Consider the following 56,621-nt stretch of genomic DNA (forward strand, 5'->3'; position numbering starts at 1 on the left):
CGCCGCCTCACGCGCCGTCCTCCCTGCCCACCGCCTCACGCGCCGTCCTCCCTGCCCACCGCCTCACGCGCCGTCCTCCCTGCCCGACGCTTCACGCGCCGTGCTCACTGCGCCCCGCCTCGTCGTACGCCGCCCGCAGCCGTCGCACTCCCTCCGCGATCTCCCCGGTGCCGGCCACGGCTGCGAAACTCAGGCGGATGTGGGCGGCGGGAGGTTCGGCGCTGAAGTACGGGCGGCCCGGATTGAGGGCGACGCCCGCGCGCAGGGCGGCGGAGTGCAGTGCCGCCTCTCCCCCGGAACCGTAGGCATGGGAAGCGCCGCCGGCGCCCTCGGGAAGCCGCAGCCACAGGTGGTAGCCGCCGGACGGGACGTGCGGCAGGGCGAGTTCGGGCAGGTGCAGCCGCAGGCCCGCGGTCATGGCGTCACGGCGCGCCCTGAGTTCGGCGGACAGGGCGCGCAGGTGGCGCGGCCAGGCGGGTGCGCCGACGAGTTCCAGGGCCGCTTCCTGCAGCGGGCGGGGCACGAAGAAGGTGTCGACGATCTGGATGGCGCGCAGCCGTTCCAGCACCGGTCCGCGGGCGGCGAGGGCACCGACCCGGAAGCTGGGCGAGGTCGCCTTGGTGAGGGAGCGCACGTGGACGACGACGCCGTCGGGATCGTCGGCGGCGAGCGGACGCGGCAGGGGCCCCGAGTCGTCGTGGACCAGCCGCCGTACGAAGTCGTCCTCCACGACGAAGGCACCGGCTTCGCGGGCGATGCGCAGCACCTCCGGGCGCCGCTCGGGGGCGAGGACCGCTCCGGTGGGGTTCTGGAAGAGGGGCTGGCACACGAAGACGCGGGCGCCGGTGGCGCGGAACGCGTCGGCGAGCAGGGCGGGCTTCACACCGTCCGCGTCGACCGGTACGGGCACCGGGCGCAGTCCGGCCGCGCGGGCCACGGCCAGCATGCCGGGGTAGGTGGGTGACTCGACCAGTACCGGGGCGCCCGGCGGGGCGAGGGCCCGCAGCGCGGTGGTCAGCGCGGACTGGCCGCCGGCCGCGATCAGCACCTCGGCTGCGGTGACGGTGTCGCCGATGTCGCGCGCGAACCACTCGCGCAGCTCGGGCAGTCCGTCCAGGGGCGGCCGGCCCCAGGCACCGGGGCGGCGGCCGGCCCGGGACAGCGCCTCGGCCATGGCCTTCTCGGGCTGGAGCACGGGGTGGAGGTAGCCCCCGCTGAACTCGATCACTCCGGCCGGCGGTGTGGCGAGACAGGCGGTGACGCCGGAGGCGTCGACGGTGCGGGGGACGACGTCGGCGGCGCCGTCGGCGCTGAGGGCGACCTCCTGCCAGGAGGTGTCGCCCCCCGGTACCAGCGGGGTGCGCGGCCGGGCACGGAAGGCCCCGGCACCGGGCCGGGTCACGACCAGTCCCTCGGCGGCGAGCTGGGCGAGGGCCCGCGAGACGGTCACCGGGCTCACCCGGAACCGCTCGACCAACGCTCGGCTCGACGGGAGCTTTCCACCAGGAGAGTAGCGGTCCAGCTCCAGTCGAAGCTGTTCTGTCAGCTCACCCACACTGCTACGCTGCTGCATGAGGACACAGAGTAGCGCTACTACCGCGAGCCCGATAGCGGTCACGGCCCCCCGGGAACACCGTCGCCTGGGCACCGCCCAGGCCGCCCTCGGTGTGACGGCCTTCTCTCTGACGTTCCCGTCGACCGCCTGGGGCCTGGAGAGCTTCGGCCCCTGGTCCCTGGTGGCGGTGCGCGCCGTGCTCGCCGCCCTGGTCGCCGGCGGCTGCCTGCTCGCCACGAGGGCACGGCTCCCGGCGCGGCGCCATCTGGGCGGCCTGGCCGTGGTCGCCGCCGGCGTGGTGGTGGGCTTCCCGATGCTGACCACACTCGCTCTGCGGACGTCCACCACGGCCCACGCGGCCGTCGTGGTGGGCCTGCTGCCGCTGACCACCGCCGTGTTCTCGGCCCTGCGCACCGGCGCCCGGCCCTCCCGCCGGTTCTGGCTGGCCGCCGTGGCGGGTGCGGCGGCCGTGATCGCCTTCACCCTCGGCCAGAGCGGCGGGGCGCTCACCAGCGCCGACGGTTATCTCTTCGCGGCCCTGCTGGTGTGCGCGGCCGGGTACACCGAGGGCGGCCGGCTGGCCCGGGTCATGCCGGGCTGGCAGGTCATCGGCTGGGCGCTGGTGCTGTGCCTGCCGCTCGGCGTGCCGGCCGCCGCGGTGGCACTGGCCCGGGAACCGGTGCACCTCACCGGGCACGGCGTCGCCGGCGTGCTGTGGGCGGCGCTCGGTTCGCAGTTCCTGGGGCTGGTCGTCTGGTACCGCGGGATGGCGGCCATCGGCATCCCGCGGGCCAGCCAGTTGCAGTTGGCTCAGCCCCTGCTCACACTGGTGTGGTCGGCGCTGCTGCTGGGCGAGCACTTCACGGCGGCCGCTCCGCTGACCGCCGTGGCCGTGCTCGTGTGCATCGCCGTCACACAGCGGTCGTGATCAGGAGGAGGGCCTGTCAAGATGCACGCATCCAAGGGTGACCGCCTTGTCCAGCACGGCAGGGTGGTGGGCCAGCACGACCAGGAATCCGAAGTCGTCGAGGTACTCGGGCACGAGGGCAACCCGCCCTACCGCGTCCGTTTCGCGGACGGGCACGAGGCGATCATGTCCCCCGGGCCCGACTGCCAGGTCAAGCACGAGAACGAGCGACACCACTAGGGTCTCCCGGGACCCTGGTCACCGCGGTGGTTCCGCCGGCCCCCGGTAGTGGTCGGCGGCCACCCGGGCCATCGCCCCGATCCGGTCGGCCGCCACATCCTTGGCGGCGAAGAACACGTGCCCGCGCACCTGCGGATACCCGGCGGCAAGGGTGAGGTGGCGGGACAGCTCGACCGGGTCCCGCCAGGCCGACGGCTGCCCGGCGGTGCCGGCCCGGTACAGCGCCTCGCCGATGTACAACTGCGTCTTGGTGCCCTTGGCGACCCGCGCCCACCACGCGACGAGTTCGGCGTAGTCCGCGCCGGCGTTGCCGATGTGCCAGTAGAGCTGCGGGGCCACGTAGTCGATCCAGTGCTCGCGCACCCACGTGCGGGTGTCCGCGTACAGGTCGTCGTACGTCTCGACGCCCGCCCGCGTGTCGGAGCCGCGCGCGTCGGTCGTCGCGTTGCGCCACACCCCGAAGGGGCTGATCCCGAACCGGGTGCCGGGCCGGACCCTCCTGATACCGGCGGCCATCTCCCGCACCAGCGTGTCGATGTTGTCCCGGCGCCAGGCGGCCCGGCTGGGGAAGGCGCCGCCGTGCCGGTCGTAGGCGTCGTCGTCGTCGAAGGTCTGCCCGGCCACCGGATAGGGGTAGAAGTAGTCGTCGAAGTGGACGGCGTCGAGCGGGTACCGGGCGACCGCGTCCAGCATCGCCCGCTGCACGAAGGCGCGGACCTCGGGCAGACCGGGGTTGTAGTACAGCCGGCCGCCGTACGGCACCGCCCACGTGGGGTGCCTGCGAGCCGGGTGCGCGGCGGCGAGCCGGCCGGGATCGGTGTGGTTGGCGATCCGGTACGGGTTGAACCAGGCGTGCAGGCGCAGACCCCGGGCGTGGGCCTCCGTGACCGCCGTGCCGAGCGGGTCCCAGCCGGGGTTCCTGCCCTGCGTGCCGGTGAGGTACTCGGACCAGGGCTCGTACGGCGACGGCCACAGCGCGTCGGCCGTGGGCCGCACCTGGAGGATCACCGTGTTGAGCCGGTGACGGACCGCCCGGTCGAGGTGGGCGATCAGCTCCTTGCGCTGCTCGGCCGCCGTCCGGCCGGGCCGCGAGGGCCAGTCCCGGTTGCCGACGGTCGCGATCCAGACGCCCCGCATCTCGGCGGTCGTACGGGGCGCACGACCGGCGCCGGCCACCTCCCGGGCCGGACCGCCGGTGTCCGCGGCCACCGCGCCCGGCGCCGTGACCAGCGTGGACAGTGCGGCCAGAGCGAAGACCCGCCGCGACATGCGCCCCATCTGCGACTCCCCGTACCCTTCGGATCCGCTCCGTCACGGATCGTCACAGGCTCCAGGATGGCCCCACCCGGGCGATCGATCATCGATACTTGACGGTAACGTGCACGATCGGAGCAGGCGCCGAACCCGGAGGTCTGCCAGCGAGCCGGACGACCAGCGAAGGGGACGATGTGACGGGCATCCCAGGGGGAGACATTACGCGCGTCGGAGTCGTGGGCTGCGGCCAGATGGGCGCGGGCATCGCCGAGGTGTGCGCCCGCGCGGGACTGGACGTGAAGGTCGCCGAGACCACCGGCGAGGCCCTGGAGATCGGCCGTACCCGGCTGTTCAACTCCCTGGCCAAGGCCGCCGACCGCGGCAAGATCACCGAGGCCGAGCGGGACGACACGCAGGCGCGGCTGAGCTTCACCACCGATCTCGGCGAGTTCGCCGACCGGGACCTGGTGATCGAGGCCGTCGTCGAGAACGAGCAGGTGAAGACCGAGATCTTCCAGGTGCTCGACCAGGTGGTGACCCGGCCGGACGCGATCCTGGCCTCCAACACCTCCTCGATCCCGCTGGTGAAACTGGCGGTCGCCACCTCCCGCCCGGACCATGTCGTCGGCATCCACTTCTTCAACCCGGCCCCGGTGCAGCAGCTGGTCGAGCTGATCCCGGCGCTCACCACCTCCGAGGGGACGCTCAGCCGCGCCCAGGTCTTCGCCGAGAAGGCGCTCGGCAAGCACGCCATCCGCGCCCAGGACCGCTCCGGGTTCGTGGTGAACGCGCTGCTGGTGCCCTACCTGCTGTCGGCGATCCGGATGTTCGAGTCCGGCATCGCGAGCCGTGAGGACATCGACAACGGCATGGAGATGGGCTGCGCGCACCCGATGGGTCCGCTGAAGCTCTCCGACCTGATCGGCCTGGACACCATCGTCTCCATCGCCAACTCGATGTACGCCGAGTACAAGGAGCCGCTGTACGCCGCTCCCCCGCTGCTGCAGCGCATGGTAGAGGCGGGCCGGCTGGGGCGGAAGACCGGCTCGGGGTTCTACACCTACGCCTGATTACGAAGAGCGACGCCCGCGGGCCCGGCACTCGGAAGGGTGCCGGGCCCGCGTGTTTCACACACCGTGTGCGCGCCGGGCACGCATATGCCCGTCGCACACGCTCCCCATGCGCCCACCAGGCGAGTTGACTCTTCATGCGCATGCAAGGGATGCGGACCATCCACTTCCACTACCGAAAGGAGCGGACCCGTGACCGCCGACCCGGAGCATCCCGTGGTCCATGGAGAACTCGCAGAGTTACGGCGCCGCCTCGACGTGGCTTACGCCCGTGTCGAGGGAGGGCTGGCGCTGCTCCGCCACCGCACCGAGGAGACCGCCAAGGAGCTGGACGATCTGAACTCCCGGATGGCCTCGCTGGAACATACCCGCTGGCCGCTGCCCTCGCTCGCCGCGCTGAGCGCGCTCGGTGCGCTGGTGGTGACGGTCTGGCAGGCGCTGGCCGCCCACTAGCCCGCCGGCTCGCTAGCCCTCGTTGAGCCTGAGGTGGTGCAGCAGGAGTAAGGCGGCCGCCATGTTGGCGGCCGGGACCTCCCCACGGGCGATCAGGTCGGGAACGAGCTTGAGGGGGACCCATTCCCGCCGGTCCGACTCGAAGTCGTCCACGGGGGGCCCGACGTACTCTCCCCGGTCGGTCCAGTAGATGTGGTGCCGGGCGTCGGTGAGGCCGTTGGACGGCTCCACGCTCATCAGGTGGTGCAGGGGCCCCGGCCGCCAGCCGGTCTCCTCCTCCAGCTCCCTGGCCGCCGCCGCCGCGATGTCCTCGCCGTCCTCGACGACGCCCGCGGCCAGCTCCCATCCCCAGCTGTCGGTGATGAAGCGGTGCCGCCACAGCAGCAGCACCTCGTTCGCCTCGTTGACGACCGTGGCCACGGCCACGGGGCGCAGCCGGATGAGGAAGTGGTCCAGGTGCCGGCCGTCCGGCAGCTCTACGTCTGCCAGATTGACGCTGAACCAGCGGTTTTCATACACAGTTTGTTCGTTCTGCTTCGTCCACTGCACGGTTCTGCCACCTTCCGCCGAGTAAGTGGCAATATCGCAGCAGTGGCGGTCCTCCCCACAGTGGGCCTACAGCGGTACGCGCAGCGCCCCGTCGATCAGTTCGGCGGCCTCGGCGGTGTCCGCCGACCCGCAGCGGGCCAGATGCTCGCGTACCGCGCGAAGTCTGTCGCGCAGCCGCTGGGACTCCATGCCGCGGGCCTGCTCCGCCATCTGCACGGCGGTGGCAACCGCCTTGTCGGCGTTGCCCTGGCGCAGTTCGATGGTGCTGAGCATGGCCAGCCGGTGCACCCGCCCCCGGTCGTGGGCGGGGTTGTCGACGGCCGCCGCCGCGTGCTCCCGGGCGGCGGCGAGTTCCCCGAGGCTGAGCAGTGCCTCCGCCACCTGCACATTGACGAGCCCCGGCTGCACGTACCCGGTCTCGTCGGGCTCGTGGCCGCGCCGGATCCGGTCGGCCGCCGTCTCCGCGCGCCGGATGCAGGACAGCGCGCTGCCGCTGTCGCCGAGGTGCGCGTACGCCTTGGCCTGCATCGCGTACAGGTCGGAGGTGAGCGCCGGGGTGAGGTTCCGGTCGGCGGCGCGCAGCGCGGCCTCGGCGAAGGCGACGGCCTGCCGGTACTCCCGCATGAACAGCGACTGGTTGACCAGCAGGGCGATCACATAGGCCCCGAGTCCCCGGTCGCCGCTGGCCTTCGCGAGCCGCAGCGCCTGGTGGAAGTAGCGCTGGGCCAGTCCGTGGGCATCGGAGTCGTACGCACAGATCCCCGCGATCGCCACCAACCCGCCCGTCGCACGGTGCAGTTGGCGCCCGGTGGCATCCGTGTAGCTGCCGCGCAGCAGGGGCGCGGTCTCGGCGTTGAGGAAACCGACGATCCGCGTCCGGGTCGCGATCCCGCCGGCCTTCCGGTACATCTGCTCGTAGTGCGTCCGGGCGGCGCGCAGCATCTCGATGTCGGCCGCGGTGACCCGGTGCCGGCCGCCCCGGGAGACGTCGACGTCCTCGGGCGGGTTCTCCCACTCCCACACCGGCATCACGGCCGGGGTCCCGGTGACCGCGGGGGCACCCAGCACATGGGGCCGCTGCTGTTCGTCCGACCGCCACAAGGCGGTGGCCCGCTCCACGAAGCCGGACAGCGAACCGGGATGCGGTGTGCTCGGTTCGCCGGGCACACCCAGACCGGTGTCGTCCAGCGTGACCGGCCGGCGCAGCCGGGCGGCCAGCACCTCGCAGATCAGGTCGGGCACCTGACCGCGGGGCCGCTGGCCTTTCAACCACCGTGCCACGGCGGTGTGTTCGTAGCGCAGCGCGAGACCGCGGGCGCGTCCCGCCTGGTTGACGTGGGCGGCGAGACCGGCGTGCGAGATCCCCGCCTCGTCCAGGATGGCGTCGAGCAGAGTGTTGGGCTGCATGGGATGCCCCCCAAGTGGCCTGGTGCGGTCAGCGTAGTGGGTGGGCGTTCACACGGGGTGTGAACGCAGTGCCCGTATCCGGGCTGTGCGCGCGGTGTCGCTCAGCGTGTCGCGCCGGTTGACTGAAGTGCCGGCCAAGCCGCCGGTTCCCCCTCGAAAAGCGGTGGCTTGGCCGGGTGACCACGGAGGGCGCCGCTAGCGGTGCGGAGCCGGCTGCGGGTGGGCGGGGGCGTGGCGCGCGGTGTCCCGCGCCCCGGACAGCCGTACCTCTTTCCGGTCGGTCCGGTCGGTCCGGTCGTGCCGGTCGGTCCGGTCGTTCCGCAGGACCAGTACCGCGATGTCGTCCGCGGGGTGCTCGCCGGTGTGGTGCAGAAGGGCGCCGAAGACCGTGCGCAGAACCGTCTGCGGTGACACGGGATGCTCGCGCACCACCTCGCGCAGCACGTCCCGCAGTGCGAAGAACCTCCCCCGGCCGTCCCGCGCGTCCTCGGCGCCGTCCGTGAACAGCACGAGGGACTCCCCCGCGAGCAGCCGGCCGCAGGACCCGGCTTCCAGCTCCGCCGGCAGCGGGAACGGTCCCAGCGGCGGGAGGGGTTCCGCGCGTGTCAGCGGGTCGACGCTCGTACCCCTGAGCACGTAGGGCCACGGGTGACCGCAGTTGAGGGCGCGCAGTTCGCCGTCCCGGCCGATCTCCAGGAGCAGGACCGTGACGAACTCCTCCGCGACCGGGTTGTCCGGGTCGGTGGCGCTCTGCGCCGGGTGTTCGGCGCGGGCGCGTTCGCGCAGGTGGCGGCCGAGGGCGCGGTCCAGTCTGCGCAGTACGCGGCCCAGTTCGGGCTCGTCGTGGGCGGCCTCGCGGAAGCTGCCGAGGAGGGCGGCGACGGTGCCGAGGGCGGCCAGACCGTGCCCCCGCACGTCACCCATCACCACCCGGACGCCGTGCTCGGTGGCGATCACCTCGTACAGATCACCGCCGACGCACGCGCCCCGGTCGGCGGACAGCTGGGCGGCGGCGACGTTGAGCCCGTCCAGCCGCGGCGGCGGCGGACGCAGGACGACGCTCTGCGCGACGCGCGCCGCCCGTCGGGCGAGCCGCAGTTCCTGGAGCGGGGTGCGGCGGACGTGGAATATGAGACCGGTGCCGACGGCGACGAACACGGCGCTGGTGACGATGCGCGCCCCGAGCCCGTCCTGCTGGGCGAGCGGGCAGCCGAACTTGTAGCCGACCGCGACGGCTCCCCAGACCGTGGGCAGTACGGCTGCCCGCCCGGTGGGCGCCCGTGCCTTGATTCGGATCATGCCTGAGGTCCCCCATGTGGGCCTGACAGAGCAGACGGACCGACCCCGAAAGGCCGGTCCGATTCTGTCGAGAGGCATGACCCGGGTGGGTCGGATCGCCCGTGGTTCCCACCCGAACGAGTGAGGCGTTCCGAGCCACCCCGCATTTATGCGGCTGACGGCGGTGCCGGGGCGCCCCGAAGGACGGGCGAACCGCGCGGCGGCCCCGCACTGCCCGGGGCCACGGCGCGGGAACAGTTCCCCCGCGCCGTGGGCGAACGAGAGGCCTAGCCCCGCAGGACCGCCCCGGTACGCTCGCCGGCGAGCGCCACGGCCGCGTCCCGCGCGGCCGAGGCCTCGTCGACGGTCAGCGTGCGGTCCGCGGCGCGGAACCGCAGCGCGTACGCCAGGGACTTCTTGCCGTCGCCGAGCTGCTCGGCGTTCTCGTACACGTCGAACAGCCGGATGGACTCCAGCAGCTCACCCGCACCCGCGCGCAGCGCCGCCTCGACCTCCGCGGCCGGCACCGGCCTGTCGACGACGAGGGCGACGTCCTGCGTGGCGACCGGGAACGTGGAGATCCTCGGAGCCTGGGGGACGCCGTCGGCCACCGCCTCCAGGGCGTCCAGGTCCAGCTCCATCGCGGACGTGCGCTCGGGCAGGCCCAGGGCCTTGAGGACACGCGGGTGCAGTTCTCCCGCATGGCCCACGACCCGCTCGGTGCCGTCGGCGAGGACGGCCAGCTCGGCGCAGCGGCCGGGGTGCCAGGGACCGTACTGGCCCTTGCGGACGATCAGCTCGGCCCCGGCCTCACGGGCGACCGTGCGCGCCGCCTCGACGGCGTCGGCCCAGTCGGCCGGGCGGCCCTTGCCCCACCAGCCGGCCTGCTCGCGAGCGCCGGCGAGGACGACGGCGACGTGCCGCGGCTGCTCGGGCAGCGCGGCGTTCAGCGCGGCGATCTCCTCGTCGGTGGGACGCCGGTCGACGGGCAGGTGCACGGCGGCGCCCCGCTCCTCACGCGGCAGGAAGACCAGGCCGGTCTCGAACAGCGCCAGATCGTGCGAACCCCGGCCGTCGTTGCGCCGCAGGGCGCCGAGCAGGCCCGGCAGCAGCGTCGTCCGCAGCGCGGGCTCCTCGTCGCTGAGCGGGTTGACCAGCTTCACGACGCGGCGGGCCGGGTCGTCGGCCGCCAGGCCGAGCTGGTCGAAGACACGCTCGCCGAGGAACGGGTAGTTCGGCGCCTCGACGTAGCCCGCGCCGGCCAGCGCCCGGCCGACCCGGCGGTGCAGCCGCTGACGGGGGGTCAGGCCGCGGCCCGAGGGGAGCTTGGGCAGCGTGGAGGGCAGGTTCTCGTAGCCCTCCAGGCGGATGACCTCTTCGGCCAGGTCGTTGGGGTCGACCAGGTCGGGCCGCCAGGACGGGACGGTGACGATCAGTTCGTCCTGCCCGTACACGTCGCAGCCGACCTGCTGGAGCCGGCGTACGACCGTCTCGCGGCCGTAGTCGACGCCCGCGACCTTGTCCGGGTGGCCCGCCGGGAGGGTGATGGTGTGCGGGGCCGAGGGCGCGATGATCTCGGTGACGCCGGCCTCCGCCGTACCGCCCGCGAGGAGCATCAGCAGGTCCACCGTGCGCTGCGCGGCGGCAGCGGCGGCCTGCGGGTCGACGCCCCGCTCGAAGCGGCGGGACGCCTCGGACAGCAGCTTGTGGCGGCGGGCGGTCCGCGCGACCGACACCGCGTCGAAGTGGGCGGCCTCGATGACCACGTCGGTCGTGCCCTGCTCGGTGGCCTCGTGGTCCGCGATCTCGGTGTTGGCGCCGCCCATCACGCCGGCGAGGCCGATCGGTCCGCGCTCGTCGGTGATGACCAGGTCTTCGGCGTGCAGCTTGCGCTCGACACCGTCGAGGGTGACGAGCTTCTCCCCCTCCTCGGCCCGGCGCACGCCGATGGGGCCCTGGACCAGGTTCCGGTCGTAGGCGTGCAGCGGCTGGCCCAGCTCCATCATCACGTAGTTCGTGATGTCGACGGCGAGCGAGATCGGGCGCATGCCGACCTTCTGCAGCCGGCGCTGGAGCCAGATCGGGGAGCGCGCCTCGGGGCGCAGGCCGGTGACCGTGCGCGCGGTGAAGCGGTCGCAGCCGAAGGGGTCGGAGACCTGGACCGGGTAGCCGTAGGCGTTCGGCGCGGGGACGTCGATCAGGGCGGGGTCGCGCAGCGGCAGGCCGTAGGCGATGGCGGTCTCGCGGGCGACACCGCGGATGGACAGGCAGTCGCCGCGGTTGGCGGTGACGGCGATGTCCAGGACCTCGTCGACCAGCTCCAGCAGCTCGATGGCGTCCTTGCCGACCTCGGTCTCCGGCGGCAGCACGATGATGCCGTGGCTGCCGTCGTCGCCCATGCCCAGCTCGTCGCCGGAGCAGATCATGCCGTGCGAGGTCTTGCCGTAGGTCTTGCGGGCGGCGATGGAGAAGCCGCCGGGGAGCGTGGCACCGGGCAGGACCACGACGACCTTGTCGCCGACGGCGAAGTTGCGGGCGCCGCAGACGATCTCCTGGGGCTCGCCGGTGCCGTTGGCCTGGCCGACGTCGACGGTGCAGAAGCGGATCGGCTTCTTGAAGCCCTCCAGCTCCTCGATGGTCAGCACCTGGCCGACGACCAGGGGGCCCTTGAGGTCGGCACCGAGCTGTTCGACGCTCTCGACCTCCAGACCGGCCGAAATGAGCTTGGCCTGGACGTCACGGCCGGTCTCGGTCGCCGGCAGGTCGACGTACTCCCGCAGCCAAGAAAGCGGGACCCGCATCAGATCTCCATCCCGAACGGCCGGGTGAACCGGACGTCACCCTCGACCATGTCTCGCATGTCTTCGACGTTGTGGCGGAACATCAGCATCCGCTCGATGCCGAACCCGAAGGCGAAGCCGCTGTACTTCTCCGGGTCGACGCCGCAGGCGGCGAGCACCCGCGGGTTGACCATGCCGCAGCCGCCCAGTTCGATCCAGCCCTCGCTGGAGCAGGTGCGGCAGGGCCGGTCGGGGTTGCCGACGGAGTCGCCCTTGCAGACGTAGCAGAGCATGTCCATCTCGGCGCTCGGCTCGGTGAAGGGGAAGAAGTTCGGCCGCAGCCGGGTCTTCATGCCCGCACCGAACAGCGACTGGACCATGTGGTCCAGGGTGCCCTTGAGGTCGGCCATGGTCAGGCCCTCGTCCACGGCGAGCAGCTCGACCTGGTGGAAGACGGGCGTGTGCGTGGCGTCCAGCTCGTCGGTGCGGTACACGCGGCCGGGGCAGATCACGTAGACCGGCAGCTCCCGGTCGAGCAGCGAGCGGATCTGCACGGGCGAGGTGTGGGTACGGAGCACCACACCGGAGTCGGCCGTGCCGTCCGGACCCTCGACGAAGAAGGTGTCGGCCTCGCCGCGGGCCGGGTGGTCGGGGCCGATGTTGAGGGCGTCGAAGTTGAACCACTCGGCCTCGACCTGCGGGCCCTCGGCGACCTCGTAGCCCATGGCCACGAAGATGTCCTCGATGCGCTCGGACAGCGTGGTCAGGGGGTGGCGGGCGCCGGGCGGGACGCGGTCGTACGGCAGCGTGACGTCGACGTCCTCCTCGACCAGCACGCGGGCGTCGCGCTCGGCCTCCAGCTCGGCCTGGCGGGCGGCGAGGGCCTTGTTCACGGCGCCGCGGGCCATGCCGACGCGCTTGCCGGCGTCGGCCTTGGCGTGCGGGGGCAGGGCGCCGATCTCGCGGTTGGCGAGGGCCAGCGGGGAGGCCGGGCCGGTGTGCGCGACCTTGGCCTCGTGGAGCGCGTCGAGGGAGTCCGCGGCGGCGAAGGCGGCGAGCGCCTCGTCCCGCATGCGCTCGATCTCTTCCGGTTTCAACGCCTCGACCTCTACAGGGTCGTACGACTTATTCGGTGCCGACATCTCTTCCCGTACTTCCGATTGGCTGGCGGATGGTCCCCGTCACCGACTCGCGAGGGCCGCGTGAAGGACACAAAGGTGCCAAAGGCCGAGTCTAACGGGGTGAAGGAACGCGAATGCGCCCGCGGGGCGCTCAGGCCAGATAAGCCGGGGCCGCCACGGGCAACGTAAACCGGAACTCGGCGCCGCCGACGGGGGCGCGCCCGACCGTGATGGTGCCGCCGTGGGCCTCCACGATGCCCTTGACGATGTACAGCCCAAGGCCCGTGCCGCCGCGCTTGCTGCCCCGCCAGAAGCGGGTGAAGACGCGGTTCATGGACTCCTCCGGGATGCCGGGCCCCTCGTCGCTCACCGTGACCGACGTGCCGGTTTCCTCGCCCTCGCGCGGGGATGCCGAGGGCGTGACGTCAATGGTGACGGTTCCCTCCCCGTGCCGCACGGCATTTTCGATGAGGTTGCTGAGAACCTGGTCGATCTTGTCGGGGTCGGCCCACAGGGCGGGCAGCGGCTGTTCGATGCGGAGCAGGAAGCGGCCGGCGGACTGGCCGGCGGCGACGTACGCCTGGATGTGCCGGGAGACCGCGGCCCCGATGTCGACGGGCTGGCGGCGCACCTCCAGCCGCCCGGAGTCGATCCGGGAGATGTCCAGCAGCTCGGCGATGAGGCGGGTGACCCGGTCGGCGTCGGCGTCGACGGTCTCCAGCATGAGCCGTTTCTGGTCGTCGGTGAACCGTTCCCACTTGGCGAGCAGGGTGGCGGTGAAGCCCTTCACGGAGGTCAGCGGGGAGCGCAGCTCGTGGGCGACGGTGGCGATCAGCTCGGCGTGGCTGCGCTCGGTGCGGCGCCGGGCCTCGGTGTCCCGCAGGGAGACGACCACGCACCGCACCGGTCCCAGTGGCGCGTCGCGTACGTAGCGGGCGGAGACGAGGACCTCCCGGCCGCCCGGCAGCAGCAGGTTGCGTTCCGGCTGCCGTACCCGGATGGCGAGCCCGCCGTAGGGGTCGGTCAGCTGCCACCAGCGGCGCCCCTCCAGGTCCTCCAGGGGCAGCGCCTTCTCCAGGGACTGCCCGAGGGCGTCGGCGGGCCGTACCGCGGTGATGCGCGCTGCGGCGGCGTTGAAGCAGGTCACACGGCCCTGCTCGTCGGCGACGACGAGACCGTCGGGTAGCTGGTCCGGGTCGAGGCCCGCATGATCGCCCTGCCGGGGCAGGGGCGTGTGCCGCGCGTCCCCGCCCTCCGGCGCGGTGCTCGTGCCGGCCACACTCATCCCCGTACCCCACCTCTCAGACGGCGCAGGGCCCCGAGCTGGTCACCCTACTAGCTCCCGGTTACAGAGCGGCACCCTCCGGAGGCGCGCTGTGCACGGGCCGACGCGTAGAGACATACGGCGGCGGCCGTGGCGAGGTTCAGGCTCTCGGCCTTCCCGTGGATGGGGACGCGTACCACGGCGTCGGCGAGGGCGCGGGTCTCCTCCGGCAGTCCCCATGCCTCGTTCCCGAACACCCAGGCGGTGGGCCCGCCCATGGCGCCCCTGTCCAGCTCCTCGTCCAGGTCGCGGTCGCCCGCTCCGTCGGCGGCGAGGATGCGCACCCCGGCCTCCTTCAGGCCGGCCACGGCCCGCTCGACGGGGACGCCGACGGCGACGGGCAGGTGGAAGTGCGAGCCGACGGAGGCGCGCACGGCCTTGGGGTTGTACAGGTCGACGGAGGCGTCGGTGAGGATCACGGCCTCGGCGCCGGCGGCGTCGGCGCAGCGCAGCACGGTGCCGGCGTTGCCGGGGTCCCGCACATGGGCGAGGACGGCGACCAGCTTGGGCCGGGCGGCGAGGATGTCCTCGAAGGGGGTGTCGAGGAACCGGCAGACGCCGACCAGCCCCTGCGGGGTGACGGTGGTGGAGATGTCGGCGATGACCTCGTCGGAGGCGAGGTGCACCTGGGCGCCCGCGGTCCGGGCCTCGCCGATGATGTCGGCGTACCGCTCCGCGGCCTCCGGGGTGGTGAACAGCTCGACCAGGGTGGGGCTGCCGTCGGCCCGGTGCCCGGCCGCTTCCCTGACGGCCTGCGGACCCTCCGCGAGAAACAGCCGGTCCTTGCCCCGGAAGTTCCGCTTGGCGAGCCGCCGGGCAGCGGCGACACGGGTCGACCGGGGGGAGATCAGCTCGGGGCTGACGGGGGGCATGCTCTTCTTCACCTTCAGGAGAGTCGTCGTCCGATGTGCAACGCCGTGGCACCCAACAACAGGACCCGCAAGCCTTGTCAGCCTGCGGGTCCTACAGTGAACGTCGGCTCACGGCCGGCGTGGCGTCACGCGGCCTTGGGGGCGTTGACGTCCGACGGCAGCGCCTTCTGCGCGACCTCGACGAGCGCCGCGAAGGCGTTGGCGTCGTTCACGGCCAGCTCGGCCAGGATCTTGCGGTCGACCTCGATGTTCGCGGCCTTCAGACCCTGGATGAAGCGGTTGTAGGTGATGCCGTTGGCGCGGGCAGCGGCGTTGATGCGCTGGATCCACAGCTGACGGAAGTCGCCCTTGCGCTTCTTGCGGTCGTTGTAGTTGTAGACCAGCGAGTGGGTGACCTGCTCCTTGGCCTTGCGGTACAGGCGCGAACGCTGACCGCGGTAGCCGGAGGCCTGCTCGAGGATCGCCCGGCGCTTCTTGTGGGCGTTGACTGCCCGCTTGACGCGTGCCACTTGTTAACTCCTTGTAGCGGGGTCGTGGGGGTGCTCACACGACCCGGAAACGATTCGGTCCCGGTCCTGGCGTACGGCGCTCAGCGGATGGAGCGCCGGTACGTCACTTGCCGAGAAGCTTCTTGATCTTCGCGGCGTCGCCCGGGGCCATCTCGGCGTTGCCGGTGAGGCGACGCGTGACGCGGGACGACTTGTGCTCGAGCAGGTGGCGCTTGCCGGCGCGCTCGCGGAGCACCTTGCCGGAGCCGGTGATCTTGAAGCGCTTGCTGGCACCGCTGTGCGACTTGTTCTTCGGCATAGCGCCGTTATCTCCTCGTCGGTGGCGCTCCGGTGCCCGGTCGTGAAACCGGGCACGGTGGAGCGTCGCTCTTGTTTCGGTTACATCCTCGGGGACGGGTGTCCCCCGGGATCACGCCTCGGCAGGCTCCTCGTACGGAGCCTCGGCGGGCTCCTCCGACGACGCCTCAGCCTCGGCAGGGTTCTGCGACTTGCCGGGGTTCGCCTTCGCCTCGGCCTTGCGGGCCTCCTGCGCCTGACGGGCCTCGGCCATCGCCTCGGTCTTCTTCTTGTGCGGACCGAGAACCATGATCATGTTTCGGCCGTCCTGCTTCGGGTTCGACTCGACGAACCCGAGGTCCTGGACGTCCTCCGCGAGACGCTGCAGCAGTCGGTAGCCCAGCTCGGGGCGGGACTGCTCGCGACCACGGAACATGATCGTGATCTTGACCTTGTCGCCCTGCTTGAGGAACCGGACGACGTGACCCTTCTTGGTGTCATAGTCGTGCGGGTCGATCTTCGGCCGGAGCTTCATCTCCTTGATGACCGTGTGCGCCTGGTTCTTGCGCGCCTCACGGGCCTTCATGGCCGACTCGTACTTGAACTTCCCGTAGTCCATGAGCTTGCACACGGGCGGACGGGCGTTCGCCGCGACCTCGACCAGGTCCAGGTCGTACTCCTGCGCAAGCTCCAGTGCCTTAGCGAGCGGGACAATGCCCACCTGCTCGCCACTGGGACCGACAAGTCGCACCTCGGGAACGCGAATCCGGTCGTTGATGCGGGGCTCGGCGCTGATGGATCCTCCTCGGTAGCACCACACGGCGGTCTGGCGGACAGCCGCGTAACGTCTCTGTTCGTTAGACCTAACCGCGCCGAAGCACAAAAAATGCCCCGGACGATCACAGGCGGGCGGGCTCCAATGACTACCGGAGCACCGCCGCGGTGACCGCGGGGCGCACATTCGGGCGACTCCATCGTCCGTACGGAACGATGGTGGCCGCCTGACCGGAGACCCGCCGCCCCGGAGGACGGTCAGGTGGGAGATCGGAGCCTCCACTTGTGGGCCGGTCCTCCGTGTTTCGCACATGGCATGACCGGCCGGTCGACATCCAGGATAGCAGGATCGTCCGACAAGGGCTAATTGAAGGACCCCGGTCCGGACCGCCTATCGTTTGGGGCATGAGTGACACCCCTCCTGAGTCCCCCGACTTCGACGCCATGACCCGCGACATCGCCGAGGTCCCCGCCGTCGAGGTGATCGTGACGGTCGCCGTCAACCTGATGAGCGCCTCCGCCGTGAAGCTCGGGCTCAGCGAGGAGGGCGAGAAGTACAAGGACCTGGACGAAGCCCGCAAGCTGATCACCGCGCTCGCCGGCCTGCTGGACGCGAGCGCGACCGAGGTCAGCTCCTTCCACGCGGCGCCGCTGCGCGACGGCCTGAAGTCGCTGCAGCTGGCGTTCCGCGAGGCGTCGATCGTCCCGGACGAGCCGGGCCAGGGGCCGGGCGAGAAGTACACCGGCCCGGTCTACGGCTGAGCTAACCCTTCACGTACAGGGGCTCGCCCGGAGGCGTGGTCCCGGCCGGCAGCAGCGCCAGGTCGAGGCCGCGCACCAGGCGGGCCCTCAGTGTTTCGTCGGCGGCGAGACGGTCGGCGACCGCGCGGGCGGCCTCGGCGGGCGGCACGGCCGGGTCCAGGACGAGGGCGAGGGTGCCGTCGGCCTGCCCCGGCCCGAGGTGGGCGCGGAGCACGGCGGGCTCCGCCGCCACCGCCGCGCGGACGGCCTCCACCACGGCGGGGTCGGCGAGCGGGTCGGTGCTGGTACGGCCCTCGGCGAGGGCGAGCAGCGCCGGGCCGGTCAGCTCGAACGGCACGGGCCCGGCGAGGTCCAGCACGACCGTGTCCGCCTTCTCGTGGGCGGCGGCCTCCAGTGCCTGGTGCAGCGGTACGGCGACCGGGCGGGCCGCGGGGTCCCAGCGGGCGAGGGAGTCGGTGGAGGTGAAGGCGGGCAGCGCGGTGCGGTGGCCGGCCTTCAGAGTGGGTACGGCCATGTCGCTGGTCTTCTCGCGGCGCAGTCCGTTCTCGTCCTCCTCGACCTCGCCGAGCACGGCGACGACGGGGACCAGCAGGCGGGCGCCCTTCAGCGCCTCGAGCACCGGGCCGAGGGCACTGCGGTCCTCGGCCCAGGCGGCGAGCGCCGCGCTCAGCCGGGGGTCGGCGGAGCCGTCGTCGTCGGAGAAGCCGGAGTCGGGAATGTTCTTGTTCGCCACGGTCACCGACCCTATCGGCACCTCGCCGGCCCTCCGCGCGGGAGTCGTCACCTGAGGCTTCGCGGGAGTCCTCACGGGAATCTCAGCCTTCCCTGACCCGGCTCTCATGCCGGTCCGGCGGAGCGCACAGCCGGCGCCCCGAGCATCGCGGGCATGAGATCTTCCAGAACCCGCCGTCGCGCGCGCCCGCCACGGCACCGGGCGCTGCTGCGCACCGCGCTCGCCGTCGCCGCCGTGGGCGGGATCGCGGCCGGCGGCACGGTCTGTGTGGCGGCGCGGGCGCGCTCCGGGGCGGCGGCCGTATCGTCGGCGGCGGCGCCCTCGGCCACCTCCTCGGCCGGGGCGGGCGAGGAGGCGTCGGTGGAACCCGTGACGGAGCCCGCGGTGGACCGGGACGCGCTGCTGAGCGCGGCGATGGCGCGGGTCGCGGTGCCCTCGGGCGCGAAGGTGTCGGCGGCGGTCCTGGCGGTGGGCTCCGGTGAGAGCGCCGGGTACGGTGACGCGGCCTTCGACACGGCGAGCATCGTCAAGGTCGACATCCTGGCCGCCCTGCTGCTCCAGGCGCAGGACGCGGGCCGGCGGCTGACGGCCACCGAGAAGGCGTACGCCGCGCAGATGATCGAGAACAGTGACAACGCGTCCGCGACGGCGCTGTGGCACACGATCGGGCGGGCGGCCGGACTGGACGCGGCGAACGAACGCTTCGGGCTGGCCGGGACCGTCGGCGGGGAGGGCGAGCTGTGGGGGCTGACCCAGACCACCGCGGTGGACCAACTGGCGCTGCTGAAGCAGGTGTTCGGGGCGGAATCGGAGCTGAGCGCGGCCTCGCGGGCGTATGTGCGGGGGCTGATGGGGGCGGTGCGGGCCGATCAGCGGTGGGGGGTGTCGGCGGCTGCGGCGGGCGGCTCCTGGGCGCTCAAGAACGGGTGGCTGCCGCGCAGCACGACGGGGCTGTGGGACGTCAACAGCATCGGCCGGGTGTCGGTGGACGGCACCGACTACCTGGTGGCGGTGCTGTCGAACGGCACGGTGAGCCGGGAGCGGGGTATCTCCCTGGTGGAGGCGGCGGCGCGGGCGGCGGTGTCGGCGTTCGGCGACGGATGACGTCGACTCGGCGTCCGGCGTCCGGCGTCCGGCGATGGGTGGCGGGCGACGTGTCGACTCCGCGTTCGGCGACGGATGGCGGATGACGGATGGCGGATGACATCGACCTGTACGACGCCCCGTGCGGGCCGGCGCACGAGCCTCTCCGGTCTCGGTTGGGCGGGCTCCGGTCTCGACCGGGGGGAGGTTCCGGTCTCCGGTCTCGGCCGGGGGGAGGTTCCGGTCTCCGGTCTCGGCCGGGGGGAGATTCCGGTCTCCGGCCAGGCGGTCTCCGGCCGGGCGGTCTCCGGCCGGGCGGGCTCGGCCAGGCGGGCTCGGCCGAGCGGACACCGGCCGCGGTCTCCGGCCAGGCGTCTCGGCCCGGCGGGCTCGGCCGGGCGGACGCCGGCTCCGGTCTCTGGCCAGGCGGGCTCAGCCGGGCGGACGCCGGCCGCGCGGGGCCGGGCCCCTGTTGTGCTGGGCCCTGTTGTGCTGGGCGGGGCGCGTCGCCCGTAGGACGGGGACGCCCGTGGACCGGGTACACCGCCGGGCCGGGGCGGCAGGGGTCAGACCGGCCTTCTGCGGCCCCGCCAGAGGACCACGCCGGCCACCAGGAGGACGCCGCCCGCGCCGCCGGCGAGCGGGGCCGCCCAGTCGGCGGCGCCGCTCGTGGCCGTCGCGGTGTCCGGGCCGGCACCGAAGTACCTCTCGTCGTACGCCGCGGCGCGCAGGCGTCCCTGGGGCCGCAGGCGGGCCGCCGCCTTCAGGGCCGCCGCCGGGTCGATCATGCCGAAGCCCCGGGAGTCGTCCCGCCCGCCGACCGGGGCGTCCCGGGCGGTGTCCTCCAGGAGTTTCTTGATCTGGGCCGGGGCGAGGCCCGGGTGGGCCGACCTGATCAGTGCCACGGCGCCGGAGACGAAGGCGGAGGCCGCGCTCGTGCCCCAGCCCGCGTAGTACTTGTGGTCGGGGTCGGCGATGACGACGTCGACGCCGGGCGCGCTGACGGCCGCGTACCAGCGGCGGGTGGAGAAGGCGGCGCGGGTGCCGTACTTGTCCACGGCGGTCGCGGCGATGACGCCCGGGTAGGCTGCCGGATAGGAGACGTGGTCGCCCTTGTCGCCGCCGTTGCCCGCGGAGGCGACGACGACCACGCCCTTGTTCAGGGCGTACTGCACGGCCTCGTCCTCGCCGGGTTCCGGATGGGCCGAGTCCGAGTCGTCGCCGAGGGAGAGGTTGATGACGTCCGCGCCGTGGTCGGCGGCCCAGCGGATGCCGTCGGCGAGGGCGTTGCCGCGGGTGGTGCGGGCCTTGGCGCGGGCGGGGTCGCCGTCCTCCAGGATCACGCGGACGGGCAGGATCCGCGCCTCGGGGGCCACGCCCAGGACGCCGTCGGTGTCGCCGGGGCCGTGGCCGTGCCCCGCGATGATGCCGGCCATGGCGGTGCCGTGCCGGGCCCAGGTGCGGTCGCCGGGGCCGGCACCGAAACCGATCATGTCCTTGGCGGGCAGCACGTTGCCGGTGAGGTCGGGGTGGTCGGCCTCGACGCCGGTGTCGAGGACGGCGACGGTGACGCCCTGGCCCTTGGTGGTCTGCCACGCCTCCTTCAGGTGGAGGGCGGACAGGCCCCACTGCTGGCCGCGGAGGCCGTCGGCGTGGGCGGTGGACGGCAGCAGGGCGAGGGAGCCGGCGAGCAGCAGGCTCACTGCCGCTGCGGGGGCGCCCGCGCGGTAGCCGCGCCTCGGTCGTTTCACGGGGAGTCCTCCGTGGCCGTGCCGACGGTCTGGCGCAGGCGCCGCTGGACGCGGTCGGCCAGGCCCTGGGCCTCGTTGCCGAGGCCGGCCTGGGCGGGCGCCGTGGTGGCGCCGGAGCGGACGGCGTCCGCGGCGGGCTGGGGCGAGTCGACCGTACGGCCGTCGGCCCAGCCGGAGACGGCGTAGGCGACGACGGGGGCGTCGGTGAGGACGGAGACGGTCCAACAGGCCCGCTGCGCATCGCCGAAGCCGGCGGCGGCCGTACCGGGGGCGGCGTACGGCCGGGGCATCAGGTCGGCGCGCCGGTCCAGGTGTTCGTCGCGGAAGCGGGCGGCGAGCGCGGACATGGCGGCGGGGTCGGCGTCGGTGAAGAGCAGACCGACGGTGGTGACGTAGCTCTGGGTGGCGTCGGTGTAGGTGGCGCGCAGCAGCCGCCGGCAGCCGACCGGGGCGAGGGCCGTGTGCAGCAGCGGGTCGAAGGCGTGGGCGCAGCCGCTGTCCGGGGCCACGGCGATCCGGGTCCAGCTGCGGTCGGCGCCGCCGGGACCGGCGCCCGTGCCCTGGACGGTGGGCGGGAACAGGTCGTCCACGGGCACGCTGTGCCAGAGTGTTCCGGCGGTGGCGAACGCGTTCGCCGCGCCGCCGTCCTCGCTGTCACCGGTGAGCCAACTCCCGGTCACGGCACCGCTGATGAGGCCGAGGCCGAGCACGAGACAGGCGGCGGCAGCGGCGGTGCGCGGGCCCACCCGGGGGCGGTGGCGCGCACCGGACAGCTCGGGTTCCGCGAACGACACGACGGGCCGGCCGGCCGGGGCGGCACTCCAGGAGTGCACCGGGTCCGGCGCGACGGGGCTCGCCGTATGAGCAGGCGCCATCGAACTCCGGCCGCGCGCGTCCGGCAACGCCTCGGCACGACCGGGCGCGGGCACGGCGGAACCGGTACGGGGATCCCCCGCCGCCGCGGCGGGCGCGGGGCCGGGGTGTGAAGAGGGGTAGGGGGCCGGTGACGACGATGACGGCGGGGCGGGCCGGACCGGCCGCAGCCGCGCGGTCGTCTCCGAGGCTGTCTCGGCCGGTCCCCCCTGCCTCCCGGGCGCCCTGCCGGGCCGGAGCCGGGCGGTCGTCTCCGCGGCATCCGTCCGCGCGGCCCCGCCCACGGGCTCTGCCGGGACCGGCGCACCAGTCGATGACGCCGAGGCGTCCCGCCCCGCCGGGCTCGTCCCCGCTGCCGCTGCCCCCTGGCCCGCCGAAGCCCCCGCCCGACCCGAACCCACCTGACCCGCCGCGCCACCAGGACCCGCCGGACCCGCCGAGGCGGTCACGCCACCCCGGCCCACCGGACCCGCAGGCGCCACCGGACCCGTCCCGCTCGCCGGTGCCACCGGACCTGCCCAAGCCGCAGCTCCACCCGGACTCATCGGGCCCGCCGCAGCCGTCGCCCCGCCCGGGCCCACCTGGCCTGCCGGACCCCCCGAAGCCGCCCCCCGACCCACGTCCGCTGGACCCACCAGGCCCGCTGGACCCACGGGACCCGCCGAAGCCGTCGCCCCGCCCGAACCCGCCGACTCCGCCGGACCCGCCGCCCGCCCCGCTGAGGCGGGCGCGTCTGCTCGGCTCGGCGCAGCCGACTGCGCGGCCGGGCTCGTCGCCCGCGTGGGTGTCGTCGGGGCCGCCGGAGGCACCGTAGGGGGCGCCGTGCCGGTGCTCGGGGGCGCGTCGGGGAACCGGGCCGAGGCAGGGGGAGGCGGCGGGCTCACGGGGTCGGCGACCCCGGGCACGGCAGACTGCCGGAACGGCGGTACGCGCCGCTCCGGGGCGGCACCGCTCGCGGGCTCGGCACGCCGCGGGCCGCCACCCGGTCCGGTGCTCCGGGGGGTGAACACCGACGGCTCGTCGTCGGGGTCGGGGTCGGCGGTCGGTGTGCGGCCGGTCGGGTGGGTGTGTGCGGGGCGCGCAGTCGGGGGCCCGGGAGGTGCCGACGGGCGGGGCGGTACGGGGGCGTGCCGCGCTTCCGTGCCCATGCACCCCCCGTTTCCTCGCGCCCGGGCCGTGTCCTCGCACGCGGGCCGTCCTGCTGCCAGACCGTGCCCGGCCGCGGAAGCGTCCCCGGGCACGCATACCCGTACGGCTGGACGGGCATCCCGGTTCACCTGGCGCGCCGGGAGCGTTCCGCCGTACGTGCGCGTCACTCTACGGCTTGTCGGGGGCCGGGACGGAACCGGTCCACGCGCCCGGGGCATCTGCCCGGAACGTCCCCCTACCCTGCGGTAATCCTGTCTGGCAGGCTTCCGCCATGACTGCGCCTGCCGCCGACCGGGCCCGTTACGACCGGGCCACCGCCCATCTCGACGCCCCCGTGGCGATCGTGGATCTCGACGCGTTCGACGCCAACGCGGCCGACCTGGTGCGCCGCGCCGCCGGCAAGCCGGTCCGGGTCGCCAGCAAGTCGGTGCGCTGCCGGGCCCTGCTGGAACGGGTCCTGGCCCGCGACGGCTTCCAGGGCGTCATGTCGTTCACCCTGGCCGAGTCGCTGTGGCTCGCCCGGTCCGGGTTCGACGACGTCCTGCTGGCCTATCCGTCGGCCGACCGCGCCGGTTTCGCGGAGCTGGCGGCCGATCCCAAGCTCGCCGGGGCCGTCACCGTGATGGTGGACGACCCGGCCCAGCTCGACCTGATCGACGCCGCCCGCGACGGCGGGCGTGAAGTGGTGCGGGTCTGCCTGGAGTTGGACACCTCGCTGCAGCTGCTGGGCGGCCGGGTGCGGGTGGGCGCCCGCCGCTCGCCGCTGCGCTCCCCCGCCCAACTCGCCGAGACGGCACGGTCGGTGGCCCGGCGGCCGGGTTTCCGGCTGGTGGGAATCATGGCGTACGAGGGGCACATCGCCGGGGTCGGGGACGCGGTCGCCGGACGGCGCGTGCGCTCCCGGGCGATCCGGCTGATGCAGGCCGCCGCCCGGCGGGAGCTGGCCGAGCGGCGGGCCGCCGTCGTCCGGGCGGTGCGGGCCGTCGTCCCGGACCTGGAGTTCGTCAACGGCGGCGGCACCGGCAGCGTGCAGCACACCGCCGCCGAGGACGCGGTGACCGAGATCGCGGCCGGCTCGGGGCTGTACGTGCCGCGTCTGTTCGACAACTACACCTCCTTCACCGGCCGCCCGGCCGCCCTCTTCGCCCAGCCGGTGGTCCGGCGGCCCGGGGTGGGTGTCGTCACCGTGCTCGGCGGCGGCTACCCGGCCTCCGGCGTCGCCGGTCCCGACCGGCTGCCGGTGCCGTATCTGCCCCCGGGGCTGCGGTACGACCCGCAGGAGGGCCCCGGGGAGGTGCAGACCCCGCTGCTCGGCTCGCCCGCCGACGACCTGCTCATCGGCGACAAGGTGTGGTTCCGGCACGCCAAGGCGGGCGAGCTGTGCGAGCGGTTCGACGCGCTGCACCTGATCGAGGGCGACACGGTGACGGCGACCGTGCCGACCTACCGGGGTGAGGGGTACACGTTCCTGTGAGGCGCCCTACTGGGGCGTGACGTAGGCGCCGGCGATCCCGCCGTCCACCAGGAAGTCGGTGGCGTTGACGAAGGAGGAGTCGTCGCTGGCCAGGAAGGCGACGGCGGCGGCGATCTCCTCCGCCTCGGCGAACCGGCCGACCGGGATGTGCACCAGGCGGCGCGCGGCCCGCTCGGGGTCCTTGGCGAACAGTTCCTGGAGCAGGGGGGTGTTCACCGGGCCGGGGCACAGGGCGTTGACCCGGATGCCCTCGCGGGCGAACTGCACGCCCAGCTCGCGGGACATGGCGAGGACGCCGCCCTTGGAGGCCGTGTAGGAGATCTGGGACGTGGCCGCGCCCATCCGCGCCACGAAGGACGCGGTGTTGATGATGGAGCCCTTGCCCTGGCGGCGCATGTAGGGGATGGCAGCCTTGCAGCACAGGTAGACCGAGGTGAGGTTGACCTCCTGGACGCGCTTCCAGGCCTCCAGGCCGGTCTCCAGGATGGAGTCGTCGTCGGGCGGGGAGATGCCGGCGTTGTTGAAGGCGATGTCGACGCTGCCGTAGGTGTCGTACGCCGTCTCGAACAGCGCCTCGACCTGCTCGGGGTCGGTGACGTCGACCTTGACGAAGAGCCCGCCGACCTCGTCGGCGGCGGCCTTGCCCCGGGCCTCGTCGACGTCCGCGCAGACGACGTGGGCGCCCTCGGCGGCGAGCCGGCGGACGGTGGCGAGCCCGATGCCGCTGCCGGCTCCGGTGACGACGGCGGTACGGCCGACCAGGCGGCGGCAGACGGTTTCTTCGGTCACTGTGCGGAGCCCTCCGTGCTGATGAAGACGTTCTTGGTTTCGGTGAAGGCGGTCAGGGCGTCGGGCCCGAGTTCGCGGCCGAGGCCGGACTGCTTGAAGCCGCCGAACGGGGTCCAGTAGCGGACGCTGGAGTGGGAGTTGACGGACAGGTTGCCCGCGCGGACGGCCTGCGAGACGCGCAGGGCGCGGCCCACGTCCCGGGTCCAGACGGAGCCGGAGAGGCCGTAGGGGGTGTCGTTGGCGAGGCGGACGGCGTCCTGCTCGTCGGTGAAGGGCAGGAGGACGGCGACCGGGCCGAAGATCTCCTCGGTGGCCGCCGGGCTGTCCGGCCCCTCCCCGGTCAGGACGGTCGGCGGGAACCAGAAGCCGGGACCGTCGGGGGCGCTGCCGCGCAGGGCGGGGGCGCCGTCGGGGACGTAGGACCGTACGCGGTCCCGTTGCCGCCCGGAGATCAGCGGGCCCATCTGGGTCTTCTCATCGGCCGGGTCCCCCACGACGACGGCGGCCAGCGCGTCGGCGAGGAAGTCCCGGGCCTCGTCGAACACCGCCTCCTGGACCAGGATGCGGGTGCGGGCGCAGCAGTCCTGGCCGGCGTTGTCCAGGAAGGAGAAGGGGTCGAGGGCGGCCGTGAGGTCGGCGTCGGCGAAGACGACGTTGGGGCTCTTGCCGCCCAGTTCCAGGGTGACCGGCTTGACCAGGCGGGCGCAGCGTTCCATGACCTCGCGGCCGGTGCGGGTGGAGCCGGTGAACACGATCTTGGCGACGTCCGGGTGGTCCACCAGGGCGCGTCCGGCGGTGGCGCCGTAGCCGGGCAGCACCTGGAAGAGGTGCTCGGGCAGGCCCGCCTCCAGACCCAGTTCGGCGAGGCGGAGCGCGGTGAGCGGGGTGGTCTCGGCGGGCTTGAGGACGACCGCGTTGCCCGCGGCGAGCGCGGGGAAGGAGCCCCAGGCGGCGATCGGCATCGGGAAGTTCCAGGGGGCGATCACGCCGATCACCCCGAGGGGTTCCTGGAAGGTGACGTTCCAGCCGCCGGGTGCCGGGATCTGCCGGCCGAGCAGGCGTTCGGCGCCGCCGGCCGCGTAGAGGAGCAGGTCACGGGCGTTGCCGGCCTCCCAGCGGGCGTTACCGACGGTGTGGCCGGCCTCGCGGACCTCCAGTTGGGCGAGTTCCTCGGTGTGGCCGTCGACCACGTCGGCGAACCGGCGCAGCAGCCGGGCCCGGTCGGCGGGGGCGAGGGCGGCCCAGGTCCGCTGGGCCCGTGCGGCCCGTACGACGGCGGCGGCGACGTCCTCCTCCCCGGCGGCGGGGACGGTGGCGACGACCTCCTCCGTGGCGGGGTCGAGTACGCGGAGTTCGTGCGGGTCAGTCAAGGGGCGACCTTTCACGGGCGTCTTCACAGGCGTCTTCACGGGCGTCATCACGGGCGTCATCACGGGCGTCTTCAAGGGGCTCTTCACGGGCGCCATCACGGGCGTCTTCGCCGCGCGGCCACCGGCCTCTTCACAGGCGTTCGAAGGAGCGGCGCAGTTCCCAGTCGGTGACGGCGGCGTCGAAGGCGTCCAGCTCGACGCGCGCCATGTTGCGGTAGTGGTCGACGACCTCGTCGCCGAAGGCGGCCTTCGCGATCGGGCTGTGCTCCCAGAGTTCGGCGGCCTCGCGCAAGCTGGTCGGGACGTGCGCGAAGCCGGCGGTGTAGGCGTTGCCCGGGCAGGGGTCGGGCAGTTCGAGCTTCTGCTCGACGCCGTACAGGCCGGCCGCGATCAGGCCGGCGACGGCGAGGTAGGGGTTGACGTCCCCGCCGGGGAGGCGGTTCTCGAAGCGCAGGGAGCGGCCGTGGCCGACCACGCGCAGGGCGCAGGTGCGGTTGTCGTGGCCCCAGGCGACGGCGGTGGGGGCGAAGGAGCCGGGCTGGAACCGCTTGTAGGAGTTGATGTTGGGGGCGTAGAGGAGGGAGAAGTCGCGCAGGGCGGCGAGCTGTCCGGCGAGGAAGTGCCGCATCACCTCGGACATCCCCTCACCGTCGGCCATCGCGTTGTCGCCGTCGGCGTCGGTGAGCGAGAGGTGGATGTGGCAGGAGTTGCCCTCGCGCTCGTTGTACTTGGCCATGAAGGTGAGCGAGACGCCCTCCTGGGCGGCGATCTCCTTGGCGCCGGTCTTGTACAGGGCGTGCTGGTCGCAGGTGACGAGGGCTTCGTCGTAGCGGAAGACGATCTCGTGCTGGCCGGGATTGCACTCGCCCTTGGCGGACTCGACGGTGAGCCCGGCGCCGGCCATGTCGTTGCGGATCCTGCGCAGCAGGGGCTCGACGCGGCCGGTGCCGAGGATGGAGTAGTCGACGTTGTACTGGTTGACGGGGGTCAGGCCCCGGTAACCGGCGTCCCACGCCTGTTCGTAGCTGTCCTTGAAGACGATGAACTCCAGCTCGGTGCCGACCTGGGCGGTGTAGCCGAGGGCGGCGAGCCGCTCCAGCTGGCGGCGCAGGATCTGGCGGGGCGCGGCGACGACCGGGGAGTCGTCGTCCCAGGCGAGGTCGGCGACGAGCAGGGCGGTGCCGGGGTGCCAGGGGACGCGGCGCAGGGTCGCGAGGTCGGGGCGCATGGCGAAGTCGCCGTAACCGCGTTCCCAGGAGGACATCGCGTAGCCGTCGACGGTGTTCATCTCGGTGTCCACGGCGAGCAGGTAGTTGCAGCCCTCGGTGCCGTGGTGCAGGACCTCGTCGAGGAAGAAACGGGCGGCGAACCGCTTGCCCTGGAGCCGCCCTTGCATGTCGGGGAAGGCCAGGACGACAGTGTCGATCTCACCGCTCGCGACGAGGGCGTGCAGTTCCTCGACGCTGAGCGGGGGTGTGCGGTCTGCCACGGGGAGAGCCTCCTTCGGCGCCTTCGCGCTTTTTCGGCCGGGCCGGGAGCCATAAGGTATTGCGGAGAACCATTGCTTGGGAAGGGGGTAGGGCGGATGTCGCGGGACGCGGGTGCGGAAGGGCTGCGGGAGCAGATGGGGGCCGACCGGCTCACGCCGGTGCTGCGGCCGGTGCGGGCGGGCAACGGCTTCGAGGAGGCGCTGGAGCAGATCCTCCAGGTGGTCCGGCTGGGACTGGTGCCGGGCGGCGAACGGCTGCCGGCCGAACGGGAGCTGGCGGAGCGGCTCGGGATCAGCCGGGTGACGCTGCGTGAGGTGCTGAAGGTGCTCCAGGACCAGGGACTGGTGGAGGCGCGGCGCGGGCGGTACGGCGGAACGTTCGTGCTGCCGCGCCCGGACGCGGGCGGCGAGGACGAGCTGCGACGCCGGATCGCCGAGGTCGACATCGAGGACGTGCTGCGCTTCCGCGAGGTGCTGGAGGTGGGCGCGGCCGGACTGTGCGCGGCGCACGGGCTGACGGGGGCGGGAGCGGTGCGTCTGCGGGAGGCGCTGGACCGCACCCACGAGGCTCCCCTGGCCCAGTACCGGCGGGCCGACACGCTGCTGCACCTGACCCTGGCCGAGCTGTGCGGCTCGCCGTCGCTGACCGCGCAGTACGCGGCGGTCCGGGCGACGGTCAACGACCTGCTGGACTGCATCCCGTTGCTGGTGCGCAACCTGGAGCACTCCCAGCGGCAGCACACCGCGCTGGTGGAGGCGGTGCTGGACGGGGACGCGGACGGGGCGCGCGAGATGATGCGCGAGCACTGCGCGGGTACGGCGGCCCTGCTGCGGGGCTTCCTCGCCTGAGCACGGTCCGCAAAGGTCTGAGAGCAAACCTTTGCCCGGGGCGTCTTGAGGAGGGCCCCGGGAAGCGAGCACCGTGGGGCGAGCACGTCGGAACGCCGAGCACCTCGGCTCCCGAGCACCTCGGCTCCCGAGCACCTTGAATGCCGAGCACCTTTGACTCCCAGGGAGGGCAGCATGACCGTACGGCCGCTGATCGGCGTGAGCACGTATCTGGAGTCCGGCGCGCGCTGGGGCGTGTGGGAGCTGGCGGCGGTGCTGCTGCCGGCCGGTTACCCGCGGCTGGTGCAGCGGGCCGGCGGACTGGCGTTCCTGCTGCCGCCGGACGCCCCGGAGCGGGCCGCCGAAGCGGTGGCCCGGCTCGACGGCCTCGTCATCGCCGGGGGTCCGGACGTCGACCCGGCCCGGTACGGCGCCGAGCGCTCCCCGCGCACCGGGCCGCCCGCGCCGGAGCGGGACGCCTGGGAGCTGGCGCTGATCGAGGCGGCGCTGGGGGCGGGCGTACCCCTGCTCGGCATCTGCCGGGGCATGCAGCTGCTCAACGTCGCCCTCGGCGGCACGCTCGTCCAGCACCTGGACGGGCACGCGGAGCTGGTCGGCGTGTTCGGCGGGCACCCGGTGAAGCCGGTACCGGGGACGCTGTACGGCGGCATCGTCCCGGAGGAGCTGACGGTGCCGACCTATCACCACCAGGCGGTGGAGCGGCTCGGCGAGGGGCTCGTCCCGTCGGCGTACGCGGCGGACGGCACCGTGGAGGCGGTCGAACTGCCGTCGGAGCGGGGCTGGGTGCTGGGGGTGCAGTGGCACCCGGAGATGGGCGAGGACCTGCGGGTCATGCGGGCCCTGGTCACAGCCGCCTCCTGAGCCAGGCCAGGGCGGCGTCACCCTGGGCGCGCTGGAAGGGGCGCAGGGTGGGCAGGCCCGGCGGCGCGGGATTCAGCGAGCCGCGCAGGAAGTAACCGGCGAGGGCGGCCAGCGCAGCGGTGACGGCCTCCGGATCCGCGGCCCGGCCGAGCGGGTGCGCGGTGAACACCTCCTCGGGGTCCGGTCCGCCCTGGGCCCGCACGCACGGCAGCAGCACCAGCAGATCGAACCAGGGCGCGGCCCGCAGGGCGTGCGGCCAGTCCACGAAGACGACACCGCCGTCGGCCGTGAGCAGGACGTTGTCCGCGCGCAGGTCGGCGTGGGCCAGGGTGTCCCCGGACGCGCCCTCGGCCCAGCCGGCCTCCAGCGCGGCGAGCACGGGCAGGCGGTCGGCGGCCCACTCGCCGAGCCGGCCCCGCACGTCACCGGCCTCGCCGTCCAGGAGCCGGCGCCAGCCCGAGAAGTCGTCGGCCAGTTCCTCGGCGACGGGCGGGGCGTCGAGCGGGGACGGGGTGCCGGTACGGGCGAGAACGGTGACGGCGTCGAGCACCCGGCGCAGTTCCGCAGGCCGCCAGGGCACCTGCGGCTGGCGTCCCGTCACCTCCTCGAAGACCAGGGCCACCCAGGTGCCGTCGTCGTACGACCCGAGCAGCCGGGGTGCGGGCACGGTGGCCGGCAGCGCGGCGGCGTTCCGCGCCTCCTTGCGGTGCAGGCCGGGGCTGTGCGGGTTGGCCTCGGCGCTCACCGCCTTGACGAAGCCGGTGCGGCCGGCGGCCGTGCGCACGCGTGCGGCAACGCCGGGAGAGAAGCCGCCGTTCTGCGTCACCGCCCGCACGACCGGCGCGCCGAGCACCTCGGCCACGGCGTCGCGGACCAGGACCGGGAGGTCTTCCCAGGGGGCACGGACGCCCGTGGCGGGCGGGGCGGTGACGGTCATGAGCAGCATGGTGCCGGGCGGACGCGCCGGGGGGCCAAGGGTTTTCGCCGGGGGCCAAGCGTTTTCGCCGTGGGGTCCCGGACCGCCGCCGGGTGCGGACCGTGGACGGCCGGTCGCGCAGTTCCCCGCGCCCCTGAGGGTTGTCGCCGCCGGACGGAACGCGACACCGCCAAGTTGCGGACCACTGCCAAGTGCGGGCCGTGGACGGCCGGTCGCGCAGTTCCCCGTGCCCCCGGGGACGTGCCGCGGGGCACGCGGAAGTCGGGCCCCTCACCCCCGTGTCAGCGACAGCAGGTCTCTCGCGGGGCCCGTCGGGCGGTGGCCCGTGGGCCATACCGCTCGTAGGTCCCGGCGCAGTGACACGCCGTCCACCGGGATGCTGACCAGGCGTCGCATCGCCAGTTCCTCCCCCACCGCCAGTTCGCTGAGGACCGAGGGGCCCGCGCCGCTGACCGCGGACGCCTTCACCGCCGTCGTCGAGGACAGCTCGATCAGCGGACGGGCCAGGCCGCCGAGCGCGGTGTCCAGTACCTGTCGGGTGCCGGAGCCGCGTTCGCGGAGGATGAGCGGGGTCGCCGCGAGTTCCGCCGCCGCCAGCGGGCGCCGGCGGCGGGCCCACGGGTGGCCGGGCGCGGTGACGACGATCAGCCGGTCATGGGCGATGACCGTGGAGTCCAGGCCCGTGGGCACGGTCAGGCCCTCCACGAAGCCGAGGTCCGCCTCTCCCGCCAGCAGCAGCTCCGCGACCTTCGCCGAGTTGCCGGCGTGCAGCGAGACGGCCGTGTCGGGGCGGTCGGCGTGCAGTGCGAGCAGCCAGCCGGGCAGCAGGTACTCCGCGATGGTCATGCTCGCCGCGACCCTGAGCCGCGAGTCCCGCCGGTCCCGCAGCGCCCGCGCACCCGCGTCGAAGGCCGCCGCCGCCTCCACCACCCGCCGGGCCCAGTCCGTGACGAGCGCGCCGGCGTCGGTGAGCCGGGAGCCGCGCGGCGAGCGGTCGACGAGCGCCACGCCCAGCTGCCGCTCCATGGACCGGAGCCTGCTGCTGGCGGCCGGCTGGGTGATGCCGACCTCGCGTGCCGCCGCGCCGAGACTGCCCAGCCGCGCCACCGCGAGCAGCAGCTCCAGCGCGGCGAGATCCGGCACCCGGTGCGCCAGCGATTCCCTGCTCTCCCGCTGCCTCTCCGCCTCGCTCATAAGACCAGCTTATGCCCTCATAGGAAGGAACCTCCTGGTCAGGAGCGGCCGGTGCCGCGACCGTGAAGGCATGGTCACCGCAGCACAACCCCCGTCCCCGCGCCCCGCCCCACTCCGCCACCTCGGGCCGAACTGGTACGCCTCCGTCATGGGCACCGCCATCGTCGCGTCGGCCGGCGTCGCGCTGCCAGGGCCGGCACACGGGCCGCGCGGTGTCCTCGCGGCCGTGTGGGCGCTGTCCCTGGTCATGCTGCTGGTCCTGCTGACCGCCCGGGCGATGCACTGGGCCCGCCACCGCGACCGGGCCCGTGCCGATCTCCTCGACCCGGCCGTCGCCCCCTTCTACGGCTGCCTCGCGATGGCCCTGCTGGCGGTGGGCGGCGGGGCGCTGACGTCCGGCCGGGACCTGATCGGCACGCGCCCGGCCGTCGTCCTGGACACCGTGCTGTTCTGCGCGGGTACGGCGGTCGGGCTCGGCGCCGCCGTGGCCGTGCCGTACCTGATGGCCGTACGGCATCGGGTCGAGCCCGCCCAGGCCACCCCGGTGTGGCTGCTGCCGCTGGTCGCGCCCATGGTGTCGGCCTCGCTCGGCCCGCTGCTGGTGCCGCATCTGCCCCCGGGCCAGCCGCGGGAGACCCTGCTGCTGGCCTGCTTCGCGCTGTTCGGGCTGAGCCTGCTGGCCACGCTGCTGATGCTGCCGCTGGTCTTCGCCCGGCTGGTCACCTCCGGCCCGCTGCCGCTCGCGCTCACCCCGACCCTGTTCCTGGTCCTCGGTCCGCTCGGGCAGTCCGTCACCGCCGTCGGCAAGATCGCGGACGTCGCGTCCGGCGTCGTACCGGCCCCCTACGACCGTGGCCTCGGGGTGTTCGCCGTCCTGTACGGCGTCCCGGTCATGGGATTCGCACTGCTCTGGCTGGCGCTCGCCACCGCGCACGTCGTGCGGGCCCGGCGGCAGGGCATGGGGTTCTCGCCGACCTGGTGGGCCTTCACCTTCCCGGTGGGCACCTGCGTCACCGGCGCGGCGTCCCTCGCCGTTCACACCGGTCTCGCCGTGTACGACGCGCTGGCCGTCGCCCTGTACGTCGTCCTCGTCGCGGCCTGGCTCGTGGCGGCCTGCGGGACCGTGCGCGGTCTGCTCAGCGGTGAGCTGCTCGCAGGGCCCCGGCCAGCACCTCCGGCGCCTCCGTCAAGGACGGTCCGTACCAGGTCAGATGCCGTCCGCTGACCAGGGCGCAGGACAGGCCGGGAAAGGCCTCGGGACCGTCGTCCGCGGTAAAGCGGTAGGGCTCGTCGGGGAGGACGACCAGGTCCGGGGCGGTCGCGCGCAGTTCCTCCAGCGGGACACGGGGGTAACGCTCGGGGTGGCCGGCGTAGAGGTGGTCGACGCCGAGACGGGCCAGGACGTCACCCGCGAAGGTGTCCCGGCCGAGGACCATCCAGGGACGGCGCCAGACGGGTACGACCGCTGTCGTACGGGCACCGGGCGCGGGCAGCGCCGTCCACGCCGCCTCGGCCGCCGCCAGCCAGCGTGGGCGTCCCGGCGCGCCGCAGGCGGTGAGGACCCGGGCCAGCTCGGCGAGGGCCTGCGGGACGGTCCGCACCTCGGTGACCAGGACGTCGCAGCCGGCCGCGCGCAGGGCGTCGAGGTCGGCGGCGCGGTTCTCCTCCTCGTTGGCGATCACCAGGTCGGGGGCGAGGGAGACGATCCGGTCCACCTTCGGGTTCTTCGTCCCGCCGATCCGGGCGACGCGCAGGTCCTCCGGGTGGCTGCACCAGTCGGTGGCGCCGACGAGGGCGCCGGGGAGCGTCACCGCGACGGCCTCGGTGAGGGAGGGGACCAGCGAGACGACGCGCATCAGCCGCCCCCTGCGGGACCGGGCCTCCGGAGGAGCGCCGGGAACCGCGTGAGCGGCCGTGCCGGGGCCGCGGGCGACCGGCGGCCCGTCCCGCGGAGCATCTACCGGGACCTGTCCTGGACGGCCTCGATGTGCTCGGCGACCGCCACCACGATGACCCGGGTGTCGGGGACCGTGGCCCGCCAGCGGTGCCGGACCCCGCCGGTGAGATACAGGGTGTCGCCACGGCCGAGGCGGTAGGCACGTCCCTCGGCCTCTATCTCCACCGCGCCGTCGGCGACGTACATCAGCTCGTCGTTGCGGTGCTGGAACTCCCGGCCGGCGTCGTGGTCGCCTGTGAACTCCGAGGCGTGCAGCTGGTGGTGGCCGCGCACCAGGGAGCGGGTGCGCGGGTCGAAGTCGCCCTCGGCGACGGATTCGGCGCGGACGACGTCCACGCTGGCGGCCGGGTCGGCGGCGGCGAGGAGTTCGACGGCCGTGGTGCGCAGGGCGTCGGCCAGCTTCTCCAGGGAGGTACGGCTCGGGCGGGCCCGGTCGTTCTCGACCTGGCTGAGGAAGGGCACGGAGAGGCCGCTGCGCTCGGCCACGACGGCGAGCGTCAGTTCCAGCACACGGCGGCGCCGCCGGACGGCCGCGCCCACCCGCACGGGCTGCTGCTCTTTGTGGTCGCCCATCGCTCCGGCTCCCTCCCTCGCTCGTCGTGCCGCTGTCCGGGTGCCCCCCGGAGGGCATCCCTCTTCCGATGACTTCTCTGCACCCTACGCATGTTCGGCAAACCGTTTCACGCGCCTGTCACATCCCCGACACCCGGTGATCCCCCACCCTCACTGTTCCCGCCAGTGTCCCGGGGCCGCGGACCGGCGCAGGACCGGGTCCGCCGGCAGGATGAATATGCCGATCAGCTGGGCCGGGGGCCCCTGCACGGGCCCCCGTGCGTCACGCACGGTGATTGTCCTGATCTCCTACGTAGGTGCGCCCGCCCCGCGGGAGGCGGCCCGGGGCGGTCAGGTCACCCCGGCCGCCTGTCTCCGGGCGCCTTCCGAACGCCTTGGACGCGCTGTCGGTGCCGTGCGGCATGATGCGTGCGTGACCGGACGACTGATGCTCCTCGACACCGCCTCGCTGTACTTCCGCGCCTACTTCGGCGTCCCGGACTCCGTGAAGGCGCCGGACGGCACGCCCGTCAACGCGGTGCGCGGGCTGCTGGACTTCATCGACAGGCTGGTCAGGGACCACCGGCCGGAGCGGCTGGTGGCCTGCATGGACGCCGACTGGCGCCCGCAGTGGCGGGTGGACCTCATCCCCACCTACAAGGCCCACCGGGTCGCCGAGGAGCACGAGGGCGCGCCGGATGAGGAGGAGGTGCCGGACACCCTCACCCCGCAGGTGCCGGTCATCGAGGACGTGCTGGACGCGATCGGGATCGCCCGCGTCGGCGTCGCGGGGTACGAGGCGGACGACGTGATCGGCACGTACGCCGGGCGGGCCACGGGACCGGTCGACATCGTCACCGGCGACCGTGACCTGTATCAGCTGGTGGACGACGAGCGCGGGGTCCGCGTGCTGTATCCGCTCAAGGGTGTCGGCACCCTGCAGCTCACCGACGAGGCGGTGCTGCGCGAGAAGTATGGCGTCGACGGGCGGGGGTACGCGGATCTGGCGCTGCTGCGCGGCGACCCGAGCGACGGTCTGCCGGGCGTGCCCGGCATCGGCGAGAAGACGGCCGCCAAGCTGCTCGCCGAGTTCGGGGATCTGGCCGGGATCATGGCGGCGGTCGACGACCCGCGGGCCAGGCTCACGCCGTCGCAGCGCAAGCGGCTCACCGAGGCCCGGCCGTATGTCGCGGTCGCGCCGAAGGTGGTGCGGGTGGCCGGTGACGTGCCGCTGCCGGACGTCGACACCGCCCTGCCGCACACCCCTCGCGACCCGGCGGCACTGGAGGAGCTGGCGCGCCGCTGGGGGCTCGGCGGTTCGCTGGAGCGGCTGCTGACCACGCTGACGCGCTGACCGGGGCGGTGCGGCGGCGGCAGGTTCCGGTAAGGCGCTCTCAGCAAGCTCCCGGGAAAGAGGTGTTGAACCGGAGCGAGGTGCTAACTTAGGTTAACCTAACCGACCGCAGGAGGCCGTGATGGCAGAGCGCCCCGGACGAAAGCCGCGCAAGGCCCATACCGCCCAGGTAGTGCGCACCGAACGGCTGACTCCGCACATGCAGCGCGTGGTGCTGGGTGGTGAGGGTCTCGCCGGATTCGCCGCGGACACCTGCACCGACCACTATGTGAAGCTGCTGTTCGGCCCGGCCGGCGTCACCTACCCGGAGCCCTACGACCTGGAGCGGATCCGCGCCGAGTTCTCGCGCGAGCAGTGGCCGGTGACCCGGACGTACACCGTGCGCGGCTGGGACCCCGAGCGGCGCGAACTCTCCCTGGACTTCGTGATCCACGGTGACGAGGGCCTGGCCGGCCCCTGGGCCATGCGGGCACAGCCCGGCGAGACCGTGCGCTTCATGGGTCCCGGCGGCGCGTACGCACCCGACCCCGCGGCCGACTGGCACCTGCTCGCCGGTGACGAGAGCGCGCTGCCCGCCATCGCCCGCGCCCTGGAGACGCTGCCCGCCGACGCCCGTGCGCACGCCTTCGTCGAGGTCTCCGGCCCCGAGGAGGAGCTGAAGATCGACACCGAGGCGCGGATCGTCTGGCTGCACCGCGGGGACCGGCCGGTCGGCGAGCCACTGCTGGAAGCGGTGCGCGGGCTGGAGTTCCCCGAGGGCCGGATGCACGCCTTCGTGCACGGCGAGGCGGGCTTCGTGAAGGAGCTGCGCCGGCTGCTGCGGGTGGAGCGGCAGATCCCGCGCGAGGACCTGTCGATCTCCGGCTACTGGCGCCTCGGCCACAACGAGGACGGCTGGCAGGCGTCCAAGCGGGAGTGGAACGCCCGGATCGAGGCCGAGCAGGAGGGCGACCCGGCGGCAGCCGCCGCCTGAGCGCACCGCGTGCACGCGCCCGCCGGATCGCCGGCACGGCCGGCTTCGCCCTGGAGGGCACCAAGCGCAGTGCCCTTCTCCACCCGGACCGCCGGCACGGCACGCACCTGGTCGGTGATGCCGCCGTACCCTGGACCCCGATGAGACGCCGTACGCCGCCCCCGCCCGCCCCGCTCCCGCAACGCCACGGGGTGGACCCCGTACGGGTGCGGCTGCCCGTGGGCGGGGCGTGGGCCACCGTGCGCGAGCACCTGGTGGAGCGGCTCACGGGGGCCGGTCCCGGGATGGTCGAGTCGATGTTCGCCGAGGGACTGGTGGTCGGGGCCGACGGGCGGGCCGTGGCGTCGGACGCGCCGTACCGGGCGGGGATGTTCGTCTGGTTCCACCGCGAGCTGCCGGCCGAGGTCCCGGTGCCGTACCCGGTGGAGGTGGTGTACCGGGACGAGCACATCGTGGTGGCCGACAAGCCGCACTTCCTTGCCACCACCCCGCGCGGTACGCACGTCGCCGAGACCGCGCTGGCCCGGCTCCGGCGCGAGCTGGGCGTCCCCACGCTGACGGCGGCCCACCGCCTGGACCGGCTCACCGCCGGACTGGTGCTGTTCACGGTCCGGCCCGAGGAGCGCGGCGCCTACCAGACACTGTTCCGGGACCGGCGGGTGCGCAAGGAGTACGAGGCGGTCGCGCCGTACGACCCCACGCTCGCCCTGCCCCGGACCGTGCGCAGCAGGATCGTGAAGGAGCGCGGGGTGCCGGCCGCCCGGGAGGTCGCGGGCGAGCCGAACGCCGAGACCCGGGTGGAGCTGGCCGAGCACCGGGCCGGGCTGGGCCGGTACCGGCTCGTCCCGGCGACCGGGCAGACCCACCAGCTGCGGGTGCACCTCACCTCACTGGGCGTACCCATCCTCGGCGATCCGCTGTATCCCGAGGTGACCGCCCCGGTGCCGGCCGGTGACTTCCGGCGCCCGCTGCAACTGCTCGCCCGCCGGCTGGAGTTCACCGACCCGGTCACCGGCACGGACCACACGTTCACCAGCGGACGCCGACTCGGCGCCTGGACCTCCCACGCCGCCTGGGCCACCCCGACCGACCACACCGGGCCCGGCCACCCGGGTGACCGGCGCCCCTGACGGACACGACCGCCCCGCCGGCCACGGCGAACCACCGGCCGGAAGGCCGGCCGGCCCGCCTTGGACAACCGGTACGACCGGTCCCGCCTCGGACGCCGGACACGCACGCCGGGCCCGACGACAGGCACCGCCCGCCCCGCTCGCGACAACCGGCCGGACTCACCCGACGGGCACCAAGGGCGAGGGCCGACCGGCCTGCGCACGCCGGCCCCGCCGACCACGCCGGCGACGGCCCACAGCGCACCACCGGTCCGAAGGGCCCGGCTCATGGCCGCCTTGGACGACCGGCGCGGCGCGGCCCGCGCGGGCGGCCCCCGACCGTGTCCGTCGGGGGCCGCCGGAGGCGAGGGTCCGGGTTCGTCAGTCGTCGCCCCGCCACCAGCGCAGCAGGCGTCGCCAGAGGCCGCGGGGGCGGGCCGGGGGTGCGGCCGGCGGGGCGGTGTCCGCGATGGGGGCCGGGGTGACGGCCGCGGGCTGTGGTTCCTCGGCCCGGGCCGGGTCACTGCTCAGCGTGCCGACCTGCCAGGTGGCGCGCTGCGGCGGGACCGGCATGGCCCGCGGCGGCAGCTCGACATCCTGCTGCGGCTTCGGTTCGAAGCACACCGGCAGGGCCACCAGGTGCCGGGAGGCGATGGACGACCGCCAGCGCAGGTCCTCCTCGGCGCACTCCAGCTGGATGTCGGACAGCCGGGTCAGCAGCGCGTCGACGCCGACGTCGGCGATGGCGCGGCCGATGTCCTGGCCGGGGCACTCGTGCGGCCCGCCGCCGAAGGCGAGGTGGGAGCGGTTGCCCTGCATGCTCGCGGACAGGTCGGGCCGCACCCGTGGGTCGAGGTTGCCCGGGGCGGGCGCGAAGAGCAGTCCGTCGCCCTTGCTGATGCGCCGGCCGCCCAGCTCGGTGTCCTGCTTGGCGAAGTAGCCGAAGACCGTGCTGAAGGGAGGTTCGTCCCACAGGGACTGCTCGATCGCCTCCGGCACGGTCATCTGGCCGCCGTTGAGCTGGGCGCGGAAGCCCGGATCGGTGAGGACCATGCGCAGTGCGTTGGCGAGGAGGTTCACGGTGGCCTCGTAGGCCGCGAAGAGGACGAGCCGCAGGTGTTCGCGGACCTCGTCGTCGCTCAGGCCCGCCGGGTGCGTGATGAGGTGACTGGTGAAGTCGTCCTCGGGCCGGGCCCGGCGGCGGGTGGTGAGCCGGTTCAGCGCGTCCATGACGTAGGTGTGGCTCTGGATGGCGGTCTCGGTGCCCTTGAGGGCGTCCCGCGCGGCCTGCACCATCCGGTCGTTGTACTCCTCGGGCATGCCGAGGATCTCGCACATCACGGCCATGGGCAGGTGCTCGGCGAACTGGGAGACCAGCTCGGCCCGGCCCCGCTCGCAGAAGCTGTTCACCAGCCCCTGGGTGTAGCGGCCGATGTGCCGCCGGACGCTGCGGTGGTCGATGGTGGCCATGGCCGCGGTGACCGCCGCGCGCAGCCGCTGGTGTTCGTCGCCCTCGGCGTGGGAGCAGATGGGCTGCCAGGCGATGTGCGGCATGAGGGGGTGGTCGGGCTTGACCATGCCCTCCTTCAGCGGGGTCCAGATGCGGCTGTCCCGGGTGTACTGCGAGGGGCTGCGCACCAGCTGGAGGTTCTCGGCGTGCCCGAGCACCACCCACATCGGTACGTCGTCGTGCAGCAGGACGGGGGCCACGGTGCCGTGCTGCTCGCGCAGACGTTCGTAGAGGCCGTCGAGGTCCTCGGTGTCCGGGCCGTAGAGCCGGTGCACCGCCCCGGGGCCGAGGCCGTGCGCGGGACAGCCCGGCGGCGGGCCGGACGTGGGGTCTGTGCCGGTCAGTGATGGGGATTCAGACGTCACGGTGTCGCTCCGGAACGGGTGGTGTCGGGGTCGGTCGACAGCAGGTCAGGTGAGGGCGCCGGACAGGGCGAGCGAGTGCAGGAAGCGCATGAGGGTCATCAGCACGTCCTTGCTGGAGGCCCGGCGGCGTACGTCGCACTCGATGATCGGGATCTCCGGGGCCAGGTCCAGCGCGGTGCGCAGTTCCTCGGTCGGGTAAGCGGGCGCGTCCGGAAAGGAGTTGACGGCCACGACGAAGGGCACGCCGCGCTCCTCCAGCCGGCCCATGACGTCGAAGCTGACCTCCAGGCGCCGGGTGTCGACCAGGACGACCGCGCCGAGCGCGCCCTCGAACAGGCCGTTCCACAGGAACCAGAAGCGCTCCTGGCCGGGGGTGCCGAAGAGGTAGAGCACCAGTTTGTCGGTGATGCTGATACGGCCGAAGTCCATGGCCACGGTGGTGGCCGTCTTGGAGTCGGAGCCGTAGTTGTCGTCCACGCCGATGCCGGCCTGGGTCATGGTCTCCTCGGTGGTCAGCGGCCTGATCTCGCTGACGGAACCGACCATGGTGGTCTTGCCGACACCGAAGCCGCCCACGATCACGATCTTCACCGCGGCCTGGGCCGTGTGCGGCAGATGGTCCTCGGTGCGCGGGCCGGGGATCGTGTCAGAGCCTTTGAAGTCCATGCATCACCGCTTCGAGAAGTGATCGGTCGGGAACCGCCTGGCGGACGATCGGGGCGCGCACCTGCACCAGTTCCGCCGTGATCAGCTTGGTGATCAGTACGGTCATCGCGCTGAACGGCAGCTGCAGATAGGCGGAGAGCTCGGCCACGGACAGCGGGGCGATGCAGAGCCGCAGCACGGCCCCTTCCTCCGGCGAGGCGGACGGCGGGGGCGCGGAGCGCGCCACGATTAAGGTCACCAGGTCGAGGTCCGCGCGGGCGCCGTCGCCGGATCCCGCGATCGTGTACAGCCGTTCGGGATTCCCGGGCTTGCCCTGGCCCTGTGCCGGTTCGAGGGACCGCGGAGGCGGTGGTGCCACCGGCTGCGGCCGGCGCCGTTTGCGTCGTGGAGGTGTCATACGGTCTGCCCGTTCCGCCGGGGCGGACTGGTGAGGTGGGCGCCGATCCGGACGACGAGGTCGCGCATCATGCCGCTCATCCGGCCCGGTTCGCAGGTCACGTCGGCGAGCACGGCGAGGTAGGCGTTGGCGCCGGCGTTCATGAGGTAGAAGTAGCCGCCCTCGATCTCGATGACGACGACCTTCATCTCGCCGGCTCCGGGGATCTCCTGGATGATGGCGCCGGCCAGGCTCTGGACGCCCGCGCAGGCGGCGGCCACGCGGTCGGCGGCGTCGGGGTCGCCGCCGTAGCGGGCGATGCGCAGCCCGTCGGAGGAGAGGACCACGATCATCTCGATGCCCGGTACGCCGTCGTTCAGCTGCTTGAGCATCCAGTCCAGGTTCGCTCGCTGCTGGATCACTTGAGGTCCCCCTCGTCGTCGGCCCCGGTGGCGCCCTCGGCGTAGTCGGCCGAATCGTCGATCAGATGCAGGTACTTGGTGGGGTTGAGCGTGAAGTCGGTGAGTTCGGCCGCGGTGGCGTCCTCGGGCATGCCCTTGCGCAGGCCGTCCCAGAACGCCTCCATCCACATGCCCGGGGGCCGGTCCAGGAGCTTCTTGCGCTCGGGGTCGATCTCGGGCTCGGGTTCCGGTTCGGTCCTGGTCTGGGACCAGATGGTGGGCCTGCCCTCGCGCTCGGCGCGCTCGATGGCGGCCTGCTCCGCGATCCGCTGGCTGAGCGGGGTCTTCACCCGGCTGCGGCGCTGCGGCAGGCCGCCCGCGGTCCACTCGGTGACCTCCGGGACGTCGTCCTCCAGGGAGATTCCGGCGGGGATCTTGGGGCTGGTGGGGCGGCGCTTCTTGGGCGGGCGCTTGGGGCCCTCGACGGCACCGAGTTCGGGCTTCGGGATGCCGGTGGCGCCGATGCCGTGCGCGGCGCCGACGCCGGGCTCGGTGGTCGTCATGACACGCGGCACGATGAGGATCGCGCGGACGCCGCCGTAGGCGGAGGCGCGCAGCGAGACCTCCATGTCGAACTGCTTGCAGAGCCGGCCGACGACGGCGAGGCCGAGGCGCGGGTTCTCGCCGAGGTTCTGCGCGTCGTCACCGTTCTTGGCGTCCTCGATCATCTGCTCGATACGGGCGCGGGACTCCTCGCTGAGGCTGACACCGGCGTCCTCGATCTCGATGGCGATGCCCGCCTGCACCTCCGCCGCGGTGACGTGCACCTGCGTCGAGGGCGGCGAGTAGCGGGTGGCGTTGTCGAGGAGTTCGGCGGCCGCGTGGATGACGGGTTCGACCGCGGTGCCCTTGATGTTGATGTTGACGATGGAGCTGAGGTCGATGCGGCGGTACTCCAGGATGCGGGACATCGCGCCGCGCAGCACGCTGTAGAGGGAGACCGGCAGGGGCCACTGACGGCCGGGACGGCCGCCGCCGAGGACGGAGATGGTGTCGGCGAGGCGGCCGATCAGCGAGGTGCCGTGGTCGATGCGCAGCAGGTCGTCGAAGACCTCCGGGTTGCGCCCGTGGTCCTCCTCCATCTCGCGGAGTTCCTTGGCCTGCTGGTGGACGATGGCCTGCACGCGGCGGGCGATGCTCACGAAGGAGCGCTCGGAGGCGTCGCGCATCGAGATCTCGTGGTCGGCGCCGCGCAGGGCGATGCGCACCAGCTCGCGGTACCCGTCGGGCAGGCCGCGCAGTGAGGGGTCCTCGTCGAAGATGTAGCGCACCGTGTCCCGCAGCGCCTCGCCGCGGCGCAGCCGGAGGAAACCGATGGGCAGGACGTCGTTGGCGAAGCGCTCCATCAGCTGGTCGTGCGCGGCGATCCGCTGTTCCAGATACGCGGAGTGACGGGCGTGGTCGGCCTGGGCCTCTCGGAGCTGACGGCCGCGCCGGGCGGCCTCCCCGGCCGTGCCGAGGACCAGCAGCACGGCCAGTGCTCCGCACACGCCGACGGCGATCCGGGCCGAGGGCGGTACGAGGGCGACGGCGGCCCCGGCCGCGCCGGCCATCACTATGGCGGGCGGCAACAGCACGCGCGCATAGGGACGTTCACGGCCGCCGGGAGGCTTTCGAACACTCACCATGGATGCCTTCTGAGATGAATCGGCTGGGTGTCGGGGGAGCTTGCGGGGGGAAGGTTCATGAACTGTCGGGATCTACTTCATGTTTGGGAACAGACGCACGAATTGCCTCAACTCGGTGCGCCGCGGGCGAGCTTAGTCCGACCGGATCATCGCCGTGTCATATTCGGCAAGCACCTGAAATCGCCCTCGCAACCGGAGTACGCTCAACTCCTTTTGCACGCTGCGCTCTTGTGCGCACACGTTCGGTAACAGCACACGGGCGTACGGAAGTCACTCACCGTGAAGAGTGAAAAAGGATCGGCGGCCGCACCTCGACGGGCGCGGCCGCCGTTCCCCGGGCGGCAGTACGCCCCGGTACCGTCCGACGAGGACGGTACCGGGGCGGTACGAGCGGCAGCGCCTGTTCCGGCGCCTGTCTCAGCCCACCGAGGAGTAGGCGACCACACCCCGCAGCAACTGGTCGACCGCCTTGCGCGCGGCCTTGGCCACCGTCGAGCCCTCCACGGGAGCGGCCGCGGAGATCTGGCCGAGCACGTCGATGACCTGCTTGCACCACCGCACGAAGTCACCGGCCGGCATCTCCGCCTCGCGCAGCACCTCGTCCAGTCCCTTGCCGGAGGCCCACATGTAGGCGGCCCAGGCGAAGCCGAGGTCGGGTTCGCGCTGGCCGACGCCCTCGGTCTGGTTGATCCGGAAGTCCTCCTCCAGAGCGTCCAGCCGGCCCCAGATCCGGACCGTCTCACCGAGCGCGGCCTTGGCCCTGCCGGACGGCAGCTTCGGCGCCATCGCGTCGTCGCCGACCCGTGCCTCGTACACCAGCGCCGAGACGCAGGCGGCGAGTTCGGCGGGGTCCAGGCCCTCCCAGACCCGCTCGCGCAGACACTCACTGGCCAGCAGGTCCAGTTCGCCGTACAGCCGCGCGAGCCGCTTGCCGTGCTCGGTGACCTCGTCACCCCGCAGGTAGTCCAGCTCGGTCAGCAGGGCCACGATCCGGTCGAAGGTGCGCGCGATGGTGTTCGTGCGGCCTTCGATGCGCCGCTCCAGCTGCGAGGTGTCGCGCAGCAGCCGGTGGTAGCGCTCGGCCCAACGGGCGTGGTCCTCACGGTCGTTGCAGCCGTGGCAGGGGTGGGCCCGGATGGCGGTCCGCAGCCGGGCGATCTCGCGGTCGTCGGCGGCCTGCGACCGCTTCTTGCGGGCCCGCTCGGGCGGGATGTGCCCGGCCTTGGTGCGCAGCGCCGAGGCGAGGTCCCGGCGGGACTGCGGCGAGCGCGCGTTGAAGGACTTCGGGATCCGCATCCGGTCCAGCGCCTCGACCGGCACGGGGAAGTCGATGGACGCCAGCCTCTTGACCTGCCGTTCGGCGGTCAGCACCAGCGGGCGCGGACCGTCGTGGTGGTCCAGGCCGCGGTGCCCGTTGGAACGGCCGGCGGGCAGTCCCGGGTCCAGGACCAGGGCGAGGCCCGCGTACTTGCCCGCGGGCACGTGGATGACGTCGCCCGGCTTGAGCTTCTCCAGGGAGGTGGCGGCCTCGGCGCGACGCTGGTTCACGCCCTGCCGGGCCAGCTCGGTCTCCCGGTCCTTCAGCTCGCGGCGCAGCCGCGCGTACTCCTCGAAATCGCCGAGGTGGCAGGTCATGGACGCCTTGTAGCCCTCCAGACCCTCCTCGTTGCGCTGCACCTGGCGGGAGATCCCGACGACCGACTTGTCGGCCTGGAACTGCGCGAAGGACGTCTCCAGCAGCTCGCGCGAGCGGTGCCGGCCGAACTGCTCGACCAGGTTGACCGCCATGTTGTACGACGGCTTGAAGCTGGAGCGCAGCGGATACGTGCGCGTGCCCGCGAGACCGGCGAGGTGCTCGGGGCTCATCCCGCGCTGCCACAGCACCACGGCGTGACCCTCGACGTCGATGCCCCGGCGGCCCGCACGGCCGGTCAGCTGGGTGTACTCACCGGGCGTGATGTCGGCGTGCTGCTCGCCGTTCCACTTGACGAGCTTCTCCAGCACCACCGAGCGGGCGGGCATGTTGATGCCGAGCGCGAGGGTCTCGGTGGCGAACACCGCCTTCACCAGGCCACGCACGAACAGCTCCTCGACGACCTCCTTGAAGGTCGGCAGCATGCCCGCGTGGTGGGCGGCGATGCCGCGCTCCAGGCCCTCCAGCCACTCGTAGTAGCCGAGGACGTGCAGGTCCTCGTGCGGGATGGAGGCGGTGCGCTCCTCGACCAGGGCACGGACCCGGTCCCGGGCCTCCTCGTCGTTGAGCCTCAGGCCCGCGTACAGGCACTGCTGGACGGCGGCCTCGCACGCGGCACGGCTGAAGATGAAGGTGATGGCGGGCAGCAGCCCCTCGGAGTCCAGGCGCTCGATGAACTCGGGGCGGCCCGGCGTCCACACCCGCGAGCGCTGTCTGCGCTCGCGCTCCCGGTCGGCCTCGCGCATCGCCCGGCCGCGCCTGCGGTCCTGGTACGACGGCCTGGTGGCCTCCATGCGGGCCAGCCGGGCCAGGTCGGGGTTGACGGCCTTCTTGTGGCCCTCGCCCTCCTCGAACAGGTCGTACATCCGGCGCCCGGCGAGCACGTGCTGGAACAGCGGCACGGGCCGGTGCTCGGAGACGATCACCTCCGTGTCGCCACGGACGGTGTCCAGCCAGTCACCGAACTCCTCCGCGTTGGAGACGGTGGCGGAGAGCGACACCAGGGTCACCGACTCGGGCAGGTGGATGATCACCTCCTCCCAGACGGCGCCCCGGAAGCGGTCGGAGAGGTAGTGCACCTCGTCCATGACCACGTAGCCGAGGCCGAGGAGGGTCTGCGACCCGGCGTACAGCATGTTCCGCAGCACCTCGGTGGTCATCACGACCACCGGCGCATCGGAGTTCACGCTGTTGTCGCCGGTCAGCAGGCCGACCTTGTCGGCGCCGTAGCGACGGCACAGGTCGGCGTACTTCTGGTTCGACAGCGCCTTGATGGGTGTCGTGTAGAAGCACTTCTTGCCCTGCTTCAGGGCGAGGTGGACGGCGAACTCGCCCACGATCGTCTTGCCCGAGCCGGTGGGGGCGGCCACCAGCACACCCTTCCCCGCTTCGAGCGCCTGGCAGGCCTCGATCTGGAAGGGGTCGAGGCCGAAGTCGTACATCTCGCGGAAGGAGGCGAGCGCGGTGGCCTGCTCGGCTGCCCGCCTGCGGGCTGCCGCGTACCGCTCGGCCGGTGAGAGATCCTCTGTCATCGTACTTTCGAGCGTACCGGGCCCCACCGACAACAGGACGATCATTACCGGGATCGCCGGCCGGCCCGTCCCCCGTGGACGACGGATGCCCCCGTCCACGGGGGACGGGGGCATCGCGCGGCGACTCGGTGAGGGATCAGGTGACGTCGTCGTAACCGTTGACCCGGTCGGTGCTCGCCTGCTCCGGCAGCGCGCGGGCGGCCGGGACGGGCTCGATCTCGCCGATGTCCTCGGGCGTGAGGTCCAGCTCGGACGCCTCGTCGTCGCCGGGGCCCTGCGCCTCGCGGCGAGCCCGGCGCCGGTCGTTGAGCAGCGAGATGGCCACGGCGATGAAGTACAGCGCCCAGATCGGCGCCGCCAGCGCCAGCATCGTCATCGGGTCGGGGCTCGGCGTGGCCACCGCGGCGAAGACGGTGATGCCGACGACCATGGCCCGCCACCAGCCCAGCATGCGCCGTCCGGACAGCACCCCGGTGAGATTGAGCATGACCAGCAGCAGCGGCATCTCGAAGGCGAGACCGAAGACGACGATCATGCGGGTGATGAGGTCCAGCAGGTCGTCCAGCGGCAGGAGGTTCTCGGCGCCCTGCGGGGTGAGGCCGATCATGACCTTCGCCGTGGTGGGCAGCACGTGGAAGGCGAGGTAGCCGCCGCCGAGGAAGAGCGGGAAGCCGAAGCCGACGAAGCCGTAGGCGTACTTCTTCTCGCTGCGGTGCAGACCCGGTGCGACGAACGCCCACAGCTGGTAGAGCCAGACCGGCGACGCGAGTACGACACCGGCCATCAGGGCCACCTTCAGGGCCAGGGTGAACGGCGCCAGCAGGCCGCTGATGGTGATGTGCGCGCAGCGGACGTTCTTGACGTCGGCCAGCTCACCGAAGGACTGGTGGCAGCCGATCTCGTCGAGCATCGGCCGGGTGATGACATCGATGATGTCCCGGTAGAAGAAGGCCGCGACGATGGTGACGGCGAGGATCGCCAGGACACCCTTCGCGAGCCGGTTGCGCAGCTCACGCAGGTGCTCCCCGAGCGGCATCCGCCCCTCGGGATCCCTCTCCTTTTTGCGGGCAGACTTGAGCAACCCACATCCTCATCTCGTACAACGGACCGGATGCCCCCGGTCCTCGCGTCAGCGCTGGGTCGTGTCCGTCGGCTCGTTGACCGGCCGGGAGCTGGTCACGTCGCCGGGCGCGGCCTGGATCGTGCGCTGAGCGGGAGCGGGCTCCTCGGCGGACGGGGCGGTGTCGGACGGCTGCTTGCCGTCCTCCTTCATCGCCTTCGCCTCGCTCTTCAGGATGCGGGCCGACTTGCCGAGCGAGCGCGCCATGTCCGGCAGCTTCTTCGAGCCGAACACGAGGAGGATCACCACAACGAGGATCAGCAGGTGCCACGGCTCAAGTCCGTTGCGGAACATAAATCTTCACCTTCTCATCGAGGCGGGCATGTCCGACAGGTCGGACACTCGTCCGAACGTCATGCTGTCTGCGATCGTAACGCCTGGGGATGAACGCGGAACAATCCCCGGGCGTACTCCTGCACCGCGGACCGCGCCTCGTTTCCGGGCCGCGATCTGCAGCGTACCTGGCCGGGTGGGCAAGGTGACAGGGCGAAGTGACCGACGGCGCACGCGCCCCGGCCCGTTCGGGGCCGCCCTGCGCCCCGCTCACAGCGTGTCCACGGCCCGGGCCGCGCTCACGGCCGCCCGCTCCAGATTCTCGGCGGCCCTGTTGATACGACGCGCGGAATCCGCGACCTGCTCCCCGAGCCGGCGCGCCTCCAGAAAGACCCGGACGGCGAGCACCCCCAGGACAGCGAGACCCAGGAAACCCACGGCTACCGCGAACATCGGCCAGAACATGACGCCGAGACTAGTGCGTCCCGCCGCGCGGACCGCGCCCGGCTACACCGTGGAGTGCAGTCGCAGGGTCCTGACCCCACCGCCGGTGAGCAGCTCCACGATCCGCTCCCCGGCCGGCTTGCGGACCGCGGCGCCGCAATCGGGGCAGGTGAAGGAGTAGAACGTCGTCCGGCTGCTCGCGCCGATGGCGAGGCGCAGCGCACTCGCCGCGAGCTCGAAGCGGCCACGGCAGTCCGGGCAGCCGGCCCTGAACATCACCGGGACCACTCTGCGCATCCCGGCGAAGGCCGCCGCCACCGTCATCTCACCCGCACCGGGCTCCGCATACTCGCTCACAGCCCTCGCTCCCCTTCCTCTGGTCGCTTCGGTCGTGCGCCGCCGGGACGCCACGGCCTCGGCTCACCCAGACCCCTCGTCCCGTCCGCCCTCGGCACCGGGCACCGCGCCGTCGTACGCCGCCAGCGCCTCGCGGGCCGCCCGGCGGGCGCTGTCGGCCAGCTCCGGCGGCGAGACGATCCGGCCGTCGCCGCCGAGCCGCAGCGCCAGCCGGCGCAGGGAGGCCGGGTCGGGGGTGCGCAGAGAGATACGCAGCCCGCCGTCGGGCAGCTCATCGGCACTGTCGTGCGGGTAGTACTCGGCGACCCAGCGGCCGCCGGGGCCTACCTCGACCACGACCTCCGGATCCTCGGCGGCCGGCTGCACCAGGGCCTCGGAGAGGTCGCGCAGCTCTATCTCCGGCGGGGCCGAGGGCGCGTCCAGGATTCTGATCTCGGCCACCCGGTCCAGGCGGAAGGTGCGCCGCGCCTCGGAGCGCCGGCACCAGGCCTCCACATAGGTGTGGCCGACGCTGACCAGCCGGATCGGGTCGATCTCGCGCTCGGTGAGCTCGTCGCGGGCCGGGGAGTAGTAACGGATCCACAGCCGGCGGCGCTCGGAGATCGCCCGGTCGACGTCGGCGAAGACACCGCCCTCGGACTCGAAGGTCACCGACAGACGGGAACTGGCGCCGGCGGCCTCGCCGGCCGCGGTCTCCACCTTGGCGGTGGCCCGCACCAGGGCCTGCCGGTCCCCCTCCCGCAGGCCGGGCAGCGTCGCCACCGCCCGGGCGGCGACCAGCAGGGCGGTCGCCTCGTCGGCGGCGAGCCGGAGCGGCTCGGCCGCCTCCTCGCCGAGCGCGGCCGGGTTGTGCCACCAGATGCGCTCGCCGTCGGTGTCGATGTCCAGCAGGTCCCCGCCACGGAAGCTGGTCCCGCACATGGGCAGCAGATCGAGGTCGGCGACCAGCTCGTCCTCACTGATGCCGAAGGCGCGCGCCACATCGGCGATCCGGGCACCGGGGCGCTCCCGGAGATACGTCACCAGGGAGAGCATCCGCCGGGTCTGGTCGATGGCGTTGACCGTCCTGGCCGGTTTGCCTGCCACAGTCCTGCTCCCCCTCAGCCCTTGGCCACGGCACGCAGCCGGTCCACCACGTCGGCCCGCAGCTCCGCCGGCTCCACGACCACCACGACCGGCCCGAACTCCGCCAGCCAGGCGTCCAGGCCGTGCCCGTACGGAATCTCCAACTCGTCCCAGCCGTCGCCGAGTTCCCGGACCTTGGTGGCTTTCGCCCGAAGGGGGTAACCGGCGCCGGACCGCAGCCGGATCAGCGCCGAGCGGTCGGCGATCTCACCGGCCCAGCTCGCGACGGTCTCACGCACGGTGACGACGTCCGGCACGGGCGCGGTGAAGCCCGTACCGCGGGACCTGACCTTGCCGGTGATCCGGGAGAGCCGGAAGACACGCTCGGCGCCCCGGTCGCGGTCGAAGCCGGCCAGGTACCAGTGGCCGCGCCAGCACTCCAGCGCCCACGGCTCGACGTGCCGGGGCTCGGGGCGGGCGGCGGACGCCTTGCGGTACTCGAAGAGCACCGGGCGGCGGTCGCGGCAGGCCAGCATCAGCGGTTCGAAGGCGGCCTCGTGCACCGGGATGCGCGGCTCCAGCGCGCCGTGCGCCTCGTACGGGTCGACGTCCTCGGGCAGGCCGGCCGCACGCAGCTTCTGCAGGGCTCCGCTGGCGGCCCCGGCCAGGCGGGCCTGCTGCCAGATCTTGGCGGCCAGACCGAGGGCGGCGGCCTCCTCGGCGTCCAGGGTGATGGGGGGCAGGCGGTTGCTGTCGCGGCGGGCGAGATAGCCGACCTCGCCGTCGAGGTTCTCCACGGTCTCGATGACCAGGCCCAGCTCGCGCAGGTCGTCCTTGTCCCGCTCGAACATGCGGTTGAAGGAGTCGTCGGAGCCCGCCTCCAGGTAGGCCTCGATGCTCTCGCGCAGCTCGCGCTTGCTGAGTGGCCGACGCGTGCCGAGCAGACACAGCGCGAGGTTCATCAGCCGCTCGGCCTTGGCAATGGCCATCGACGCCCTTCGTCTTCCCTATGGTGCTTACGACCGATGACCGTACCGCTCCGACGTGCGGTGACAAAAGCCGAGGGCCCATGCCCGAGCAGGCATGGGCCCCAGGTGATCAGATCCGGTCGGACCCGAGCCGCGGATCAGACGGCGAGGAGGTCCACCACGAAGATCAGGGTCTCGCCGGGCTTGATCGCCGGGGTCGGGCTCTGGTTGCCGTAGGCGAGGTGGGCGGGGATGGTCAGCTGGCGGCGGCCACCGACCTTCATGCCCTGCACGCCCTTGTCCCAGCCCGCGATGACCCGGCCCCCGCCCAGCGGGAAAGTGAACGGCGTCCCGCGGTTCCAGCTGGCGTCGAACTCCTCACCGGTGCTGAAGGCGACGCCCACGTAGTGCACGGTGACGTTCTGACCCGCCTCCGCGACCGGCCCGTCACCTTCCCAGATGTCCTTGATCTCAAGGTCCGCCGGGGGGTTGCCCTCGGGAAAGTCGATCTCGGGCTTCTCGTTGCTCACGTCAAAAGCTCCTGCTTGTGTACGACACGAAACGCGGACAGTCTTTCATCTCCAGGGCCCGCACGCCCGCCACGGGCGCGCCGGGCTACATCGCCGCCAGGATGTCCACCGTGAACACCAGGGTCGAGCCCTTCTTGACGGCCCCGCCGCTCGGCGGGTTGTCCCCGTACCCCAGCTCCGGCGGAATCACGATCAGGACCCTGCTGCCCACCTTCTTGCCGGTCAGGCCCTGGGCGAGGCCCTTGACCGCCTGCTGCATCTGCTGCAGCGAGAACTGACTGAGCCGGCCCGAGCCGTACGTCCGCTCGAAGGTCTTTCCGCCGTCCCAGACCAGGCCCTGGAACTGGCACAGGACCGTCTGGTCGGCCTTCAGCTCGGGGCCGTCGCCCTCCAGGACGTACTGCGACACGAGCTTCTTCGGCGGGTCCGTCCGGGGAATCGTGACCTTCGGGACCTGGCCGTCGGTGTTGGTGCCCACCTTCGGCAGGGCGGCGTCCGTCTGCGGCACCGGCGTGCCCTTGGCCGAGCTCTTGGAGTTGAACGACTCCTCCAGGTCGATGACGAACACCAGGGTGTCCGTGCCCTTGATGCCCGCCTGCGCGTTGCCGCCCTTGCCGTAGCCCAGGGCCGGCGGCACGGCGATCTCGATCCGGCTGCCCGTCCTCTTGCCCTGCAGGGCGTAGCGCCAGCCGTCGATGATGCTGCCCTGGGCGAGCTGCATGACCAGCGGACGCTTACGGTCGTAGGAGTTGTCGAAGACCTTGCCCGAGCTCCAGACCTGGCCCAGGTAGTCGGCCCGGATGAAGTCGTTCTCCGCGACCGTCCGGCCACTGCCCGCGATCACCGTCTTCACGGCGAGGTCCTTCGGCGGCTCGCCCGTCCCCTTGGCGACGGTCGGCTTCTCGCCGAACTTCCTACCCGCCGTGATCGCCGGCAGCGGCCCGTCCACGATCTTGGGCGGCGGCGCGGAGGACACCGAGGGCGACGGCGAGGCGCTCGTCTTGCTGGAGTCGGACGTGCCGTCACCGCATCCGGCGAGCGTGACCAGTCCTGCGGGAACGGCGGCGAGGAGAAGTGAGCGTCGGCGCACGGAAGAGCCTCGTAATCGGTCGATCTTGCGGATGGCGTGCGCGCAACTCTACGACCTGACACGGGCGCCGTACGGGAAACGTACGGCGCCCGTGTGGCGTTCGGACACCTCGGCGCCCGAACACCCGGCTCACCCGCCTTTCGCTACATTCCGGCGATCAGCTTCTCCACCCGGTCGTCCACGGAACGGAACGGGTCCTTGCACAGCACGGTGCGCTGCGCCTGGTCGTTGAGCTTCAGATGCACCCAGTCGACCGTGAAGTCCCGGCGCTGCTCCTGTGCCCGCCGGATGAAGTCGCCGCGCAACCGCGCCCGAGTGGTCTGCGGAGGAACCGACTTGCCTTCGAAGATCTTCAAGTCGTTGCAGACCCGGGCGGCTTGGCCCTTCTTCTCCAGCAGGTAGTACAGGCCGCGACGGCGGTGGATGTCGTGGTAGGCGAGGTCTATCTGGGCGACCCGCGGATGCGACATCGTCATGTTGTGCTTGGCCCGGTACCGCTCGATGAGCTTGTACTTCATGACCCAGTCGATCTCGGTCCCGATGCGGTCCAGTTCCTCGTTCTCGATCGCCTCGAGCGTACGGCCCCACAGCTCCAGGACCTGCGCGACCGTACCGGTACGGATGCCCCGGCGGTCGCAGAAGTCCAGCGCCTTGTCGAAGTACTCGCGCTGCACCTCCAGCGCGGAGGCCTCCCGGCCGCTGGCCAGACGCACCTTGCGCCGGCCGGTGATGTCGTGGCTGACCTCCCGGATCGCCCGGATCGGGTTCTCCAGGGTGAGGTCACGCATCACGGTGCCGGCCTCGATCATGCGCAGCACCAGATCGGTGGCGCCGACCTTGAGCAGCATCGTCGTCTCGGACATGTTCGAGTCGCCGACGATGACGTGCAGCCTGCGGTAACGCTCGGCGTCCGCGTGCGGCTCGTCACGGGTGTTGATGATGGGCCGGGAGCGGGTCGTCGCCGAGGAGACGCCCTCCCAGATGTGTTCCGCCCGCTGGCTGACGCAGTAGACGGCGCCCCGCGGCGTCTGCAGCACCTTTCCGGCGCCGCACAGCAGCTGCCGGGTGACCAGGAACGGGATCAGGATGTCCGCGAGCCGGGAGAACTCCCCGTGCCGCGCCACCAGGTAGTTCTCATGGCAACCGTAGGAGTTGCCCGCCGAGTCGGTGTTGTTCTTGAAGAGGTAGACGTCGCCTGCGATGCCCTCCTCGTGCAGGCGTCGTTCCGCGTCCACCAGGAGTCCTTCGAGAATGCGCTCGCCGGCTTTGTCGTGGGTGACCAGTTCGGTCACGTTGTCACATTCGGGTGTCGCGTATTCCGGATGTGAACCCACGTCGAGATAGAGCCGGGCGCCGTTTCGCAGAAAGACATTGCTGCTGCGGCCCCATGACACGACACGGCGGAAGAGGTACCGCGCCACCTCGTCAGGAGACAGGCGGCGCTGTCCCCTGAACGTGCACGTGACGCCGTACTCATTCTCCAGCCCGAAAATGCGGCGGTCCATGAGGGAACATTACGCCCGATCCCCCGAGCTGAAACGGGGTTCGACAGCACGATTTGGATCATTTTCCGATGAAGCCGCAACGACCCCGCCGCGCGCGGGAGCTGCGAGGACCCGCCCCGTGCCCAGCAGGACCAGCAACGACACGGCCCCCGCCACGCTCGGCAGAGCGAAGCCCCACACCGTGCCACCGGCCTGGACCACCGGCCCCGCCAGGCCCGTTCCCACCGACGCGCCCACGGTGAACGTCGTCACGAGCCAGGAGAACGCCTCGGTGACCGTCCCCCTCGGCGCATGCCGGTCCACGATGATGAACGCGCAGGCGATACAGGGCGCCAGGAACACCCCGGAAACCACGCTGAGCAGCACCATCACCACCGGCCCCGGCACCAGCATCAGCGGCAGGTAACACACCGCCAGAAGCGCCACCAGGACCCGCAGTCGCCGCTCGGGCGCACCCGCCCACCGACGGGCCCCGTAGACGGTGCCGCCGGCCAGGGCCCCCAGGCCCAGCCCGGCCATCAGCCAGCCGTACACCGCGTCACCGCCATGACCGTCGGCGTACGACACCGCGGCGACCGTGATGGAACCCAGCGCCACACCGACGAACAGGAACGCGGCGAGCAGGGCGAGCAGACCGGGCGACCGCAGGGCACCCAGCCAGTGGGCCTCCCGCGGAGCCGAGCGCCACGCGCGCGAGGGCGGCGAGACGACCACCGAGAGCGCGCCGAGCACACCGAGGACGTTCAGCACCAGCAGGGCGGCACGCTCGTCCCACAGCGACACGCACAGGGTCACCAGCAGCGGCCCGGCGGTGAACATGATCTCCTGGGCGATCGCGTCCATGGCGTACGCCGTGTGCACCTGGTCCTCACGGCGCAGCACCGACGGCCACAGCGCACGCAGGCCGCCCTCCAGGGGCGGCGTGAACAGGCCGGCCGCCGCCACGGCCGCGTAGGCCAGCGGCAGCGGATCGGTGCCGGAGAGCGCGAACAGCGTCATGGCGAGGGCCGCCAGAACGGCAGCGGGCAACTGCACACGCGGCTGGCCGTACAGGTCCACCAGGCGGCCCAGCACCGGCTGGCCGACCGCGTTGGCGACGCCGTACACGGCCGCGAGAGCACCGGCCAGGCTGTAGGTGCCGCCCTCGGCCCGGACGAAGAGCACCAGGGCGATGGCGGCGGTGGCATTGGGCAGCCGGCCGACCAGAGTCCCCGTGAGCAGCCGGAGCGCGTGTCTCGCCTTCAGGATCTCCAGGTATCCCGTGGCCATGCCCGCCTCCAAGTGTTACGTATAACGTCCGCTTCCATACGTACCATGTGCGCTGTTCACACGTCCACACGACCCGAACGAGCCGCAGGGCCCGAACACCCACCGGCCGGCGACCCGACGACAAGGAGCAGGCCCACCGTGGCACACAGCAGCACGCGCCCGACCAGCCGGGACGTCGCCCAGGCGGCCGGGGTCTCCCAGGCGGCCGTCTCCCTCGTACTGGGCGACAAATGGCGCGGCCGCGTGTCGCAGACCACCGCCGAACGCGTCCGGGAAGCCGCCCGCGACCTCGGCTACCGGCCCAACCTCGCCGCCCGCAACCTCCGCCTCGGCCACACCCGCACCGTCCTGCTCGTCGTACCCGCCCTCACCACCGAGTTCTTCGCCGGCGTCTACACCGGCGCCGCCCGCGTCGCCGCCGAACACGGCTTCGGCGTGGTCCTCTACCCCTCCCCCGAAGGCATCGGCCCCGCCCGCGACCCCTTCGCCTCCGCCCAGGCCGCCCTGGACGGAGTCATCGCCTCCTCCATGGCCGCCGACGCCCTCACCGCCATCCGCGGCGACCAGCTCCCCCTCGTCATGCTCGACAGCGACCCCGCCGGCAGCCTCGGCGCCGCGACCGTGAACCTCGACATCGCCGACGGCGTCCGCCAGGTCGCCGCCCACCTGCTCGGCCTCGGCCACCGCCGCATCCTGCACCTCGCCGCCGACGTGCCCTCCTGGACCTTCGAAGTCCGCGCCGAGGAACTGGCCGCGCACACCGCCGCCGTACCCGGCGCCCACCTCAGCACCGCCCGCGCCCCGATCTCCATCGACGGCGCCCTGACCGCCACCGAGGCCGCGCTCACCACCCCCGGCCCCCGGCCGACGGCCATCGTCTGCGACGACGACAAACTCGCCGCCGGCGCCTACAAAGCCCTGCGCCGCCTCGGCCTGCGCGTCCCGGACGACATCTCCGTCACCGGCCTGGACGACCTCGCCCTGGCCACCGCGCTCGACCCGGAACTCACCACGGTCAGGCTCGACGCCGAACTCTTCGGCGACCGCGGCATGCGGGCCCTCCTGGCCGTCCTCGACGGCCGCGAACCGGAGAGCGGGGACATCCCCGTCGAACTCGTCGTCCGCGGCTCCACCGCCCCGCCGCCCACCCCCCGATAAGCGCGGCGCCCCGGCCGCAGACCCGGCCGGGGCACCACTGGACAGGGACGGATCACTCCTCCTCGGAGCTCTCCGCTTCCGTGCTCGCGCCGCCCGCCTCCAGCAGACGGGAGAGCTGACGGCCGACGACGCGCTTGAACTTGCGCTTCTGCGGACGCGTACGGTCCAGTACGGCGACCTCCAGGCGCTCGGCGGGGATCTCCCGCTCACTGCCGTTGGTGTCCCGCGACAGAGCCTGCACGGCCAGCTTCAGGGCCTCCGCCAACGACATACCGTCACGATGCCGCTGATCGAGGAAAGTGCCGATCTGCTCCGCGTTGCCGCCCACCGCGACCGAACCGTGCTCGTCCACGATCGAGCCGTCGTGCGGCAGCCGGTAGATCTGGTCACCGTCGGGGGTCTCCCCCACCTCGGCCACCACCAGCTCCACCTCGTACGGCTTCTCGGCCGCGGAGGAGAAGATCGTGCCCAGTGTCTGGGCGTAGACGTTGGCCAGACCACGAGCCGTGACATCGGCCCGGTCATAGGTGTAACCCCGCAGGTCGGCGTAGCGGACACCGCCGATCCGCAGATTCTCGTACTCGTTGTACTTGCCGGCCGCCGCGAAACCGATCCGGTCGTAGATCTCGCTGAACTTGTGCAGCGCGCGGGACGGGTTCTCCCCGACGAACACGATGCCGTCGGCATACTGCAGCACGACAAGGCTGCGACCGCGGGCGATGCCCTTGCGGGCGTACTCCGCCCGGTCGGCCATGGCCTGCTGGGGTGAGACATAGAACGGCGTCGACACCGGTTATCCGTCCCTTTCTGTCATGGTCACTGGATCACCTTGATAAGAACCGGGGCCGCGGCTCAGAGCAGAGCGGCCTTGGGACCGTCCGGCTCCTCCAGACGCCTCTGGAGCACCGCGCGGGAGACCTCCGACGCCTCCTCCTCGGTGAGCCGGCGGAAACCGTCCTCGGTGATCACGGTGATGATCGGGT

At 72.7% G+C, this 56,621-nt stretch carries 54 protein-coding genes (1 of these 54 cut by a window edge); 14 read left to right on the forward strand and 40 right to left on the reverse strand.

Features of this window, described 5'->3' with window-relative positions; genetic code table 11:
* Positions 1-91 precede the first annotated feature (91 nt).
* Entirely contained in the window at positions 92-1,573 is a 1,482-nt protein-coding gene (locus AB0B40_RS20945; protein ID WP_345049396.1) for a PLP-dependent aminotransferase family protein, read from the reverse strand.
* Here AB0B40_RS20945 and AB0B40_RS20950 point away from each other — a divergent pair.
* Positions 1,572-2,483, forward strand: a complete 912-nt coding sequence (locus AB0B40_RS20950) for a DMT family transporter (protein ID WP_362264907.1) — start codon at positions 1,572-1,574, stop codon at positions 2,481-2,483. The two genes, AB0B40_RS20945 and AB0B40_RS20950, sit on opposite strands and share 2 nt — an antisense overlap.
* 21 nt (positions 2,484-2,504) lie before the next feature.
* Positions 2,505-2,702, forward strand: coding sequence for a DUF1918 domain-containing protein (locus AB0B40_RS20955; RefSeq protein ID WP_345049388.1), 198 nt, complete (start codon positions 2,505-2,507; stop codon positions 2,700-2,702).
* A gap of 18 nt (positions 2,703-2,720) precedes the next feature.
* Here AB0B40_RS20955 and AB0B40_RS20960 read toward each other — a convergent pair whose 3' ends face one another.
* Complete coding sequence (locus AB0B40_RS20960) at positions 2,721-3,980, reverse strand: family 10 glycosylhydrolase (RefSeq protein ID WP_362264909.1); 1,260 nt, start codon at positions 3,978-3,980, stop codon at positions 2,721-2,723.
* 170 nt (positions 3,981-4,150) lie between these two features.
* On the opposite strand from AB0B40_RS20960, the gene AB0B40_RS20965 reads away from it, so the two are divergent.
* On the forward strand, positions 4,151-5,026 hold the full coding sequence (locus AB0B40_RS20965) for a 3-hydroxybutyryl-CoA dehydrogenase (protein WP_345049382.1): 876 nt from the start codon (positions 4,151-4,153) through the stop codon (positions 5,024-5,026).
* A gap of 192 nt (positions 5,027-5,218) precedes the next feature.
* On the forward strand, positions 5,219-5,479 hold the full coding sequence (locus AB0B40_RS20970; RefSeq protein WP_345049379.1) for a hypothetical protein: 261 nt from the start codon (positions 5,219-5,221) through the stop codon (positions 5,477-5,479).
* Positions 5,480-5,491: 12 nt separating this feature from the next.
* Here the strand turns inward: AB0B40_RS20970 and AB0B40_RS20975 are convergent, their stop codons facing one another.
* The 10 genes from AB0B40_RS20975 to infC form a co-directional block, all read right to left on the reverse strand.
* The gene (locus tag AB0B40_RS20975) at positions 5,492-6,028 is read right to left on the reverse strand and encodes an NUDIX domain-containing protein (RefSeq protein WP_345049376.1); all 537 of its coding nucleotides are present in this window, start codon (positions 6,026-6,028) and stop codon (positions 5,492-5,494) included.
* Positions 6,029-6,094: 66 nt separating this feature from the next.
* Positions 6,095-7,435 (reverse strand): transcriptional regulator, encoded by a 1,341-nt coding sequence (locus AB0B40_RS20980; RefSeq protein ID WP_345049374.1) that lies wholly within the window; start codon positions 7,433-7,435, stop codon positions 6,095-6,097.
* Between the two features lie 195 nt (positions 7,436-7,630).
* Positions 7,631-8,734 carry a PP2C family protein-serine/threonine phosphatase gene (locus AB0B40_RS20985; protein WP_362264912.1) on the reverse strand — a complete coding sequence of 368 codons (1,104 nt, stop codon included), beginning with the start codon at positions 8,732-8,734 and terminating at the stop codon, positions 7,631-7,633.
* A 266-nt stretch (positions 8,735-9,000) separates the two neighbouring features.
* Positions 9,001-11,514, reverse strand: coding sequence for a phenylalanine--tRNA ligase subunit beta (pheT, locus tag AB0B40_RS20990; RefSeq protein ID WP_345049368.1), 2,514 nt, complete (start codon positions 11,512-11,514; stop codon positions 9,001-9,003).
* Complete coding sequence (gene pheS, locus AB0B40_RS20995) at positions 11,514-12,635, reverse strand: phenylalanine--tRNA ligase subunit alpha (protein ID WP_362264914.1); 1,122 nt, start codon at positions 12,633-12,635, stop codon at positions 11,514-11,516. The genes pheT and pheS overlap by 1 nt, the downstream gene beginning before the upstream one ends.
* Before the next feature lie 130 nt (positions 12,636-12,765).
* Complete coding sequence (locus AB0B40_RS21000; RefSeq protein ID WP_362264916.1) at positions 12,766-13,899, reverse strand: ATP-binding protein; 1,134 nt, start codon at positions 13,897-13,899, stop codon at positions 12,766-12,768.
* A 50-nt stretch (positions 13,900-13,949) separates the two neighbouring features.
* Positions 13,950-14,810: an RNA methyltransferase gene (locus AB0B40_RS21005; protein ID WP_345049362.1), complete on the reverse strand. Its 861-nt coding sequence runs from the start codon at positions 14,808-14,810 to the stop codon at positions 13,950-13,952.
* 125 nt (positions 14,811-14,935) lie between these two features.
* On the reverse strand, positions 14,936-15,319 hold the full coding sequence (rplT, locus tag AB0B40_RS21010; RefSeq protein ID WP_016642495.1) for a 50S ribosomal protein L20: 384 nt from the start codon (positions 15,317-15,319) through the stop codon (positions 14,936-14,938).
* Between the two features lie 103 nt (positions 15,320-15,422).
* A complete protein-coding gene (gene rpmI / locus AB0B40_RS21015) occupies positions 15,423-15,617 on the reverse strand; it encodes a 50S ribosomal protein L35 (protein ID WP_003977225.1) in 195 nt (64 codons plus the stop codon).
* Between the two features lie 111 nt (positions 15,618-15,728).
* Positions 15,729-16,415 (reverse strand): translation initiation factor IF-3, encoded by a 687-nt coding sequence (infC, locus tag AB0B40_RS21020; RefSeq protein ID WP_345049358.1) that lies wholly within the window; start codon positions 16,413-16,415, stop codon positions 15,729-15,731.
* Positions 16,416-16,774: 359 nt separating this feature from the next.
* Between infC and AB0B40_RS21025 the strand changes: the two genes are divergently transcribed.
* A complete protein-coding gene (locus AB0B40_RS21025) occupies positions 16,775-17,131 on the forward strand; it encodes a DUF1844 domain-containing protein (protein ID WP_345049355.1) in 357 nt (118 codons plus the stop codon).
* Between the two features lies 1 nt (position 17,132).
* On the opposite strand, the gene AB0B40_RS21030 is transcribed toward AB0B40_RS21025, so the two are convergent.
* Positions 17,133-17,864: an SseB family protein gene (locus AB0B40_RS21030; protein WP_345049353.1), complete on the reverse strand. Its 732-nt coding sequence runs from the start codon at positions 17,862-17,864 to the stop codon at positions 17,133-17,135.
* Between the two features lie 153 nt (positions 17,865-18,017).
* Here AB0B40_RS21030 and AB0B40_RS21035 point away from each other — a divergent pair, with 153 nt between their 5' ends.
* On the forward strand, positions 18,018-18,968 hold the full coding sequence (locus AB0B40_RS21035; RefSeq protein ID WP_362264920.1) for a serine hydrolase: 951 nt from the start codon (positions 18,018-18,020) through the stop codon (positions 18,966-18,968).
* Between the two features lie 545 nt (positions 18,969-19,513).
* Here the strand turns inward: AB0B40_RS21035 and mycP are convergent.
* Entirely contained in the window at positions 19,514-20,698 is a 1,185-nt protein-coding gene (gene mycP, locus AB0B40_RS21040; protein ID WP_362264922.1) for a type VII secretion-associated serine protease mycosin, read from the reverse strand.
* On the reverse strand, positions 20,695-21,573 hold the full coding sequence (locus tag AB0B40_RS21045) for a hypothetical protein (RefSeq protein ID WP_345049349.1): 879 nt from the start codon (positions 21,571-21,573) through the stop codon (positions 20,695-20,697). The genes mycP and AB0B40_RS21045 overlap by 4 nt, the downstream gene beginning before the upstream one ends.
* Positions 21,574-22,991: 1,418 nt before the next feature.
* Here AB0B40_RS21045 and AB0B40_RS21050 point away from each other — a divergent pair.
* Positions 22,992-24,194, forward strand: a complete 1,203-nt coding sequence (locus AB0B40_RS21050) for an amino acid deaminase/aldolase (protein ID WP_345049347.1) — start codon at positions 22,992-22,994, stop codon at positions 24,192-24,194.
* A gap of 6 nt (positions 24,195-24,200) precedes the next feature.
* Here AB0B40_RS21050 and AB0B40_RS21055 read toward each other — a convergent pair whose 3' ends face one another.
* The 3 genes from AB0B40_RS21055 to AB0B40_RS21065 all read right to left on the reverse strand — a co-directional run bounded on the left by AB0B40_RS21055 (position 24,201) and on the right by AB0B40_RS21065 (position 27,842).
* Positions 24,201-24,983, reverse strand: coding sequence for a 3-oxoacyl-ACP reductase (locus tag AB0B40_RS21055; RefSeq protein WP_345049345.1), 783 nt, complete (start codon positions 24,981-24,983; stop codon positions 24,201-24,203).
* Entirely contained in the window at positions 24,980-26,353 is a 1,374-nt protein-coding gene (locus tag AB0B40_RS21060) for an aldehyde dehydrogenase family protein (RefSeq protein WP_345049343.1), read from the reverse strand. Before AB0B40_RS21060 ends, AB0B40_RS21055 begins: the two co-directional genes overlap by 4 nt.
* A 130-nt stretch (positions 26,354-26,483) precedes the next feature.
* On the reverse strand, positions 26,484-27,842 hold the full coding sequence (locus AB0B40_RS21065; protein ID WP_345049341.1) for a glutamine synthetase family protein: 1,359 nt from the start codon (positions 27,840-27,842) through the stop codon (positions 26,484-26,486).
* A gap of 96 nt (positions 27,843-27,938) precedes the next feature.
* On the opposite strand from AB0B40_RS21065, the gene AB0B40_RS21070 reads away from it, so the two are divergent.
* A complete protein-coding gene (locus AB0B40_RS21070; RefSeq protein WP_362264926.1) occupies positions 27,939-28,691 on the forward strand; it encodes an FCD domain-containing protein in 753 nt (250 codons plus the stop codon).
* A 174-nt stretch (positions 28,692-28,865) separates the two neighbouring features.
* The gene (locus AB0B40_RS21075; protein WP_362264928.1) at positions 28,866-29,552 is read left to right on the forward strand and encodes a gamma-glutamyl-gamma-aminobutyrate hydrolase family protein; all 687 of its coding nucleotides are present in this window, start codon (positions 28,866-28,868) and stop codon (positions 29,550-29,552) included.
* Here the strand turns inward: AB0B40_RS21075 and AB0B40_RS21080 are convergent.
* Positions 29,536-30,489, reverse strand: coding sequence for a phosphotransferase (locus AB0B40_RS21080; protein ID WP_345049333.1), 954 nt, complete (start codon positions 30,487-30,489; stop codon positions 29,536-29,538). The two genes, AB0B40_RS21075 and AB0B40_RS21080, sit on opposite strands and share 17 nt — an antisense overlap.
* 270 nt (positions 30,490-30,759) lie before the next feature.
* Positions 30,760-31,683, reverse strand: coding sequence for a LysR family transcriptional regulator (locus AB0B40_RS21085; RefSeq protein WP_345049331.1), 924 nt, complete (start codon positions 31,681-31,683; stop codon positions 30,760-30,762).
* 70 nt (positions 31,684-31,753) lie between these two features.
* Here AB0B40_RS21085 and AB0B40_RS21090 point away from each other — a divergent pair, with 70 nt between their 5' ends.
* Complete coding sequence (locus AB0B40_RS21090) at positions 31,754-32,908, forward strand: TDT family transporter (protein ID WP_362264932.1); 1,155 nt, start codon at positions 31,754-31,756, stop codon at positions 32,906-32,908.
* Here AB0B40_RS21090 and AB0B40_RS21095 read toward each other — a convergent pair.
* Entirely contained in the window at positions 32,820-33,539 is a 720-nt protein-coding gene (locus AB0B40_RS21095) for a helical backbone metal receptor (RefSeq protein ID WP_345049328.1), read from the reverse strand. The genes AB0B40_RS21090 and AB0B40_RS21095 overlap by 89 nt on opposite strands.
* 101 nt (positions 33,540-33,640) lie before the next feature.
* Entirely contained in the window at positions 33,641-34,213 is a 573-nt protein-coding gene (locus AB0B40_RS21100) for an XRE family transcriptional regulator (protein ID WP_345049326.1), read from the reverse strand.
* 412 nt (positions 34,214-34,625) lie between these two features.
* Here AB0B40_RS21100 and AB0B40_RS21105 point away from each other — a divergent pair, with 412 nt between their 5' ends.
* The 3 genes from AB0B40_RS21105 (at position 34,626) to AB0B40_RS21115 (ending at position 37,649) form a co-directional block, all read left to right on the forward strand.
* Complete coding sequence (locus AB0B40_RS21105; RefSeq protein ID WP_345049324.1) at positions 34,626-35,546, forward strand: 5'-3' exonuclease; 921 nt, start codon at positions 34,626-34,628, stop codon at positions 35,544-35,546.
* Between the two features lie 121 nt (positions 35,547-35,667).
* Positions 35,668-36,519: a siderophore-interacting protein gene (locus tag AB0B40_RS21110; protein WP_345049321.1), complete on the forward strand. Its 852-nt coding sequence runs from the start codon at positions 35,668-35,670 to the stop codon at positions 36,517-36,519.
* Between the two features lie 140 nt (positions 36,520-36,659).
* Entirely contained in the window at positions 36,660-37,649 is a 990-nt protein-coding gene (locus AB0B40_RS21115) for a pseudouridine synthase (RefSeq protein ID WP_345049319.1), read from the forward strand.
* 360 nt (positions 37,650-38,009) lie between these two features.
* On the opposite strand, the gene AB0B40_RS21120 is transcribed toward AB0B40_RS21115, so the two are convergent.
* The 16 genes from AB0B40_RS21120 to AB0B40_RS21195 all read right to left on the reverse strand — a co-directional run bounded on the left by AB0B40_RS21120 (position 38,010) and on the right by AB0B40_RS21195 (position 54,480).
* Positions 38,010-39,503, reverse strand: a complete 1,494-nt coding sequence (locus AB0B40_RS21120; protein WP_362264938.1) for a cytochrome P450 — start codon at positions 39,501-39,503, stop codon at positions 38,010-38,012.
* Between the two features lie 45 nt (positions 39,504-39,548).
* Positions 39,549-40,169, reverse strand: a complete 621-nt coding sequence (locus tag AB0B40_RS21125) for an ATP/GTP-binding protein (protein ID WP_345049315.1) — start codon at positions 40,167-40,169, stop codon at positions 39,549-39,551.
* Positions 40,150-40,566, reverse strand: coding sequence for a DUF742 domain-containing protein (locus AB0B40_RS21130; protein ID WP_362264941.1), 417 nt, complete (start codon positions 40,564-40,566; stop codon positions 40,150-40,152). The genes AB0B40_RS21125 and AB0B40_RS21130 overlap by 20 nt, the downstream gene beginning before the upstream one ends.
* Positions 40,563-40,967, reverse strand: a complete 405-nt coding sequence (locus AB0B40_RS21135) for a roadblock/LC7 domain-containing protein (RefSeq protein WP_201821540.1) — start codon at positions 40,965-40,967, stop codon at positions 40,563-40,565. The genes AB0B40_RS21130 and AB0B40_RS21135 overlap by 4 nt, the downstream gene beginning before the upstream one ends.
* Positions 40,964-42,634: an ATP-binding protein gene (locus AB0B40_RS21140; RefSeq protein WP_345049311.1), complete on the reverse strand. Its 1,671-nt coding sequence runs from the start codon at positions 42,632-42,634 to the stop codon at positions 40,964-40,966. The genes AB0B40_RS21135 and AB0B40_RS21140 overlap by 4 nt, the downstream gene beginning before the upstream one ends.
* Before the next feature lie 417 nt (positions 42,635-43,051).
* Complete coding sequence (locus AB0B40_RS21145) at positions 43,052-45,904, reverse strand: DEAD/DEAH box helicase (protein ID WP_362264946.1); 2,853 nt, start codon at positions 45,902-45,904, stop codon at positions 43,052-43,054.
* A 91-nt stretch (positions 45,905-45,995) separates the two neighbouring features.
* The gene (gene tatC / locus AB0B40_RS21150) at positions 45,996-46,940 is read right to left on the reverse strand and encodes a twin-arginine translocase subunit TatC (protein ID WP_345049304.1); all 945 of its coding nucleotides are present in this window, start codon (positions 46,938-46,940) and stop codon (positions 45,996-45,998) included.
* Positions 46,941-46,988: 48 nt separating this feature from the next.
* Positions 46,989-47,273 (reverse strand): Sec-independent protein translocase subunit TatA, encoded by a 285-nt coding sequence (gene tatA, locus AB0B40_RS21155; protein WP_345049302.1) that lies wholly within the window; start codon positions 47,271-47,273, stop codon positions 46,989-46,991.
* Between the two features lie 249 nt (positions 47,274-47,522).
* Entirely contained in the window at positions 47,523-47,717 is a 195-nt protein-coding gene (locus AB0B40_RS21160; RefSeq protein WP_345049300.1) for a hypothetical protein, read from the reverse strand.
* Positions 47,718-47,759: 42 nt separating this feature from the next.
* A complete protein-coding gene (locus tag AB0B40_RS21165; RefSeq protein ID WP_345049499.1) occupies positions 47,760-48,020 on the reverse strand; it encodes a hypothetical protein in 261 nt (86 codons plus the stop codon).
* A gap of 96 nt (positions 48,021-48,116) precedes the next feature.
* Positions 48,117-49,139 (reverse strand): WYL domain-containing protein, encoded by a 1,023-nt coding sequence (locus AB0B40_RS21170; protein ID WP_345049298.1) that lies wholly within the window; start codon positions 49,137-49,139, stop codon positions 48,117-48,119.
* 14 nt (positions 49,140-49,153) lie between these two features.
* Positions 49,154-50,107: a WYL domain-containing protein gene (locus AB0B40_RS21175; RefSeq protein WP_345049295.1), complete on the reverse strand. Its 954-nt coding sequence runs from the start codon at positions 50,105-50,107 to the stop codon at positions 49,154-49,156.
* Between the two features lie 137 nt (positions 50,108-50,244).
* The gene (locus tag AB0B40_RS21180) at positions 50,245-50,616 is read right to left on the reverse strand and encodes an FKBP-type peptidyl-prolyl cis-trans isomerase (RefSeq protein ID WP_362264951.1); all 372 of its coding nucleotides are present in this window, start codon (positions 50,614-50,616) and stop codon (positions 50,245-50,247) included.
* Between the two features lie 85 nt (positions 50,617-50,701).
* Complete coding sequence (locus tag AB0B40_RS21185) at positions 50,702-51,706, reverse strand: FKBP-type peptidyl-prolyl cis-trans isomerase (protein ID WP_362264954.1); 1,005 nt, start codon at positions 51,704-51,706, stop codon at positions 50,702-50,704.
* A 143-nt stretch (positions 51,707-51,849) separates the two neighbouring features.
* The gene (gene pafA / locus AB0B40_RS21190) at positions 51,850-53,211 is read right to left on the reverse strand and encodes a Pup--protein ligase (RefSeq protein ID WP_161289472.1); all 1,362 of its coding nucleotides are present in this window, start codon (positions 53,209-53,211) and stop codon (positions 51,850-51,852) included.
* A gap of 9 nt (positions 53,212-53,220) precedes the next feature.
* On the reverse strand, positions 53,221-54,480 hold the full coding sequence (locus tag AB0B40_RS21195) for an MFS transporter (protein ID WP_345049283.1): 1,260 nt from the start codon (positions 54,478-54,480) through the stop codon (positions 53,221-53,223).
* A gap of 138 nt (positions 54,481-54,618) precedes the next feature.
* On the opposite strand from AB0B40_RS21195, the gene AB0B40_RS21200 reads away from it, so the two are divergent.
* Entirely contained in the window at positions 54,619-55,638 is a 1,020-nt protein-coding gene (locus AB0B40_RS21200; protein WP_362264956.1) for a LacI family DNA-binding transcriptional regulator, read from the forward strand.
* 52 nt (positions 55,639-55,690) lie between these two features.
* Here AB0B40_RS21200 and prcA read toward each other — a convergent pair whose 3' ends face one another.
* Positions 55,691-56,428, reverse strand: coding sequence for a proteasome subunit alpha (gene prcA, locus AB0B40_RS21205; RefSeq protein WP_345049278.1), 738 nt, complete (start codon positions 56,426-56,428; stop codon positions 55,691-55,693).
* 62 nt (positions 56,429-56,490) lie between these two features.
* Positions 56,491-56,621, reverse strand: the 3' end of a protein-coding gene (gene prcB / locus AB0B40_RS21210; RefSeq protein WP_345049274.1) for a proteasome subunit beta. Its footprint extends 715 nt past the window's final position; the window shows 131 of its 846 coding nt (coding positions 716-846); its start codon lies beyond the right edge, outside the window; the stop codon is at positions 56,491-56,493.

Source organism: Streptomyces sp. NPDC042638, from assembly GCF_040647235.1.
Taxonomy (GTDB): Bacteria; Actinomycetota; Actinomycetes; order Streptomycetales; family Streptomycetaceae; genus Streptomyces; species Streptomyces rameus.

Bases quoted from the DNA above. Each gene is read 5' to 3' on its own strand.
- pheS (WP_362264914.1), bottom strand. From the start codon at position 12,635: ATGTCGGCACCGAATAAGTCGTACGACCCTGTAGAGGTCGAGGCGTTG.
- AB0B40_RS21195 (WP_345049283.1), bottom strand. From the start codon at position 54,480: ATGGCCACGGGATACCTGGAGATCCTGAAGGCGAGACACGCGCTCCGG.
- AB0B40_RS21075 (WP_362264928.1), top strand. From the start codon at position 28,866: ATGACCGTACGGCCGCTGATCGGCGTGAGCACGTATCTGGAGTCCGGC.
- AB0B40_RS21035 (WP_362264920.1), top strand. From the start codon at position 18,018: ATGAGATCTTCCAGAACCCGCCGTCGCGCGCGCCCGCCACGGCACCGG.
- AB0B40_RS21130 (WP_362264941.1), bottom strand. From the start codon at position 40,566: ATGACACCTCCACGACGCAAACGGCGCCGGCCGCAGCCGGTGGCACCA.
- AB0B40_RS21070 (WP_362264926.1), top strand. From the start codon at position 27,939: ATGTCGCGGGACGCGGGTGCGGAAGGGCTGCGGGAGCAGATGGGGGCC.
- AB0B40_RS21025 (WP_345049355.1), top strand. From the start codon at position 16,775: ATGAGTGACACCCCTCCTGAGTCCCCCGACTTCGACGCCATGACCCGC.
- AB0B40_RS21145 (WP_362264946.1), bottom strand. From the start codon at position 45,904: ATGATCGTCCTGTTGTCGGTGGGGCCCGGTACGCTCGAAAGTACGATG.
- AB0B40_RS21115 (WP_345049319.1), top strand. From the start codon at position 36,660: ATGAGACGCCGTACGCCGCCCCCGCCCGCCCCGCTCCCGCAACGCCAC.
- rpmI (WP_003977225.1), bottom strand. From the start codon at position 15,617: ATGCCGAAGAACAAGTCGCACAGCGGTGCCAGCAAGCGCTTCAAGATC.
- AB0B40_RS21125 (WP_345049315.1), bottom strand. From the start codon at position 40,169: ATGGACTTCAAAGGCTCTGACACGATCCCCGGCCCGCGCACCGAGGAC.
- AB0B40_RS20950 (WP_362264907.1), top strand. From the start codon at position 1,572: ATGAGGACACAGAGTAGCGCTACTACCGCGAGCCCGATAGCGGTCACG.
- pafA (WP_161289472.1), bottom strand. From the start codon at position 53,211: ATGGACCGCCGCATTTTCGGGCTGGAGAATGAGTACGGCGTCACGTGC.
- AB0B40_RS20945 (WP_345049396.1), bottom strand. From the start codon at position 1,573: ATGCAGCAGCGTAGCAGTGTGGGTGAGCTGACAGAACAGCTTCGACTG.
- AB0B40_RS21110 (WP_345049321.1), top strand. From the start codon at position 35,668: ATGGCAGAGCGCCCCGGACGAAAGCCGCGCAAGGCCCATACCGCCCAG.
- tatA (WP_345049302.1), bottom strand. From the start codon at position 47,273: ATGTTCCGCAACGGACTTGAGCCGTGGCACCTGCTGATCCTCGTTGTG.
- AB0B40_RS21175 (WP_345049295.1), bottom strand. From the start codon at position 50,107: ATGGCCATTGCCAAGGCCGAGCGGCTGATGAACCTCGCGCTGTGTCTG.
- AB0B40_RS21140 (WP_345049311.1), bottom strand. From the start codon at position 42,634: ATGGTGAGTGTTCGAAAGCCTCCCGGCGGCCGTGAACGTCCCTATGCG.
- AB0B40_RS20980 (WP_345049374.1), bottom strand. From the start codon at position 7,435: ATGCAGCCCAACACTCTGCTCGACGCCATCCTGGACGAGGCGGGGATC.
- AB0B40_RS21090 (WP_362264932.1), top strand. From the start codon at position 31,754: ATGGTCACCGCAGCACAACCCCCGTCCCCGCGCCCCGCCCCACTCCGC.
- AB0B40_RS21005 (WP_345049362.1), bottom strand. From the start codon at position 14,810: ATGCCCCCCGTCAGCCCCGAGCTGATCTCCCCCCGGTCGACCCGTGTC.
- AB0B40_RS20955 (WP_345049388.1), top strand. From the start codon at position 2,505: ATGCACGCATCCAAGGGTGACCGCCTTGTCCAGCACGGCAGGGTGGTG.
- AB0B40_RS21160 (WP_345049300.1), bottom strand. From the start codon at position 47,717: ATGTTCTGGCCGATGTTCGCGGTAGCCGTGGGTTTCCTGGGTCTCGCT.
- AB0B40_RS21050 (WP_345049347.1), top strand. From the start codon at position 22,992: ATGACTGCGCCTGCCGCCGACCGGGCCCGTTACGACCGGGCCACCGCC.
- AB0B40_RS21000 (WP_362264916.1), bottom strand. From the start codon at position 13,899: ATGAGTGTGGCCGGCACGAGCACCGCGCCGGAGGGCGGGGACGCGCGG.
- AB0B40_RS21095 (WP_345049328.1), bottom strand. From the start codon at position 33,539: ATGCGCGTCGTCTCGCTGGTCCCCTCCCTCACCGAGGCCGTCGCGGTG.
- AB0B40_RS21165 (WP_345049499.1), bottom strand. From the start codon at position 48,020: ATGACGGTGGCGGCGGCCTTCGCCGGGATGCGCAGAGTGGTCCCGGTG.
- AB0B40_RS21080 (WP_345049333.1), bottom strand. From the start codon at position 30,489: ATGACCGTCACCGCCCCGCCCGCCACGGGCGTCCGTGCCCCCTGGGAA.
- AB0B40_RS21100 (WP_345049326.1), bottom strand. From the start codon at position 34,213: ATGGGCGACCACAAAGAGCAGCAGCCCGTGCGGGTGGGCGCGGCCGTC.
- AB0B40_RS20985 (WP_362264912.1), bottom strand. From the start codon at position 8,734: ATGATCCGAATCAAGGCACGGGCGCCCACCGGGCGGGCAGCCGTACTG.
- AB0B40_RS21045 (WP_345049349.1), bottom strand. From the start codon at position 21,573: ATGGCGCCTGCTCATACGGCGAGCCCCGTCGCGCCGGACCCGGTGCAC.
- AB0B40_RS21085 (WP_345049331.1), bottom strand. From the start codon at position 31,683: ATGAGCGAGGCGGAGAGGCAGCGGGAGAGCAGGGAATCGCTGGCGCAC.
- AB0B40_RS20960 (WP_362264909.1), bottom strand. From the start codon at position 3,980: ATGGGGCGCATGTCGCGGCGGGTCTTCGCTCTGGCCGCACTGTCCACG.
- pheT (WP_345049368.1), bottom strand. From the start codon at position 11,514: ATGCGGGTCCCGCTTTCTTGGCTGCGGGAGTACGTCGACCTGCCGGCG.